This window comes from Janthinobacterium woesei, from assembly GCF_051380875.1.
GTDB lineage: Bacteria > Pseudomonadota > Gammaproteobacteria > Burkholderiales > Burkholderiaceae_D > Janthinobacterium.
The window spans coordinates 171,567-227,801 of record NZ_JBNYXW010000007.1; the positions used below are offsets into that span (position 1 = coordinate 171,567).

Annotated in this window: 54 protein-coding genes and 1 tRNA gene (1 of these 55 cut by a window edge); 34 read left to right on the top strand and 21 right to left on the bottom strand. The window is 61.2% G+C overall.

Annotated elements, in window-relative coordinates; translation table 11 throughout:
- Window positions 1-231 precede the first annotated feature (231 nt).
- The 4 genes from ACQ4W6_RS09745 to galE all read left to right on the top strand — a co-directional run bounded on the left by ACQ4W6_RS09745 (window position 232) and on the right by galE (window position 3,572).
- Window positions 232-305: transfer RNA gene (locus ACQ4W6_RS09745), tRNA-Gly, on the top strand.
- Between the two features lie 92 nt (window positions 306-397).
- Window positions 398-1,078 (top strand): tRNA (guanosine(46)-N7)-methyltransferase TrmB, encoded by a 681-nt coding sequence (gene trmB, locus ACQ4W6_RS09750; RefSeq protein WP_436566986.1) that lies wholly within the window; start codon window positions 398-400, stop codon window positions 1,076-1,078.
- 136 nt (window positions 1,079-1,214) lie between these two features.
- A protein-coding gene (locus ACQ4W6_RS09755; RefSeq protein ID WP_436566987.1) for an IS3 family transposase occupies window positions 1,215-2,440 on the top strand; the annotation gives its coding sequence in 2 pieces (ribosomal slippage) (window positions 1,215-1,578 and window positions 1,578-2,440; 1,227 coding nt in all).
- 112 nt (window positions 2,441-2,552) lie between these two features.
- Window positions 2,553-3,572, top strand: coding sequence for a UDP-glucose 4-epimerase GalE (gene galE, locus ACQ4W6_RS09760; protein ID WP_436566988.1), 1,020 nt, complete (start codon window positions 2,553-2,555; stop codon window positions 3,570-3,572).
- A 188-nt stretch (window positions 3,573-3,760) separates the two neighbouring features.
- Here the strand turns inward: galE and ACQ4W6_RS09765 are convergent, their stop codons facing one another.
- From ACQ4W6_RS09765 to ACQ4W6_RS09800, 8 genes are all read right to left on the bottom strand, one after another.
- On the bottom strand, window positions 3,761-5,047 hold the full coding sequence (locus ACQ4W6_RS09765) for a Glu/Leu/Phe/Val family dehydrogenase (RefSeq protein WP_436566989.1): 1,287 nt from the start codon (window positions 5,045-5,047) through the stop codon (window positions 3,761-3,763).
- Window positions 5,048-5,209: 162 nt separating this feature from the next.
- Window positions 5,210-6,187 (bottom strand): LysR family transcriptional regulator, encoded by a 978-nt coding sequence (locus ACQ4W6_RS09770; protein WP_436566990.1) that lies wholly within the window; start codon window positions 6,185-6,187, stop codon window positions 5,210-5,212.
- Between the two features lie 15 nt (window positions 6,188-6,202).
- Window positions 6,203-8,026, bottom strand: coding sequence for a DNA helicase RecQ (gene recQ / locus ACQ4W6_RS09775; protein WP_436566991.1), 1,824 nt, complete (start codon window positions 8,024-8,026; stop codon window positions 6,203-6,205).
- A gap of 6 nt (window positions 8,027-8,032) precedes the next feature.
- Window positions 8,033-8,878 (bottom strand): undecaprenyl-diphosphate phosphatase, encoded by an 846-nt coding sequence (locus tag ACQ4W6_RS09780; RefSeq protein WP_436566992.1) that lies wholly within the window; start codon window positions 8,876-8,878, stop codon window positions 8,033-8,035.
- 155 nt (window positions 8,879-9,033) lie between these two features.
- Window positions 9,034-10,182, bottom strand: coding sequence for an MFS transporter (locus ACQ4W6_RS09785; RefSeq protein ID WP_436566993.1), 1,149 nt, complete (start codon window positions 10,180-10,182; stop codon window positions 9,034-9,036).
- A gap of 34 nt (window positions 10,183-10,216) precedes the next feature.
- A complete protein-coding gene (locus tag ACQ4W6_RS09790; protein ID WP_436566994.1) occupies window positions 10,217-10,987 on the bottom strand; it encodes a DeoR/GlpR family DNA-binding transcription regulator in 771 nt (256 codons plus the stop codon).
- 90 nt (window positions 10,988-11,077) lie between these two features.
- A complete protein-coding gene (locus tag ACQ4W6_RS09795; RefSeq protein ID WP_436566995.1) occupies window positions 11,078-11,353 on the bottom strand; it encodes a YkgJ family cysteine cluster protein in 276 nt (91 codons plus the stop codon).
- A 72-nt stretch (window positions 11,354-11,425) separates the two neighbouring features.
- The gene (locus tag ACQ4W6_RS09800) at window positions 11,426-12,295 is read right to left on the bottom strand and encodes a head GIN domain-containing protein (protein WP_436566996.1); all 870 of its coding nucleotides are present in this window, start codon (window positions 12,293-12,295) and stop codon (window positions 11,426-11,428) included.
- Between the two features lie 346 nt (window positions 12,296-12,641).
- Between ACQ4W6_RS09800 and ACQ4W6_RS09805 the strand changes: the two genes are divergently transcribed.
- From ACQ4W6_RS09805 to ACQ4W6_RS09820, 4 genes are all read left to right on the top strand, one after another.
- On the top strand, window positions 12,642-13,292 hold the full coding sequence (locus tag ACQ4W6_RS09805) for a TetR/AcrR family transcriptional regulator (protein WP_436566997.1): 651 nt from the start codon (window positions 12,642-12,644) through the stop codon (window positions 13,290-13,292).
- 167 nt (window positions 13,293-13,459) lie between these two features.
- Window positions 13,460-14,110 (top strand): protein-L-isoaspartate O-methyltransferase family protein, encoded by a 651-nt coding sequence (locus tag ACQ4W6_RS09810; RefSeq protein WP_436566998.1) that lies wholly within the window; start codon window positions 13,460-13,462, stop codon window positions 14,108-14,110.
- 15 nt (window positions 14,111-14,125) lie between these two features.
- On the top strand, window positions 14,126-14,449 hold the full coding sequence (locus ACQ4W6_RS09815) for a rhodanese-like domain-containing protein (protein ID WP_436566999.1): 324 nt from the start codon (window positions 14,126-14,128) through the stop codon (window positions 14,447-14,449).
- Between the two features lie 145 nt (window positions 14,450-14,594).
- A complete protein-coding gene (locus ACQ4W6_RS09820; protein ID WP_436567000.1) occupies window positions 14,595-15,926 on the top strand; it encodes a TolC family outer membrane protein in 1,332 nt (443 codons plus the stop codon).
- Window positions 15,927-16,005: 79 nt separating this feature from the next.
- On the opposite strand, the gene gloA is transcribed toward ACQ4W6_RS09820, so the two are convergent.
- From gloA to ACQ4W6_RS09840, 4 genes are all read right to left on the bottom strand, one after another.
- Window positions 16,006-16,413, bottom strand: coding sequence for a lactoylglutathione lyase (gene gloA / locus ACQ4W6_RS09825; protein ID WP_436567001.1), 408 nt, complete (start codon window positions 16,411-16,413; stop codon window positions 16,006-16,008).
- A 125-nt stretch (window positions 16,414-16,538) separates the two neighbouring features.
- A complete protein-coding gene (locus ACQ4W6_RS09830; protein WP_436567002.1) occupies window positions 16,539-16,961 on the bottom strand; it encodes an OsmC family protein in 423 nt (140 codons plus the stop codon).
- 111 nt (window positions 16,962-17,072) lie between these two features.
- The gene (locus ACQ4W6_RS09835; protein WP_436567003.1) at window positions 17,073-18,383 is read right to left on the bottom strand and encodes a PQQ-dependent sugar dehydrogenase; all 1,311 of its coding nucleotides are present in this window, start codon (window positions 18,381-18,383) and stop codon (window positions 17,073-17,075) included.
- 39 nt (window positions 18,384-18,422) lie between these two features.
- Window positions 18,423-18,689, bottom strand: a complete 267-nt coding sequence (locus ACQ4W6_RS09840) for a hypothetical protein (RefSeq protein WP_436567004.1) — start codon at window positions 18,687-18,689, stop codon at window positions 18,423-18,425.
- A 263-nt stretch (window positions 18,690-18,952) separates the two neighbouring features.
- Here ACQ4W6_RS09840 and ACQ4W6_RS09845 point away from each other — a divergent pair, with 263 nt between their 5' ends.
- The 11 genes from ACQ4W6_RS09845 to ACQ4W6_RS09895 all read left to right on the top strand — a co-directional run bounded on the left by ACQ4W6_RS09845 (window position 18,953) and on the right by ACQ4W6_RS09895 (window position 31,781).
- Window positions 18,953-19,906, top strand: coding sequence for an NAD kinase (locus ACQ4W6_RS09845; protein ID WP_436567005.1), 954 nt, complete (start codon window positions 18,953-18,955; stop codon window positions 19,904-19,906).
- 47 nt (window positions 19,907-19,953) lie between these two features.
- Entirely contained in the window at window positions 19,954-21,621 is a 1,668-nt protein-coding gene (gene recN, locus ACQ4W6_RS09850) for a DNA repair protein RecN (RefSeq protein ID WP_436567006.1), read from the top strand.
- A 116-nt stretch (window positions 21,622-21,737) separates the two neighbouring features.
- Complete coding sequence (hemH, locus tag ACQ4W6_RS09855; RefSeq protein ID WP_436567007.1) at window positions 21,738-22,847, top strand: ferrochelatase; 1,110 nt, start codon at window positions 21,738-21,740, stop codon at window positions 22,845-22,847.
- A gap of 341 nt (window positions 22,848-23,188) precedes the next feature.
- Window positions 23,189-23,710: a nucleotide exchange factor GrpE gene (gene grpE / locus ACQ4W6_RS09860; RefSeq protein WP_436567008.1), complete on the top strand. Its 522-nt coding sequence runs from the start codon at window positions 23,189-23,191 to the stop codon at window positions 23,708-23,710.
- Between the two features lie 91 nt (window positions 23,711-23,801).
- Complete coding sequence (gene dnaK, locus ACQ4W6_RS09865) at window positions 23,802-25,745, top strand: molecular chaperone DnaK (RefSeq protein ID WP_436567009.1); 1,944 nt, start codon at window positions 23,802-23,804, stop codon at window positions 25,743-25,745.
- Window positions 25,746-25,905: 160 nt separating this feature from the next.
- Complete coding sequence (gene dnaJ, locus ACQ4W6_RS09870; protein WP_436567010.1) at window positions 25,906-27,039, top strand: molecular chaperone DnaJ; 1,134 nt, start codon at window positions 25,906-25,908, stop codon at window positions 27,037-27,039.
- Window positions 27,040-27,102: 63 nt separating this feature from the next.
- Window positions 27,103-27,771: a carbonate dehydratase gene (can, locus tag ACQ4W6_RS09875; protein ID WP_436567011.1), complete on the top strand. Its 669-nt coding sequence runs from the start codon at window positions 27,103-27,105 to the stop codon at window positions 27,769-27,771.
- 345 nt (window positions 27,772-28,116) lie between these two features.
- Window positions 28,117-29,001 (top strand): TauD/TfdA dioxygenase family protein, encoded by an 885-nt coding sequence (locus tag ACQ4W6_RS09880; RefSeq protein WP_436567096.1) that lies wholly within the window; start codon window positions 28,117-28,119, stop codon window positions 28,999-29,001.
- A 32-nt stretch (window positions 29,002-29,033) separates the two neighbouring features.
- Complete coding sequence (locus tag ACQ4W6_RS09885; RefSeq protein WP_436567012.1) at window positions 29,034-30,065, top strand: ABC transporter substrate-binding protein; 1,032 nt, start codon at window positions 29,034-29,036, stop codon at window positions 30,063-30,065.
- The gene (locus tag ACQ4W6_RS09890; protein WP_436567013.1) at window positions 29,992-30,912 is read left to right on the top strand and encodes an ABC transporter ATP-binding protein; all 921 of its coding nucleotides are present in this window, start codon (window positions 29,992-29,994) and stop codon (window positions 30,910-30,912) included. Before ACQ4W6_RS09885 ends, ACQ4W6_RS09890 begins: the two co-directional genes overlap by 74 nt.
- Entirely contained in the window at window positions 30,909-31,781 is an 873-nt protein-coding gene (locus tag ACQ4W6_RS09895) for an ABC transporter permease (RefSeq protein ID WP_436567014.1), read from the top strand. The genes ACQ4W6_RS09890 and ACQ4W6_RS09895 overlap by 4 nt, the downstream gene beginning before the upstream one ends.
- Here the strand turns inward: ACQ4W6_RS09895 and ACQ4W6_RS09900 are convergent, their stop codons facing one another.
- The gene (locus ACQ4W6_RS09900) at window positions 31,782-32,669 is read right to left on the bottom strand and encodes an HTH-type transcriptional regulator ArgP (protein ID WP_436567015.1); all 888 of its coding nucleotides are present in this window, start codon (window positions 32,667-32,669) and stop codon (window positions 31,782-31,784) included.
- Between the two features lie 144 nt (window positions 32,670-32,813).
- On the opposite strand from ACQ4W6_RS09900, the gene ACQ4W6_RS09905 reads away from it, so the two are divergent.
- The 5 genes from ACQ4W6_RS09905 (at window position 32,814) to ACQ4W6_RS09925 (ending at window position 39,238) form a co-directional block, all read left to right on the top strand.
- Window positions 32,814-35,237 (top strand): penicillin-binding protein 1A, encoded by a 2,424-nt coding sequence (locus ACQ4W6_RS09905; RefSeq protein WP_436567016.1) that lies wholly within the window; start codon window positions 32,814-32,816, stop codon window positions 35,235-35,237.
- Between the two features lie 4 nt (window positions 35,238-35,241).
- Complete coding sequence (locus ACQ4W6_RS09910) at window positions 35,242-35,865, top strand: trimeric intracellular cation channel family protein (RefSeq protein ID WP_436567017.1); 624 nt, start codon at window positions 35,242-35,244, stop codon at window positions 35,863-35,865.
- 100 nt (window positions 35,866-35,965) lie between these two features.
- Window positions 35,966-37,843: a beta-propeller domain-containing protein gene (locus ACQ4W6_RS09915; RefSeq protein WP_436567018.1), complete on the top strand. Its 1,878-nt coding sequence runs from the start codon at window positions 35,966-35,968 to the stop codon at window positions 37,841-37,843.
- Between the two features lie 49 nt (window positions 37,844-37,892).
- Window positions 37,893-38,474 (top strand): sigma-70 family RNA polymerase sigma factor, encoded by a 582-nt coding sequence (locus ACQ4W6_RS09920; protein WP_436567019.1) that lies wholly within the window; start codon window positions 37,893-37,895, stop codon window positions 38,472-38,474.
- Entirely contained in the window at window positions 38,471-39,238 is a 768-nt protein-coding gene (locus ACQ4W6_RS09925) for a hypothetical protein (RefSeq protein WP_436567020.1), read from the top strand. Before ACQ4W6_RS09920 ends, ACQ4W6_RS09925 begins: the two co-directional genes overlap by 4 nt.
- A 6-nt stretch (window positions 39,239-39,244) precedes the next feature.
- Here the strand turns inward: ACQ4W6_RS09925 and ACQ4W6_RS09930 are convergent, their stop codons facing one another.
- Window positions 39,245-39,370: a hypothetical protein gene (locus tag ACQ4W6_RS09930; RefSeq protein WP_436567021.1), complete on the bottom strand. Its 126-nt coding sequence runs from the start codon at window positions 39,368-39,370 to the stop codon at window positions 39,245-39,247.
- A gap of 294 nt (window positions 39,371-39,664) precedes the next feature.
- Here ACQ4W6_RS09930 and ACQ4W6_RS09935 point away from each other — a divergent pair, with 294 nt between their 5' ends.
- From ACQ4W6_RS09935 to ACQ4W6_RS09975, 9 genes are all read left to right on the top strand, one after another.
- Window positions 39,665-40,432, top strand: coding sequence for a gamma-glutamyl-gamma-aminobutyrate hydrolase family protein (locus tag ACQ4W6_RS09935; protein ID WP_436567022.1), 768 nt, complete (start codon window positions 39,665-39,667; stop codon window positions 40,430-40,432).
- 66 nt (window positions 40,433-40,498) lie between these two features.
- On the top strand, window positions 40,499-41,869 hold the full coding sequence (locus ACQ4W6_RS09940) for a glutamine synthetase family protein (protein WP_436567023.1): 1,371 nt from the start codon (window positions 40,499-40,501) through the stop codon (window positions 41,867-41,869).
- 21 nt (window positions 41,870-41,890) lie between these two features.
- Window positions 41,891-43,351 carry an aspartate aminotransferase family protein gene (locus tag ACQ4W6_RS09945; protein WP_436567024.1) on the top strand — a complete coding sequence of 487 codons (1,461 nt, stop codon included), beginning with the start codon at window positions 41,891-41,893 and terminating at the stop codon, window positions 43,349-43,351.
- A gap of 201 nt (window positions 43,352-43,552) precedes the next feature.
- Window positions 43,553-44,701 (top strand): ABC transporter ATP-binding protein, encoded by a 1,149-nt coding sequence (locus ACQ4W6_RS09950; protein WP_436567025.1) that lies wholly within the window; start codon window positions 43,553-43,555, stop codon window positions 44,699-44,701.
- 7 nt (window positions 44,702-44,708) lie between these two features.
- A complete protein-coding gene (locus tag ACQ4W6_RS09955; protein ID WP_436567026.1) occupies window positions 44,709-45,638 on the top strand; it encodes an ABC transporter permease subunit in 930 nt (309 codons plus the stop codon).
- Complete coding sequence (locus ACQ4W6_RS09960) at window positions 45,635-46,486, top strand: ABC transporter permease (RefSeq protein WP_436567027.1); 852 nt, start codon at window positions 45,635-45,637, stop codon at window positions 46,484-46,486. Before ACQ4W6_RS09955 ends, ACQ4W6_RS09960 begins: the two co-directional genes overlap by 4 nt.
- 30 nt (window positions 46,487-46,516) lie before the next feature.
- Entirely contained in the window at window positions 46,517-48,007 is a 1,491-nt protein-coding gene (locus ACQ4W6_RS09965) for an aldehyde dehydrogenase (protein WP_436567028.1), read from the top strand.
- Between the two features lie 294 nt (window positions 48,008-48,301).
- Complete coding sequence (locus ACQ4W6_RS09970; RefSeq protein ID WP_436567029.1) at window positions 48,302-48,619, top strand: hypothetical protein; 318 nt, start codon at window positions 48,302-48,304, stop codon at window positions 48,617-48,619.
- Window position 48,620: 1 nt separating this feature from the next.
- Entirely contained in the window at window positions 48,621-48,968 is a 348-nt protein-coding gene (locus tag ACQ4W6_RS09975; protein ID WP_436567030.1) for a helix-turn-helix transcriptional regulator, read from the top strand.
- Between the two features lie 120 nt (window positions 48,969-49,088).
- Here the strand turns inward: ACQ4W6_RS09975 and panB are convergent, their stop codons facing one another.
- The 6 genes from panB to ACQ4W6_RS10005 form a co-directional block, all read right to left on the bottom strand.
- Window positions 49,089-49,964, bottom strand: a complete 876-nt coding sequence (gene panB, locus ACQ4W6_RS09980) for a 3-methyl-2-oxobutanoate hydroxymethyltransferase (protein WP_436567031.1) — start codon at window positions 49,962-49,964, stop codon at window positions 49,089-49,091.
- 106 nt (window positions 49,965-50,070) lie between these two features.
- On the bottom strand, window positions 50,071-50,559 hold the full coding sequence (gene folK, locus ACQ4W6_RS09985) for a 2-amino-4-hydroxy-6-hydroxymethyldihydropteridine diphosphokinase (RefSeq protein ID WP_436567032.1): 489 nt from the start codon (window positions 50,557-50,559) through the stop codon (window positions 50,071-50,073).
- Window positions 50,559-51,935: a polynucleotide adenylyltransferase PcnB gene (gene pcnB / locus ACQ4W6_RS09990; protein WP_436567033.1), complete on the bottom strand. Its 1,377-nt coding sequence runs from the start codon at window positions 51,933-51,935 to the stop codon at window positions 50,559-50,561. Before pcnB ends, folK begins: the two co-directional genes overlap by 1 nt.
- Complete coding sequence (locus tag ACQ4W6_RS09995; RefSeq protein ID WP_436567097.1) at window positions 51,928-52,599, bottom strand: histidinol-phosphatase; 672 nt, start codon at window positions 52,597-52,599, stop codon at window positions 51,928-51,930. The genes pcnB and ACQ4W6_RS09995 overlap by 8 nt, the downstream gene beginning before the upstream one ends.
- Window positions 52,599-53,267 (bottom strand): DnaA regulatory inactivator Hda, encoded by a 669-nt coding sequence (gene hda, locus ACQ4W6_RS10000; protein ID WP_436567034.1) that lies wholly within the window; start codon window positions 53,265-53,267, stop codon window positions 52,599-52,601. Before hda ends, ACQ4W6_RS09995 begins: the two co-directional genes overlap by 1 nt.
- Window positions 53,268-53,343: 76 nt before the next feature.
- Window positions 53,344-54,426 (bottom strand): AI-2E family transporter, encoded by a 1,083-nt coding sequence (locus tag ACQ4W6_RS10005; protein WP_436567035.1) that lies wholly within the window; start codon window positions 54,424-54,426, stop codon window positions 53,344-53,346.
- Between the two features lie 187 nt (window positions 54,427-54,613).
- On the opposite strand from ACQ4W6_RS10005, the gene purM reads away from it, so the two are divergent.
- On the top strand, window positions 54,614-55,657 hold the full coding sequence (purM, locus tag ACQ4W6_RS10010; RefSeq protein ID WP_436567036.1) for a phosphoribosylformylglycinamidine cyclo-ligase: 1,044 nt from the start codon (window positions 54,614-54,616) through the stop codon (window positions 55,655-55,657).
- 70 nt (window positions 55,658-55,727) lie between these two features.
- On the opposite strand, the gene ACQ4W6_RS10015 is transcribed toward purM, so the two are convergent.
- Window positions 55,728-56,235: the 3' portion of a 6-phosphofructokinase gene (locus ACQ4W6_RS10015; protein ID WP_436567037.1), read on the bottom strand. Its footprint extends 719 nt past the window's final position; only the last 508 of its 1,227 coding nucleotides appear in the window; the start codon falls outside the window, past its right edge; its stop codon occupies window positions 55,728-55,730.

Here is a 56,235-nt window from a genome sequence, read left to right on the forward strand (position 1 = left end):
AGCAACTTTTTTTGTTTTAGTCTGTGCTTTGACGCAAGCGCGAACGCCAACGTACCTATTCACGAGGCATATTAAAGCATTTTTGTCATCTGTGCCCTCAATCTGGGTGCAAGTGAAATAAATTTATATATAAATGTCTGTTTTTAAATGCGATTTCGTAATTTGGTGACGGTGCGAGTGACTGGTACGGAGTTTGCCAGTCTACATTATCCCGCGTAAAATGCAGGCTTCGCGGGTGTAGCTCAATGGTAGAGCAGAAGCTTCCCAAGCTTACGACGAGGGTTCGATTCCCTTCACCCGCTCCATTTTTCGCTGGCGCCTGGTTTTGTGCGGCGCGGCTACTTTTTTCTTCACTCCAATGTCTTCAGATACCCCAGTAAACGGCCCGGCGCGGCCGATGATGTACGATCCGACCGAACACCGCATCCGCAGTTTCGTGACCCGCGCAGGACGGCTTTCTGTGGCGCAGGCGCGCGCGCTTGAGACGCTGGGGCCGCAGTTTCTGTTGCCTTTCACCAAGGAATCCCTGGATTTCGAGCAGGTGTTCGGCCGCAAGGCACCGGTCATCCTCGAAATCGGCTTTGGCATGGGCGCTACCACGGCGCATATCGCCAAGGCCATGCCGGAGAAAGATTTTATTGGCGTTGAGGTGCATACGCCCGGTGTCGGCAGCCTGTTGAAGCTGATCGGCGAAGAATCCCTGACGAATCTGCGCCTGCTGCAGCACGACGCGGTGGAAGTGCTGACGCACATGATTCCAGCCAATTCGCTGGCCGGCATCCACGTCTTTTTCCCCGATCCATGGCATAAGGCGCGCCACAACAAGCGCCGCTTGATCCAGTCGCCATTCGTCAAGCAACTGACCGATCGCCTAGCGCCCGGCGGCTATCTGCATTGCGCCACAGACTGGGAAGATTACGCGGTGCAAATGCTCGAAGTGCTGGGCGCCGAACCGCAATTGCAAAACAGCGCCGAAGCCTATGCGCCGCAACCGGCATATCGTCCGCTGACCAAGTTTGAAAACCGTGGCTTGAAGCTGGGCCATGGTGTATGGGATTTGCTGTTCATCAAGAAATAAACGCCAATGATGGCTTGCCCGCCTGTGCCGTTTGCACAAGAAAAAAGCCTGCTGCACGACGCTGCAGGCTTTTTTATTATTGCTGACCCGTCCTGAAATAAGTTGACACTTTTTCGATGAAGAGAAGGAGTGTCAAATGGGACAAGGGTTTAAACGTAGCCAGCGCGATTACAGCCTGGCTTTTAAATTGAGCGTTGTCGAGCAGGTGGAAAAAGGCGAGATGACGTACAAGCAGGCGCAAATGCGGTACGGAATACAGGGTCGGTCAACGGTTTTGGTATGGTGTCGCAAACACGGCCTGCAGGATTGGACGCATCCAAGGGGCCTAAGCCAACGGAGAGCGACGATGACAGACAAATCGACCAAGCCACTGACGCCAGAGCAACGTATCAAGGAGTTGGAGCGTCAGCTCAGGGAAGAACAACAGAAATCCGCGCTGTTTGAGACGGTCATCAACATCCTGCGTGACGAGTACGGGGTGACGATAAAAAAGCCTTTGGGCAGGCCATCTCGCGCAAGCAAGTCGAAGGACTGAGCGTCGAGAGGGCCTGCCGCTGCATCGGCATCAGCCGCCAAGCCTATTACCAGCGCCATCAGCGAGAGCGACAGTGCCAAGACAGAGCGCAAACAGTCGTCAAGCTGGTGCAACCGATACGCCTGCGCCAGCCTCGCATTGGCACACGCAAGCTGCACAGCATGCTGGGTGCGGCATTTGCCCAGGCAAATATCAAAGTGGGGCGCGACGGGCTATTTGATATCTTGCGGCAGCAGCGACTGCTGGTACAACCGCAACGGGCCTATCACAAGACCACGAATAGCCATCACCGTTTCCGGCGCCACCCCAATTTGCTCAAAGCAGGGCCGGAACAGGTGATTGCCACGCAGCCAGAGCAAGTGTGGGTGGCCGACATCACTTATTTGCCGACAGCGGGAAAATTCGTCTATGTCAGCTTGGTAACGGATGTTTATTCGCGCAAGATCGTGGGCTACCATGTGCATGGGAGCTTGCAGACCGAAGAAGTGAGCGAGGCGTTGAAAATGGCCTTGCGAGGGCGCCAAGGCAAGACGCCACTGATTCATCATTCAGACCGGGGCATCCAGTATTGCTCTACTTGTTACCAGGAAATTCATCGTCGTTACGGGCTCACTTGCTCCATGACAGATGGCTACGACTGCTATCAGAATGCGCTTGCGGAACGGATCAACGGCATTCTAAAGGGGGAATTCTTGCTGAACCGACCTGCAGACCTCAAACAGGCGAGCAAAATGGTGGCGCAATCGGTGCGGATCTATAACCAAGAACGGCCGCACACGGCCCTGAAATACAAAACGCCCGGTGCGGTGCATCGGGCGTTTATGTAGCAATAAATACTGTCAACCTATTTTAGGACTGGACATGCTCGCGCTGCTGTGTGCAGACTTCACAATACGGGAAAATTCCGTTAGTCTTATCTTTTTCGCATTGATTGATTTTATGGCCAAGAAAATACTCGTCACCGGCGCGTCCGGTTTCATCGGCTCACACACTTGCGTTGAATTGCTGGCGGCTGGCTTTGACGTGGTCGCAGTGGATAATCTGTGCAATAGCGCGCGTGAAGCGATGGCGCGCGTTGAGCGCATTTCCGGCAAGCATGTGCCTTTCTATGAGGCTGACGTGCGCGACCGCGCAGCCATGGCCGCCGTTCTGCGCGAGCATGCCATCGATGCCGTGATTCATTTCGCGGGCCTGAAGGCGGTGGGCGAGTCGGTGGCCCAGCCGTTGAGGTACATGGACAACAATGTGACTGGCACGGTGGCCCTGCTGGAAGTGCTGGCGGCGGCGAACGTGAAGCGCTTTGTGTTCAGCTCGTCGGCGACCGTGTATGGCGATCCGGAAGCCTTGCCGATCCTGGAAACGTCGCGCCTGTCCGTGACGAATCCGTATGGCCGCTCCAAGCTGATGGTCGAGCAGATCCTGGCCGATGTCGTGCATGCCGATGCCCAGTGGCAGGTCGGCGTGCTGCGCTACTTCAACCCCGTGGGCGCGCACGCCAGCGGCTTGATTGGCGAAGATCCGGCCGGCATCCCGAACAACCTGATGCCATTCATCGCCCAGGTCGCCGTGGGCCGCCGCGCACGCCTGGCCGTGTTTGGCAACGATTACGCGACACCGGACGGCACTGGCGTGCGTGACTATATTCACGTGGTCGACCTGGCGCTGGGTCATGTGGCCGCGTTGAACCGTCTGTTTTCCACCGAGGGTGGCTTTACCGTCAACCTGGGCACGGGCCACGGTTACAGCGTGCTCGACACAGTGCGCGCCTTCGAGGCCGCCAGCGGTCGCGCCGTGCCATACGACATTGTTCCGCGCCGCCCCGGCGACATCGCCAGTTGCTATGCCTCGGCCGACAAGGCGCGCGAGTTGCTGGGCTGGCAAGCACAGAAGAACATTGACGACATGTGTCGCGACCACTGGCGCTGGCAGCACCAGAACCCGCAAGGCTATGCGGCGTAATATCGAGTAAAAAAGTCCGCTATATACAAAAAATCCCGCTCACACGTCAGTGTGGCGGGATTTTTTTTAGAGCGCCAGCAAGCCAATGGCGCCTGAAAAATGCCCAGGGCTAGGCGTCGCCCAGAATACAGTACGCGAGTAGGGCGAGGGGCAGGCAACAACGCCCCGGGCTTTTTCTCAGGTGACCATTAAGGATACAGACCACGTACCTCGCGCGCCTGCAGCACGCGGGTGCATGCCAGGATGAAGGTGGCGGTACGCATCGACACTTTCTTCTCTTGCGACACTTGCCATACGGAATCGAAGGCTTCGCGCATGATGCGGGTCAGGCGGCTGTTGATTTCTTCTTCGGTCCAGAAGAAGCTCGAGAAGTTCTGCGCCCACTCGAAGTAGCTGACGGTCACGCCGCCGGCATTGGCCAGCACGTCCGGCACGATCAAGACGCCGCGGTCGGTCAGGATGTCGTCGGCGGCGGGCAGGGTCGGGCCGTTGGCGCCTTCCAGGATGATCTTGGCGCGGATCACTTGCGCGCGCTCGGCGGTGATCTGCTGTTCCAGTGCGGCCGGGATCAGGATGTCGCAATCGATGGCCCAGAAATCTTCGCGTGGCAAGAATGCCTCGGCGCCCGGGAAGCCTTCGACGCTGCCCACTTCGGCCACGTGCGCCAACAATTGCGGGATGTTCAGGCCGCCGGCGTGCACCACGGTGGTGTTGTGGTCCTGTACCGCGACCACTTTCGAGCCGGCTTCAGCAAACATGCGGGCAGCGACGCCGCCCACGTTACCGAAACCTTGCACGATGACTTTCGCGCCTTCGAGCGACATGCCAACCTTGGCAGCCGCATCGCAACCGACGACGAACACGCCGCGGCCCGTCGCATCGCGGCGACCCAGGCTGCCGCCCAGCGAGATCGGCTTGCCGGTCACCACGCCGGTCGACATATTGCCATTGAGCATGGAGTAGCTGTCCATCATCCAGGCCATCACCTGTTCATTGGTGTTGACGTCCGGTGCGGGAATATCCTTGTTCGGTCCGATGATCATACTGATTTCGCTGGTGTAGCGGCGCGTTAGGCGCTGCAGCTCGTTGCGCGAAAGGGTCTTTGGATCGACGCGGATGCCGCCCTTGGCACCGCCGTATGGCACGTTGACGGCCGCATTCTTGACCGTCATCCAGGCCGACAGCGCCATTACTTCCGATAACGTCACGTCCTGGTGGAAGCGCACGCCGCCCTTGCCGGGGCCGCGCGACATATTGTGCTGCACGCGGTAGCCTTCGTAGTGGGCGATGCTGCCGTCATCGCGCTCGATAGGCACGTCGACCGTCAGGATGCGCTTTGGACGCTTCAGCGTTTCCACCCAGCGCGACAGGTTGCCCAGGTACGGCGTAACGCGCTCGATCTGCTCGAGGTAGACGCCCCATGGGCCCAGGTCTTCAGGATTGAGGTAGGAAGGAAGTGCGTGCTTGCTGGTCATGCTTGATAAGCTCCTGGACAATACGAATACGTTAGAGGCGCAGCCGAGATGCAGTGGCGCGCAGCGGAACCGCATCGTAGGCGATAGCCTCATGCCCCGGCCAATGCTTTGTGCGCATCCGGTTATGCATTTATTGCATAGTTATATCGTCAGGATTGCCAATCAGGATAGACCGGCCTCGGCGGCGCGCTTGCGGCGCTTGCCCGTACGCGGCTTGCCGTCCTGCGCCTGCACCAGATATTGCCACAGGCTTTCGATGATCTGCTTGCCGGGGCGCAGGCTGGACGGGCGTTCGCGGTAGAGGCGGATTTCCAGCTCGATTTCCCAGCCCGGTGCACCGCCGTCGGCGCGCGCCAGGTGCTTGTATTTGACGTCGCGCATGACGGCCGATTCGGGCAAGAAGGCGATGCCGCGCCCTTCCAGCGCCATCATCTTGAGGCCTTCGGCCATGTCCGTTTCGTAGCAGGTTTCCAGGAACAGGGGCGTCTTGGCGTCGGCCACCAGCAGTTCCACCATGCGCCCGAGATAAGCGTTGCTGGTGTAGGAGAGAAAGGGCAGCGGCTCCTTGGCGCTGCCCGGCAGGACGAAGTCCGGCACCTTGTCCTGGCCGCAGCGCGCGTAGGCGCGCAGGGTTTCGCGGCCCATCACCAGCATGTCGTAGCGGCCCGGGTCCAGCTGCACCGGCTGGCGCGGATGGTGGTAGCACAGCAGCAGGTCGCAGCCGCCGTCGACCAGCTGCAGTACGGCGTCGTGCACATTCAGGGCCATCAGGCGGCTGTTGATTGGCGCAAAACCGTCTTCCAGCGCCGTCAGCCATTTCGGCATGAAGGTCAGCGACAAGGTGTGCGGTACGGCGAAATCGACACTCGTTTGCGTGGCCGCGCGCTTGCCGCGCAACAGGGCGCGCACGCCGTTGATTTGCCCCAGCATTTCCAGCGCCTGCTCATAAAACACGGCGCCGGCCGGCGTCAGCCGCGTGGGATACGAGGTGCGGTCGACCAGGTCGATGCCAAGCCAGTTTTCGAGCGACTGGATGCGCCGCGAAAAAGCGGGCTGGGTGACGTGGCGCAGGGCCGCGGAACGGCTGAAATTATGCGTTTCAGCGAGCGAGATGAAGTCTTCCAGCCATTTGGTTTCCATCGCAAAAGCGTTCCGTCAGGTCATCTCTAAAATCATGGCCACGATTTCGTCGCCGTACGAGGCCAGTTTTTTCTCGCCCACGCCGCTCACGCCGCGCATCTGTTCCAGCGAGGTGGGCTTGGCCTTGGCGATCTCGCGCAGGGTGGCGTCGACGAAGATCACGTAGGCGGGCACATTGTGCGTGCGCGCCGTCTCTACGCGCCACCAGCGCAGCTTGTCGAAGATGGCCTGTTCGCTGGAGGATAAATCCGTTTCGACATAGCCTTTCGCCACGCTGGTACCGCGCTTGCTGGTCTTGACGGGTTTCTGGTACTGGCGCAGCTGCACCTTCTGGCCGCCCTTCAGCACGGGGCGCGAGGCGTCCGTCAGTTTCAGCGAGCTGTATTGTTCATGGTCGACCGATACCAGGCCCAGTGCGATGGCCTGGCGCAAAATCGATTTCCATTCCGCTTCGCCCAGGTCCGAGCCGATACCGAAGACGGATAGCGAATCGTGGTGCCAGGTCTTGATGCGTTCTGACTCCATGCCGCGCAGCACGTCGATCACATGGCCGCCGGCGAAGCGCTGGTCGACACGGTAGATGGCCGACAGCAGTTTTTGCACGGGCACCGTGCCGTCAAACGACACGGGCGGCACCAGGCAGGTATCGCAATTGCCGCACGGCGAAGCCGGCTCGCCGAAGTATTCGAGCAAGCGCATGCGCCGGCAGCTGAGCGTTTCGCACAGGCCCAGCATGGCGTCGAGCTTGACCCCCAGCACGCGCTTGAAGGTGTCCTCGGCTTCCGATTCGTCGATCATGCGCCGCTGCAGCACCACGTCTTGCAAGCCATACGCCATCCAGGCGTTGGCGGCCATGCCGTCGCGGCCCGCGCGTCCCGTTTCCTGGTAATATCCCTCGATGCTTTTTGGCAGATCCAGATGCGCGACGAAGCGCACGTCGGGCTTGTCGATACCCATGCCGAAGGCGATGGTGGCAACCATGACGATGTTTTCTTCGCGCAGGAAGCGCGCCTGGTTGGCGCTGCGTTTGGCGTACTCCATGCCGGCGTGATACGCCAGGGCGCGGATGCCGCTCTGGTTCAGAAATTCCGCCGTCTCTTCGACTTTCTTGCGCGACAGGCAGTAGACGATGCCGCAGTCGCCAGTATGTTCGGTGTTGATGAAGTCAAGCAGCTGCTTGCGGCCGTTGGCCTTTTCCACGATCTGGTAGCGGATGTTCGGGCGGTCGAACGACGAGACAAACTGGCGCGCATCGTCCAACTGCAGGCGCATGGCGATTTCGGCGCGCGTCTGCGGGTCGGCAGTGGCCGTCAGTGCGATGCGCGGCACGTCCGGGAATTGCTCGTGCAGCACCGACAGCTTGATGTATTCGGGACGGAAATCGTGGCCCCACTGGGCCACGCAATGCGCTTCGTCGATGGCGAACAGGGAGATCTTCGAGGCCTGGAACAAGTCCAGGCAGCGCTGCGTCATCAGGCGCTCAGGCGCCACGTAGACGACGTCGATCTGGCCGGTGCGTACCAGGCGCTCGATGCGGTTCGCTTCTTCGTAGGTCTGCGTGGAGTTCAGGAAGGCGGCGCGTACGCCCACTTCGGCCAGTGCATCGACCTGGTCCTGCATCAAGGCGATCAGCGGCGAGATGACGACGCCGACGCCGTCGCGCAGCAGCGCGGGAATTTGATAGCACAGCGACTTGCCGCCGCCGGTGGGCATCAATACCAGCGCGTCGCCGCCATGGCTGACGTGGTCGACGATATCGGCTTGCTGGCCTCGGAAGGCCGGGTAGCCGAAAACGGTCTGCAGCAGGTGCAGCGCGCGCTGGTTAAGATCTTGATTCATAGTGCCTTATGCTGCCCAAACAACCCAGCCGAAATGGGCGCTGGCCAGCACCAGCAGGCCAAACACGATGCGGTACCAGGCAAAAAACGTGAAGTCGTGCGAGCTGATATAGCGCAGCAGCCAGCGCACGCACAGGAAGGCGGAGATGAAGGCGGCCACGGTGCCCAGGCCAAACAGGGGCGCGTCGGCGGCCGACAGGATGTCGCGCGCTTTATACAGCGAGTAGAAGGTCGCGGCCAGCAACGTAGGGATGGCCAGGAAGAACGAGAATTCGGTGGCTGTCTTGCGCGACAGGCCCAGCAGCATGCCGCCGATGATGGTCGAGCCGGAACGGCTGGTGCCGGGGATCAGCGCAAACGCTTGGGCGCAGCCCACTTTCAAGGCGTCGAACGGCGTCATTTCATCGACCGAATTGACGCGCACGGTGACCGGGTTGATGCGCGCGCGGCGTTCGACCAGCAGGATGATGATGCCGCCGATGATGAAGGCCATGGCCACGGGCACGGGCTTGAACAGCGCGTGCTTGATCATCTTGCCGATGGCCAGGCCAATGACGGCCAGCGGCAGGAAGGCGATGACCACATTGAGTACGAACTTGCGCGACTTGACTTCGCTGCTGAAGGTGGTCAGCACGCTGCCGATGCGCTGGCGGTATTCCCAGCAGACGGCCAGGATGGCGCCGGCCTGGATCGCAATCTCGAAGACGTCCATGACCTCTTTCGACACATCCTGGGTAAAGTCGAGCAGGCTGCCAGCGAGGATCAGGTGTCCGGTGGAAGAAATTGGCAAAAATTCGGTAAAACCTTCGACCAGCCCCATGATGATGGCTTTTAACGCAAGAATGAGATCCATAGGTATATAAACAGGTAAAAGTGACAGGATGGGGTGACCGCGTGGCGCCAGCAATGCGCGCGGGGTCGAAGCTTACCACGAGAGAGAGCCGCAGCTGGCATTTGGACGCTGGCGGGCGGCGCTTTTTTAGCGCCATCCGCCAGGCAAGGGAGGAATCAGGCAGCCTGTTTTTCCGGCGCGGCCAGGCGCGCGCTGGCCGCTACCAGCAGCAGGGCGCAGCCCAGCATGGCGAAGGCGATATTCAGGCTGGTGGCGTGCGCCACGAAGCCGATGACGGCTGGGCCGGCCAGGATGCCCGCGTAGCCGATGGTGGTGATGGCCGCCACGGCCAGGCTGGCCGGCATGGCGTTCTGGTTGCCCGCTGCCGTAAACAGGATGGGCACGATATTGGCTGCGCCCAGGCCGATCAGCACGAAACCGGCCATGGCCAGGCTTGCCTGTGGCGCCAGCACTGCCAAAAAGAAGCCGCCCGCTGCGCACAGTCCGCCGAAAGTGAGCACGCGCTTGCCGCCAAAGCGGCTGACCACCTTGTCGCCCGTGAAGCGGCCCACGGTCATGGCGATGGCGAAGGCGGCGTAGCCCAGCCCGCCCTTGGCTTCATCGAGGCCGCGCGTGGTAGTGAGGAACAGGGCGCTCCAGTCGAGGATGGCACCCTCGGCCAGGAAGACGATGAAGCACAACAGGCCGATCAGGATCACGGCGCCGTGCGGCATGACGAACAATGGCGTCTTTTCGCCGGAGTTTGATGCTGTTGCTAGCAGATGGCCTTGCGCCGCGCCCAACACGGCGCACAGCAGCAGCATCACCACCACGCAGGACCAGGCGGGAGACAGGCCTAGCCACAACAGCAGGGCCATGCAGGCCGCGCCGGCGAAGCCGCCCACGCTGAACAGCGCATGAAAGCCCGACATCATGGCGCCGCCATTGGCTTTTTCGATGACCACGGCCTGGATATTGATGGCCACGTCAAACGTGCCCATGGCCGCGCCGAAGACCAGCAGCACCAGCCCCAGTTGCAGCGGCGTGGCCGCCAGTGCCAGGCCGGGCAGGATGGCGATCAGCAGCAGGCCGGCGCTGATGATGACTTTGCGGCAGCCGAAGCGTGCCGAGAGCATGCCGGTAAATGGCATTGCGCACAGCGAACCGGCGCCCAGGCACAGCAGCAAGATGCCCAGGGTGGCTTCGTCGAGGCCCAGGCGCGACTTGGCGTACGGGACCAGCGGGGCCCAGGCGGCCATACCAAGGCCGGCGGCAAAGAAAACCAGGCGCGTGGCGCGTTGTTGCAGGGTACCGGTAAGGTGCATGGGGAATGTTTCCAGAGTCAGAGGTGAATAAACATCAGGTGCGCGCGCGCAAGACCTGTACGCCCAGCCGTTCAAAGGCGGCAGCGTGGGCCACATCGGCGTCCGCTTCCAGTACCAGGTGCTGCAGCAAGCCAGTGGCCAGCACGCCGAAGGGCGCGGCCGTGCCCAGTTTGTCGCTGGTAACGGCCACTACCACGGCCTTGCTGGCGCCGGCGATGCTGCGCTTGAATTCGGCCTCGTCGTAATTGAACGACGTCACGCCCGCGTCCGCATCGGCGCCGCAAGCGCCCAGGAAACACAGGTCGGGATGCATGCGCTCGACCGTGCGCAGCGCCTGCGGCCCCAGGCAGGCGCCGGCGCGCCGATCGACCCTGCCACCAGCCATGATCAGTTCGATTTCCGGGCGCTCCATCAGCAACATGGCGATGGACGGCGCATTGGTGACGACAGTGAGCGCCAACTCTGGCAAGGCGCTGGCGATGGCCAGGTTGGTCGACCCCGCGTCGAGAAACAGCACCTGGCCCGCGCGCACGAGGGAAATGGCGGCCTGCGCCAGGCGCCCCTTGCGCTCGGGCGCTTCCTGCTTGCGCTGCGTCAAGGTGCCGCCGTCGGGCGCCAGCGGCAGAGCGCCGCCATACACGCGCTGGCACAGGCCAGCCGCCGCCATCTCGCGCAGGTCACGGCGTATCGTATCTTCGGATACGTCGAGCTGGCGCGCCAGGTCCAGCGCCAGGACTCTGCCATCGGCTTGTAATTGGTGCTGGATCAGCGCGTGGCGTTGTTTGAGGAGCAGGGTAGTGGACATGGATTATCTTGAAACGTGCATGAATAGGCATAAATATACATAAACGTGCAATCGGAGTCAATGCTTCCCTGTGGCGGGCGACGTGTTTGCTCAGGGGGCCGTCAGCCGTTCCAGCTCGGCCAGCCAGCGCACCGCGTGTTCGCGGTTATCGCCGCACATGTCCTTTGACGGCTGCAAGCCGCCGCAAAAGGCGGGTCGTTGCGGCTGGCCGAAGATCAGGCAGCGGTTATCATCGGCCAGTTGCACGCAGCGCACGCCCGCAGGTTTTCCACCCGGCATGCCGGGAATCGGGCTGGTGATGGAAGGCGCGGTGCAGCAGGCGCCACAGGAGGGGCGGCATGCCAGGGAAACGGCGGGAAGCGGCATGGCGGTTGGCTGGGAAACGGATCAGGGGCCGACAGTATAGCAAGCCGGCCCCGGGGGGGCGTGCGAACCGGTTTAGCGCACCACGCTGACGCGCTTGCCCGACAGGGTGCGGCGCACTGGGTCGCCATGCACGGTGATGCGGCCCGAACCGCTGGAGCGGGCGTTGACTTCGTTCTGCACGCTGACATCGATGTCGCCGGAACCGTTGCTCGACAGATAGGCGACATCGCTGCTCAACGCGGCCAGGTTGATATCGCCCGAGCCATTCACGTTGGCATCGAGGCGCTGCACGGTGCCGCTGGCGCTGATGTTGCCGGAGCCGTTGACGGCCACGTTGATGCGTTCGCCGCGCACGCTGCCCAGCTGGATACGGCCCGAGCCGTTCTGCACCGTGTCCGTGTTGCCGCTGGCGAGGGCCGCCGCGTTGATGCTGCCCGAACCGTTGTTGGCCATGTCGAAGCGCGCCACCTTGCCCGACAGTTCGCTCTTCATCGAGCCGTGCTGCACCAGGCTGAAATCTTCGCCATTCAAACCACTGACCACCAGGCGGCCAGAGCCGGAGACATTGATCTTGTTCAAATGCGGCGTCGTATAGATGACGTGGATGCCATTGCCGCTGCGAATGTTGGCATCGCTCCAGATGCGCAGGGTATTGCCGCTGACTTCACTATGGATCAGGGGTTGCAGATTGTTGTCCGCTTCGATCACCAGCGACGGCGCCGGGCCGACGCGCACGTCGATCTTGATGTCGATGCGCTTCATGTTGTCGATGTCGAGCGCATTGAGGCTGCTAACCTGGCGCTCGTCGCGGTTCACTTGCCCGTTGCCCTGGATGGCATTGCCGCCCGAATCCGAATAGCGCACTTCGCCATCGTTGGGGTTGATGACGATGGCGCAGCCGCCAAGGGCAACGGCACAGCACAGGGCCAGCAAAGTACGCATGGTATTTCCTTTATATTTGTTTTAGCTCGGGGCAAGAAATAAGCCGGCTGCCGCGCCGCGGCGGCCGTGCTGTCGATAGCAAGATAGCAAAACGGATAAATTTGCTGAGAGGAAATGCGATGAACTGCGCAAAATGAGGGCTGAACTGCACGCAGGGCGGCATGCGGGCGGCGGCAGTGGCGTAAAGGGGGGGCGGCGGGGGCAGCTTGGCTGCCATTCCCGGCAGAAGCACTCTTTGCTGCAGCGGCGCGCTACAATGGCGCGCCGGGCCATGCGCCAGCGCTTGACCTGACCTGTAGAGAAGTCTAATATTAATGACTCAAAAGTAAGTTACCCGGAATGACACATGCAAGCCCCGATTGATACCAAGCCCCGCTGGGAGCGGCGCAAGGATGCCCGCCCACAGGAATTGCTCGCCGCCGCCCTCGACCTGTTCGTCGAACGTGGTTTCGCGTCGACGCGCCTGGAGGATGTGGCCAAGCGGGCTGGTGTGTCGAAGGGCACTTTGTACCTGTACTTTGAGAATAAACAGGAGCTGTTCAAGGCCGTGGTGCGCGACAATATCGTGCATTCGATCGGCGAGGCTGAAAACAGCATGGCTACCTCGGATGACAGCAGTGCCAAGCTGTTGCGCAGCGTGATGATGCAGTGGTGGGAAGAGTTTGGCGCCACCAAGTTGGCCGGCTTGACCAAGCTGATGCTGGCCGAAGCGAACAATTTCCCGGAATTGGCACAGTTTTACAACGAGGAGGTGGCGACGCGCGGCAATGCGCTGATCGTCAGCCTGATCGAACGGGGCATGCAGCGCGGCGAGTTTCGCCAGGTTGATCCCGTGCTGGTCAGCACCATCCTCAGTGCGCCGGTGACCATGCTGATGATGTGGACGCATTCCTTTCTGCCATGCGAGGTCAAGGATATCGACCCGGTGGCCTATATGGATGCCTTTATCGACATGAGCTTGCGCGCCTTGCAGGTGGAGGCGCCCGGCAAAAGCTGATGCGCTGTGTTTCTGCTACCGTTCAGTTGCCCCTATCCAAGGTTCACCCCCCCAAATCTGCAGATCGTCGCAAATTTCCTCCATTTCCCGTCTTTATGGTTAACATGTGCTTTCAGCCAGTTCAACGATAAAATGGCGGATTATTACTTCACTTACCGAGTCCAAAGATGAATATCGAACAAGCCCGCTTCAATATGATCGAACAGCAAATCCGTCCATGGGACGTACTGGATATCGACGTGCTGGAGCTGTTGAACGTGGTCAAGCGTGAAGATTTCGTGCCTGCCGCCTATAAAAACCTGGCTTTCGTCGATACTGAAATTCCACTGGGCGGTGGCGAACAGATGCTCACGCCGAAGCTGGAAGCGCGCATTTTGCAAGACGTTGCCGTCAAAAAGCATGAAAATGTGCTGGAAATCGGCACTGGCAGCGGCTACATGGCCGCCTTGCTGGCGCACAAGGCGCGTCATGTGACGAGCGTGGAAATCGTGCCCCAATTGAAAACCCTGGCCGAACAGAACCTGGCTGCCAATGGCGTCACGAACGTCACCGTGGAACTGGGCGATGGCGCCCAGGGCTGGAGCAAGGGCGCACCGTACGACGTGATCGTTGTTTCCGGTGCCCTGGCAGTGTTGCCGGAAGCACTGTTGCAGCAAATCAAAGTGGGCGGCCGCATCCTGGCCATCATCGGCGAAGCGCCGATCATGTCGGCGCATCTGATCACGCGCAGCTCGGACAAGGCCTACGACACGCGCAAGCTGTTTGAAACCAATGTCACGCCTTTGCAAGCCGTGGCGCCGTCGCACTTCCAGTTCTGAGGCGACGGAGATTCAATGGAGCATTTGAGCGCACCGCAGCTGGCCGCCTGGCTGGCTGACCCTTCCCGCCCACGGCCCCTGTTGCTGGACGTGCGCGAGCAGTGGGAGTTTGACCTGTGCCACCTCGACGGTGCCACCCTGATGCAGATGAATTCGATTCCGGCGCGCATCGACGACCTCGATGAAGATGCCGACATCGTCTGCATCTGCCATCACGGCGCGCGCAGCATGCAAGTGGCAGCCTTCCTGGAGCGCAATGGTTTTGGCAAGATCAGTAATTTGACGGGCGGCGTCCATGCCTGGGCGCTGCAAGTCGACAGCGCCATGCCTAAATACTAAGTTATTTTGCAGTAGATACACCCCCAGGCATGCTTTCCTGCATGCCTGCGGAGGCCTGTACCCCGTTCTTACCCGGACGGGGCAAGGCAAGCTGTAGCAGATTTTTGATTCCATCAACTTTTGACGACTCCAACGGAGAAATGCAATGCGGAAACCCCTTATCGCCGTACTGATAACCAGCGCCTTTGTCTCGATGACATGCTCGCTGCAAGCGCAGGCGGCCGATCTCATCCAGGTGTACCAGCAGGCGCTGGCCAATGACGCACAGTACGCCAGCGCGCGTGCGGCCTTGTCGGCCGGGATGGAGCGGGTTCCGCAGGGACTGTCAGGCTTGCTGCCGCAAGTGTCTGCCTCGGGCAGCAATACGCGTGGCAACCAGGAGCCGATTACCCTGATTGACGGCAACAAGATCACCATGCCCACCGTCAACGTGCACACGAATACCTATAACCTGACGCTGGCGCAGCCGCTGTTCCGCTGGGATCGCTGGGAAACTTATCAGCAAAGCAAGCTGGCGCAGGCGATTGCCGAAGCGCAATTTGCACAGGTACAGCAAGACTTGATCACGCGCGTGGCGCAGGCGTATTTCGACGTGCTGAGCGCGCAAGACAACCTGGGCGCGACGCAGGCGCAAAAAGTCGCCACCACCGAGCAGCTGGCATCGGCCAAACGCAACTTCGAAGTGGGCACGCAAACGATTACCGACACGCATGAAGCGCAAGCGGCCTACGACCTGGTGGTGGCGCAGGAATTTGCCGCCATCAATGACTTGGCCAACAAACGCAGCGCCCTGCAAACCATCATCGGCGAGGCGCCCACGTCGCTGGCGCCGATGCGCACCGGCGTTCTGCTGAGCGCACCGGAACCGGCCACCGTCGAGCCATGGGTGTCGTCCGCCGAAGAACAGAACTTTGGCGTCGTCACGGCCCAGTTCAACGTGGAATCGGCCAAGCGCGATATCGGCCGCAACCGTGCCGGCCACTATCCGACCCTGGACCTGATTGCCAACACGGGCCATAGCTACACCACGGGCGGCACGGGTGGCATTAACAATAACGCCATCGGCGTGCAGTGGAGCATTCCGATCTTCAGCGGCTTTGCCGTCACCAGCAAGGTGCGCGAATCGATCGCGCTGGAAAACAAGGCCCGCAACGACCTGGAAACGGCACGCCGCACGGCATCGCAAGGCGCGCGCCAGGCATTTCTCGGCGTCAATAGCGGCCTGGCCCAGGTGAAGGCGCTGGAAGCGGCAGAAGTGTCGAGCAAGTCGGCGCTGGAATCGAACCAGCTCGGCTATCAAGTGGGTGTGCGTATCAATATCGACGTCTTGAATGCGCAGAAACAATTGTTCTCCACGCAAAAAGACTTGTCGAAGGCCCGCTACGACACCATCATGAATGGCTTGCGCCTGAAGTCGGCGGCCGGTACCTTGAAGGAAACGGATCTGGTGCCAGTGAACGCGCTGCTGGATAAATAATCGAGCTTAATGTTGTTTTGCACGAAAAAAAACCAGCACCGGCGGCGCTGGTTTTTTTTCGTGCTCGATGGAGATAGCCTTACAGGCCGCCGCCCTGGCCGTCGAACTTGCGCTCGATCAATTCGATCTTGTAGCCATCCGGATCGGTGATGAAGGCAATGACCGTGTTGCCGCCTTTGACGGGGCCCGGTTCGCGCGTGACGTTGCCGCCATTCGCCCGTGCCGCATCGCAAGCGGCGACGATATTGTCGGCCGAGATGGCGATGTGGCCATAGGCCGTGCCCAGCTCGTAGCTGGTCGTGCCATAGTTATAGGTCAGTTCCAGTTCCGCGTGGTCGGGATTCGCACCGTAGCCGACGAAGGCCAGCGTGTACTGGTATTCCGGGTTGTCGCTGGTGCGCAGCAGCTTCATGCCCAGGACCTTGGTGTAAAAATCGATGGAGCGCTGCAGGTCGCCGACCCGTAACATGGTGTGCAAAATACGCATCGTGAAATCCTTGATGATGATAGGGGAATGGCAGGATTTTATGCGTTTTATGGCTTTTGTGCCGAGCCCACCCCTGCAGCCCTGTTGCAGGACAGCAGTGGACGGCGCAGTTGCTGGATCTTGAGTTACTCCAGATGGGCGTCCAGGGTGATTTCCGTGGCCAGCAATTTGGACACGGGACAACCGAGCTTGGCGCGTAGGGCCGCGTCCTGGAAGGCTTCGTTGGTGGCGCCAGGGATGGTCGCCACCAGGGTCAAGTGCACGGCCGTGATGGCATAGCTGCCATCGATTTTTTCCAGGCTGACCTCGGCCGTGGTTTTCAAGGCCGTGGCGCGCATACCCGCCTCGCCCAGCTGGCCGGACAGGGCCATGGTGAAGCAGGCCGCATGGGCGGCGCCGATCAGCTCTTCCGGATTGCTGCCGGGGCCGTCTTCGAAGCGTGTATTGAAGCCATACGCTACATTGTCGAGCGCGCCGCTTTGGGTCGAAATGAACCCTTTGCCATCTTTAAGGCCGCCACTCCAGACGGCTGATCCTGTTTTTTTCATGATGTCCTCCTTGCGTGGTTTGAGAGTCCATCATGCGCGCCCCACCTTGTTGCTTCCGTTCGTTGTGTCACACACTGGGGCATGTGTGCAGTCGCATGCTGCATATGGTGCTTAGCGTGCCGGCACCACGCGCCAGATGATATTGCCCACGTCGTCGGCCACCAGCAGCGCGCCCGCCTTGTCGACGGCGACGCCGACGGGACGCCCCTGCGCCTTGCCATTTTCGTCCAGGAAGCCGCTGAGGATGTCCTGTGGCGTACCATTTGGCATGCCATTGGCAAACGGCACGAAAATGACTTTGTAACCACTGAAGGGCTTGCGATTCCACGAGCCGTGCTGGCCGATGAAGGCGCCGCCCTGGTAGCGTTCGGGCAGCAAACTGCCAGCATAAAACGCCAGGCCCAGCGAGGCCGTGTGCGCGCCCAGCGCATAGTCGGGCGCGATGGCCGTGGCCACCAGTGCGGGGCGCGGCGGCTTGACGCGCGCATCGACGTGCTGGCCGAAATAGCTGTAAGGCCAGCCATAAAACGCGCCATCCTTGACCGAGGTCATGTAATCGGGAACCAGATCGTTGCCCAGTTCGTCGCGTTCATTGACGGCCGTCCAGAGTGCGCCTGTCTTTGGTTCCCAAGCCATGCCGTTCGGATTGCGCAAGCCTGTAGCGTAGACCCGCGCCTTGCCCGTCGCACGCTCGAAGCGCCAGATGGCGGCGCGGCCATCTTCGGCCGCCATGCCGTTCTCGCCCACATTGCTGTTCGAACCAACGGACACATACAAGAACTTGCCGTCGGGACTGGCGACGACGTTCTTGGTCCAGTGGTGGTTGATGGGGCCGCCCGGCAAATCCAACACCTTGGTGCCCTGGGCCGTGATGCTGGTTTGCCCTGGTTCGTAAGGAAAGCGCAGCAGGGCGTCCGAGCTGGCGATGTACAGCTCCTTGCCCACCAGGGCCATGCCGAACGGCGAATTCAAGCCTTGCAGGAATACGCTGCGCGTTTGCGCCACGCCGTTCGCGTCGAGGCCGCGCAGCAGGGTAATGCGGTTGGCGCTGGGTGTGACGGCGCCCGCTTTTTTCATCTGCGACTGCATGATGGCGCCCTTGATGCCCTTGCTGTCTTCCGGCTTGGGCGGCGCATTTGTTTCCGCCACCAGCACGTCGCCATTCGGCAAGACGTACAGCCAGCGTGGATGGTCGAGGTTGCGCGCATAAGCCTGGACGGCCAGGCCGGCCGCGACCACGGGGAGCTGCCCGGCCGTCCAGCGCTGTACGGGAGCAACATTCACGGTGGGAATCAATTGCTTGTTAGGCGAGGGCAGGACGGGCTGGGGCCCGAAACCGACGGGCATGGCGGGCGCCTGGGCCTGGGCGCCGCTGGCGCCGCAGCCAGCTGCCAGCAGGAAGGAATAAACGTAGCGGTGCATGGTGTACTCCGGAAACGTAACGATGCTTGATGGTTGGACTCAGCGCGCCTTCTTTGATTCCAGTTGCGCGTCGGGACGGGCTTGTTTCGGTGCGGCTGGCTTGACCTTTTCCACGCCGGGCTGGGCGTGCCGGTCGGTGTCGACCAGCCCTTGCTCCAAGTCGCTTGCCGCTTGCTGCATGATCTTGCGCGGACGCACGTTTTGCGCGTCGGGAGACTCGTCGCGTTCGTGCGGCAGGCGCTCGACGCCATCGTTTTTCACCTTGGCATCGGTATTGATCTTGCGCTCGCTATGCTGGGTAACCATATACGCTCCTGAAGGGAAACAATGACTGATGCCAGTGTCATGCTGCAACTGCCCGCTGGCAAGCAGATTTGCCTGCGCAGGGAGCGCTGGCGCACGCATGGGCGATTCTTTTTCTGCGCTACACTGCGGCAACACTTAAAAACGCCCCTTGCGGGCACACCGCCGCCGCACTATACTGTGCATACATACAGTATCATGCAATGCCGGCGTGCAGCGTGACAGCCAGGGGCGACTTGCCACCGAATTCATTTGCCGAGACTTTTATGCCCGTCGAAAAACACGCCGAACCGCCAGCAGCGACCTTGCCAGCCCCGGGGCATGCCTTTAACCTGGGCGCCAAGACCATCGCCCTGGTCGTGCGCCAGAATACGGATGGCATTGCCGAGCCCGTAAAAAGCATCGTCGATTTCTTGCAGATGCTGGGCCATACCATCGTGTTTGAAGCGGAAACGGCCGCGCATCTGGACTTTCCTGGCGTGCGCGCCATGTCGCCGGCCGAGATCGGCGCTGCCGCCGATTGCGCCATCGTCATGGGCGGCGATGGCACCATGCTGGGCATTGCGCGCCAGCTGGCGCCATTCGACGTACCTTTGATCGGTATCAATCAAGGGCGTCTGGGTTTCATGACGGACATTGCGCTCGAGCGCATGCTGCCCGTGCTGGCGCAAATTCTTGGCGGCCGTTTCAAGGCCGAGCGCCGCACCTTGCTTGAAGGTAGCGTGCTGCGCGACGGCGAGTCGATCCACGTGGGCATGGCCGTCAACGATGTGGTCGTCTCGCGCGGCGCCGGCGCCGGCATGGCCGAATTGCGCGTCGATGTGGATGGGCACTTCATGTACAACCAGCGTTCGGACGGGCTGATCATCGCCACGCCAACGGGCTCGACCGCGTACTCGCTGTCGGCCGGCGGCCCGCTGCTGCACCCGACTCTGGGCGGCATCGTGCTCGTGCCGATTGCCCCGCATGCGTTGTCGAACCGGCCTATCGTCTTGCCCGATTCCAGCCAGATCGTGGTGGAAATCGTGCGCGGACGCGATATCAGCGTCAATTTCGACATGCAGACGTTTGCCAGCCTGATCCAGCAAGACCGCATCATCATTCGCCGTTCGCCGCACACGATTACCTTCCTGCATCCGGAGGGGTGGAGCTACTACAACACCCTGCGTGAAAAACTGCACTGGAACGAGTACCCGTCGGGCGAGGGCAAGCTCAGCTAACGTTGTCTCCACCTCAACCCGCGGTGCGCCGCCTAACTACAGAAGCCATGCTCCATACACTGTCCATCCGCGATTTTGTCATTGTCGATACCATTGAACTGGAATTTTCCGCTGGCTTCAGCGTGCTGACGGGCGAGACGGGCGCCGGCAAGTCCATCCTCATCGATGCGCTGACCCTGGCGCTGGGTGGCCGCGGCGATGCCAGCGTGGTGCGCGAAGGCGCAGCCAAGGCTGACATCACGGCCGATTTCTCCGTCAGCGACGTGGCGCAGGCGTGGCTGGTGGCCCATGAATTTGCCAACGATGATGGCGGCGCCCTGCTGCGCCGCGTGATCGACAATGCGGGCCGCTCGAAGGCGTACATCAACGGCATCCCCGCCACGGCGGCGCAGCTGCGCGAGCTGGGCGACATGCTGGTCGACATCCATGGCCAGCATGCGCATCAGTCGCTGTTGAAAAGCGAGGCGCAGCGGGCCCTGCTCGACGGCCAAGCGACGGCGCGCGAGGCAGGCGCCGAGCAAGACGCGCGGCAAGTGGCGGCACTGCACAAGCGCTGGCGCGCGCTGGTGCGCCAGCGTGAAGAATTCGAAACCAACGCCGCCAACGTGCTGTACGAGCGCGAGCGCCTGGAATGGCAGGTGGGCGAATTGGAAAAGCTGGCCGCCAAGCCCGGCGAATGGACGGACATCACGAACGAGCACAGCCGCCTGTCGCACGCGGCCAGCCTGCTGGAAGGGGCGCAGGAAGCGCTGTCCACTATTTCCGAGTCGGAAGACCACCCGATCGTCTCGCAACTGTCGGCCCTGAACCAGAAGCTGGGCAAGCTGGTGTCCGTGGATGCGCAATTGCAGCCGATTGTCGACCTGATCGAATCGTCGCGCATCCAGCTGCAGGAATCCGTGTATGCGCTGAACAATTACCTGGACCGCGTGGAGCTGGACCCGGAGCGGCTGCACCAGCTCGATGCGCGCATGGAAGTGATGCACAGCACGGCGCGCAAATTTCGCGTCACGCCCGAAGAATTGCCTGAGGAACACGCCAAACTGTCGGAAAAGCTGCAACACCTGGCCGACGCTTCCGATATCGAAGGCTTGCTGCGCCAGGAAGCGAAGATCGAGGCCGAATACCGCAGCGTTGCCGAGCGCTTGTCCAACACGCGCCGCGCGGCCGCACTCGAACTGGGACAGGCCGTTACGCGCGCCATGCAGGAACTGAGTATGACGGGTGGCAGTTTCGAGATTGCATTGAACCCGTGCGAGCCGGCCACGCATGGCCTGGAGCAGGTGGAGTTTCTGGTTGCCGGCCATGCGGGCACGGCGCCCCGCTCACTGGCCAAGGTCGCCTCCGGCGGCGAACTGGCGCGCATCGCGCTGGCCATCTCCGTCATCACCTCGCACGCCACCACTACGCCCACCTTGATCTTCGACGAAGTCGACAGTGGTATCGGCGGTGCCGTGGCCGAAGTGGTGGGGCGTTTGCTCAAACGCCTGGGGCAAGGGCGGCAAGTGCTGTGCGTGACCCATTTGCCGCAAGTGGCCAGCCAGGCCAATCAACATTTCCAGGTGGCAAAAAGCACTTTGGACAATGGCAAGACGGCTTCGCGCATCGACATGCTCGACGCCAAGGCCAGGGTGGAAGAAGTGGCACGCATGCTGGGCGGCCTGGAAATCACGGCCACCACGCGCAAGCACGCGCGCGAATTGCTGGCGACTTGAGCGTCAGTCGGGGTCTGACCCTCCGGGTCATACCCCAGCCTTGCCTTTAGGGTTAGTTGTAGCAAGTACCACTTATAATGGTTGCCTATCCCGTCCAACGTCTTCGAAGAGCCTTCATGTCATTTCAAACAGAACCTCCGTACACGCATGGCAGTGTCGAGCGCAGCGCCGTGGTGCTGGTCAATCTGGGGACGCCCGATGCGCCGACCGCGTCGGCCGTGCGGCGCTACCTGAAACAATTTTTGTCCGATCCGCGCGTGGTCGAGATTCCCCGCATCGTCTGGTGGTTTATCTTGCACCTGATCATCCTGCCGTTCCGCTCCAGCCAGTCGGCGAAGAAATACGCGTCGATCTGGACGCGCGACGGTTCCCCCCTGAAAGTGCACACGCAACAGCAGGCCACATTGCTGGCCGGTGCGCTGGCCGAACGGGGCCATGATGGCGTGACGGTGGCCATGGCCATGCGCTACGGTTCGCCATCCTTGCCCGAGGTGCTGGCCAGGCTGAAAAGTGAAGGCTGCGAGCGCATCGCCATCTTGCCTGCCTATCCGCAATATTCGGGCACGACGACGGGTTCCATTTACGACGCCGTGTTTGCCCATTACGCCACGGTGCGCAATGTGCCGGAATTGCGCTTCATCAAACAGTATCACGCGCACGACAGATATATCGACGCCCTGCGCGACTCGGTGCTGAACCACTGGGAAGCGCATGGCCGGCCTGAAAAACTGGTGATGAGTTTTCATGGCGTGCCCAAGCGTACCTTGCTGCTGGGCGACCCGTATCACTGCCAATGCCTGAAAACGGCACGCTTGCTGGCGCAAAAATTAAAATTAACACAAGATCAATATGTGGTGACCTTCCAGTCGCGTTTCGGCAAGGCCGAATGGCTGCAGCCCTACACGGCGCCCACCCTGGTGGCGCTGGCGCAGCAGGGCGTCAAGCGCGTCGATTTGCTGTGCCCGGGCTTTACCAGCGATTGCCTGGAAACCCTGGAAGAGATTGCCATGGAAGCCAGGCATGATTTCGAAACGGCCGGTGGCCAGCATTTTCACTACATTGCTTGCCTGAATGAAACGCCGGCCTGGATCGCCGGCCTGGCGGAAATTGCCGAACAACACATGATCGGCTGGCCGACGATGAAGACGGCGGCGCAGTGCGCAGCGGACAAGAAGGCTGGCGGGCAGGCGCGCACGGCCGCACTGGCCTTGGGCGCGGCGAATTAGAAATAATTTCTCTTTTGCAATACAAAGCCGCGCTTGCGCGGCTTTGTCATTTCTGGCGCAGGCAGAGGTTTTCCGAATAGCAACATCGTCAGTGGCAATGGCCATGACGGGACTGGTAGAATGCCGGCTTCGCAGAGGAAGCAGGCTGATTCAGAGGGGATGCACGGTTCGCGGTCTGAAACGGGTAGTGATTTGTAATAAGCTGTAACATTGGCTGGCGTAAACCTTGGCGCTCACATCAATACCCCTTGAAACAGTAGGATATAGCCCCATCTGCTGGCTAGTGTTGTAAAGATGTATAGCCTAACCCATTTAAGTCATTGATTGTAGGAGCTTTCTAGATGCAAGATCAGGAAAATCAAGCTGTACCTAATCCGCAAGCGGACGCCGCGGCTCCCGCAGAGCCTACTTTGGAAGAGCAGCTGGCGAGTACCGAAGCGCGTCTTGCAGAGATGCACGATGCCTTCATGCGCGCCAAGGCCGATGGAGAAAATATCCGCCGCCGCGCGCAGGAAGATGTTGCTAAAGCGCATAAATTCGCAGTGGAAAGCTTTGCCGAAGCCATGGTGCCGGTGAAAGACAGCCTGGAAATGGCGCTGGCGGTGGAAGCACCGACCATCGAGTCGCTGAAAGAAGGCGTCGAGATGACCCTGAAGCAATTGAGCGCCGCGTTTGAGCGCAACCGTCTGGTGGAAGTGTTGCCAGTGCAGGGCGACAAGCTCGATCCGATGAAACACCAGGCAGTTGCCGTGGTACCAGCGGAGCAGGAAGCCAATACCATCGTGTCAGTCTTGCAAAAGGGCTATATGATTGCGGACCGCCTGCTGCGTCCGGCCATTGTGACTACCGCGCAAGCAAAATAATCAGAGTGCGGCATCAAGCAAGCCTTGAAACCATGCCGCTTTGCCACATATAAGAACCATCTGAAATCTAGCAAATAAAAGGAAAAAAATCATGGGTAGAATTATCGGTATCGATCTGGGAACCACGAATTCCTGCGTTTCCATCATGGAAAACGGTCAACCAAAGGTAATCGAAAACGCTGAAGGCGCACGCACGACGCCGTCGATTATTGCTTATCAAGAAGATGGCGAAATTCTCGTCGGTGCACCGGCGAAACGCCAGGCAGTGACCAATCCGAAAAACACGCTGTACGCAGTGAAGCGTTTGATCGGTCGCAAGTTCGACGAAAAAGAAGTACAAAAAGATATCGCGCTGATGCCTTACCAGATCACCAAAGCCGACAACGGCGATGCGTGGATCGGCGTACGCGACAAAAAACTGGCACCACAGCAAATTTCGGCTGAAGTACTGCGCAAGATGAAGAAAACGGCAGAAGACTACCTCGGCGAAGAAGTCACCGAAGCCGTCATCACGGTGCCTGCGTACTTCAACGACTCGCAGCGTCAAGCGACCAAGGATGCCGGCCGTATTGCTGGCCTGGACGTCAAGCGCATCATCAACGAGCCTACCGCGGCAGCGCTGGCATTCGGCCTGGACAAGAACGAAAAAGGCGACCGTAAAATCGCCGTGTACGACTTGGGCGGCGGTACGTTCGACGTATCGATCATTGAAATCGCGGACGTTGATGGTGAGAAACAATTTGAAGTGTTGGCCACCAACGGCGACACCTTCCTGGGCGGCGAAGACTTCGACCAGCGCATCATCGATTACATCATCGACGAGTTCAAGAAGATCAACGGCATCGATCTGAAAAAAGATCCGATCGCTCTGCAGCGCATCAAGGCTTCGGCCGAGCGCGCGAAGATCGAGTTGTCGTCGTCGCAACAAACCGAGATCAACGAGCCGTACATCGCCATGGCCAATGGCGCTCCAGTCCACTTGAACCTGAAGATGACCCGCGCCAAGCTCGAATCCCTGGTCGAAGAGCTGATCATTGCAACGATGGAGCCATGCCGCATCGCCATCAAAGATGCTGGCGTGAAAGTGTCGGACATCGATGACATCATCCTGGTCGGCGGCATGACCCGCATGCCGAAGGTGCAGGAAAAAGTGAAGGAATTCTTCGGTAAAGATCCACGCAAAGACGTGAATCCGGACGAAGCCGTGGCAGTGGGCGCAGCGATTCAAGGTTCGGTCCTGTCGGGCGAACGCAAGGACTTGCTGTTGCTGGACGTGACGCCATTGTCCCTGGGTATTGAAACCCTGGGCGGCGTGATGACCAAGATGATCCACAAAAACACGACGATTCCGACCAAGTTCAGCCAGGTATTCTCGACGGCCGACGACAATCAGCCTGCGGTGACCATCAAGGTCTTCCAGGGTGAGCGCGAAATCGCCGCCGGCAACAAGGGTCTGGGCGAATTCAATCTGGAAGGCATCCCGCCATCATCGCGTGGTACGCCACAGATCGAAGTGACCTTCGACATCGACGCCAACGGCATCTTGCATGTCGGCGCGAAAGACAAGGCCACCGGCAAGGAAAACAAGATCACGATCAAGGCCAATTCCGGCTTGACCGAGGCTGAAATCCAGAAGATGGTCAAAGACGCCGAGTTGAACGCGGAAGAAGACAAGAAGGTCAAAGAATTGGCCGAGTCGCGCAACCAGGCCGATGCTCTGGTACACTCGACCCGGAAATCCTTGACCGAATACGGCGACAAGCTCGATGCGGGCGAGAAAGAGAAGATCGAAGCGGCAATTACCGACCTGGAAGCAAGCATCAAGGCCGGCGACAAGGCTGAGATCGACGCCAAGGTGGAAGCACTGTCGAGCGCATCGCAGAAACTGGGCGAAAAAATGTATGCCGACATGCAAGCGCAGCAAGCTGCCGGCGGCGCAGAAGGTGCACAGCAAGCTGCTGGCGCATCCGATGCTGGCGCCAAGCAAGACGATGTCGTTGACGCTGACTTCAAAGAAGTCAAAGACAGCAAGTAATTGTCTTGCGCTCCCGTCAATGGGGGCAGCCGGGCTGAACGCTACATCGCGGGATTAGCCGCGAAGACCGGCCGAGCCGAGTCGTTGCCCAGTGCAGCACTCGACTCGGCTTTTTCGTGTAATTTTTACATCAGTAGATAGACTGCAAGGTGCCGACAACATGGCAAAGCGTGATTTTTACGAGACACTCGGTGTCGCAAAAAATGCTTCGGAAGAAGAGATCAAAAAGTCTTACCGTAAACTGGCGATGAAATACCATCCGGACCGCAATCCGGATAGCAAGGAATCGGAAGAAAAGTTTAAGGAAGTCAAAGAAGCCTACGAGATGCTGACCAATCCGGAAAAGCGCGAAGCGTATGACCGTTATGGTCACGCCGGCGTGGACCCGAACATGGGTGGCGGCGGCGGTTTCGGCGGCGGTGCTGGCGGCTTTGCCGACAGCTTCGGCGATATCTTCGGCGACATCTTTGGCGGTGGCGGTGGACGCAGCCGCAATGCAGGTCCACAAGTGTACCGTGGCGCCGATTTGCGCTACAACCTGGAAATTACACTGGAGCAAGCTGCTCACGGCTTCGACACGACGATACGCGTGCCGAGCTGGGACAAGTGCGACACTTGCCACGGCAGCGGCGCCAAGCCAGGCACATCGCCGACCACCTGCGGTACTTGCGGTGGCCACGGCCAGGTGCGCATGCAGCAAGGTTTCTTCAGCATCCAGCAAACCTGCCCAAAATGCCACGGCAGCGGCAAGGTCATCACTGACCCTTGCACGCCATGCGGCGGTGCGGGCCGCATCAAGCGCAACAAGACCCTGGAAGTAAAAATTCCAGTCGGTATCGACAACGGCATGCGTATCCGTTCGTCCGGCAACGGCGAACCGGGCACGAATGGCGGTCCGGCGGGCGACCTGTATGTGGAAATCCACATCAAGCCGCACGCCGTGTTCCAGCGCGAAGGCGACGACCTGCATTGCGAAATGCCGATTTCGTTCACCAAGGCAGCATTGGGCGGCGAAATCGAAGTACCTACCCTGAACGGCAAAGTGTCGTTCGCGATCCCGGAAGGCACCCAGTCGGGCAAGACCTTCCGCCTGAAAGGCAAGGGCATCAAGGGCGTGCGCTCCGGTTACGCGGGCGACCTGTTCTGCCACGTGGCAATCGAAACGCCGGTGAAACTGACGGAAAAACAGAAAGACCTGCTGCGCGACTTTGAAAAGTCAACCACCGAGGGCGGTGCCAAGCACAGCCCGCAAAGCAAGACCTGGAAAGACAAGGTCAAGGATTTTTTTGAGTAAGCACACGTAACACCACGCGCCGGGATGTTCACACATCTCGGCGTTTTTTTAAGGAAATAAATCATGAGCGAAGTGAAAAGCCAACCAGCCCTGTCGGAATTACTGCAACGCAACCAGCGCTGGGCCAGCTCGATGGTGGAAAAGAACCCGGATTACTTCAAGAACCTGGAAGCCCAGACCTCGCCGGAATATCTGTGGATCGGCTGTTCCGACAGCCGCGTCCCGGCCAACGAATTGCTGGGCATGCCGCCAGGCGATGTGTTTGTGCACCGCAATATTGCCAACGTGGTGGTCCATTCCGACCTCAATTGCCTGTCCGTGCTGCAATTTGCCGTCGACGTGCTGAAAGTGAAACATGTCATCATCGTTGGTCATTACGGCTGCAAGGGCGTGCATGCGGCCTTGACGGGCACGCGTATCGGCCTGGTCGACAACTGGCTGCGCCATGTGCAGGACGTGGGGCAGAAGCACGAGCGCTATCTGGGCGATGTGCTGAGCAGCCGTGAGCGCAGCGACCGCCTGTGCGAACTGAACGTTGCCGAGCAGGTCGTCAACGTCTGCCAGACCACCATCGTGCAGGATGCATGGGAACGTGGCCAGGAAGTCAGCGTGCACGGCTGGGTGTATGGCTTGAAAGACGGCGTGTTGAACGACCTGGAAGTGACCATCACGAAGCGCGAGGAACTGGCGCCGCGCATGGCGGCCCGCCTGGCTCGCTACGACGTAGCGTAAGCACGCCGGGCGCGGGTGCCTCATTCTCGGCACGCCCACGCCCGTTTCATATAGATGGGCCAGTCAAATCATCGAATACACATCGTTCCAGCGCCGGATGCAGTCTTCAAAGATGGCAACGGCCGAGGCATGGCGTTCCTGTGGTGGCATTTAGAATTGCCAAATAAGCAAATTTCGTACTCGCATTATTCAGGGGCCAGGCCACGCGCCGGGGTGCTGTAGTTGTGTTATTTCGTGACAACGCCTGATGCAACGCGCGCCGCATAAACATATAGTAAATGCTTCGTTTGCATGGCAGGCTAGCCGGCATACAGTGGACTTCCCTTGTTCACTGATGAAGCCATCATGTCGGCCGTCCTCAAATCTTCGCTTTCTACCAGCCAGTTCCGTATCGAGACCTTCGATGCGCCCCTCGGTGCGCAAGTGCTGGGGCTGGACCTGGCGCAGCCCTTGCCGCTCGGCGATTTCCAGCGCCTGCACCACGCCCACCTCGACCATCACGTGCTGGTGTTTCGCAATCAACACATCACGCCACAGCAGCAGGTCAATTTCAGCCGTCGTTTCGGCCCCCTTCAAATCCACGTGCTGCGCCAGTTCCAGTTGCCAGCGCAGCCGGAAGTATTGATCATCTCGAATATCGTCGAAGATGGCCAGCCCATCGGCCTGGGCGACGCGGGCCACTTCTGGCATTCCGACCTGTCGTACAAGGAAGTGCCCAGCCTGGGTTCCATGCTGCACGCGCAAGAGTTGCCGGACGAGGGCGGCGATACCGTATTTGCCAATATGCACCTGGCGTGGGAAAGCCTGCCTGCCGCGCTGCGCCATGCCGTGCGCGCTGCCCGTGCCGAGCACAGCTATCTGAGCCAGTATGAAGAGTTGCGCCGACGCAATCCCTGGCGCCCCGCGCTGACCCAGGCGCAGATCGATGAAGTCGCGCCCGTCACTCACCCCGTGGTGCGCGTGCATCCGGAAACGGGACGCCGCGCTCTGTTTGTCAGCGAGCATTTCACCACGCGCATCGTCGGCCTGCCTGACGATGAAAGCCGCGCCGTGCTCGACGAACTGTTTGCCCACAGCGTGCGCCCGGAACTCTTGTATGTGCACCGCTGGCAGCCGCATGACCTGGTGTTCTGGGACAACCGTTCGCTGATGCATCTGGCCACTGGTTGCCCGCCCGAGCAGCGCCGCAAGCTGTATCGCACTACCATCGAAGGCGATGCGCCGTATTGATTTTGACTGTTGATCTGACCCAAGGAGTGTCCATGTTGCCGATCTTTTCCCTCGCCCGCCAGCGCCGCCGCGTTTTTGCCACCATTGCCATGCTGTGCGCCGCAGGCATGGCAGCGCCCATGGCCCAGGCCGAAGGACAGATCCGCATCGCGGGCCAGCATGGCATCACTTTCTTGCTGCTCAACATTGCGCAAGAACAAAAGCTGATCGAAAAGCATGGCAGGCAGCAAGGTGTCGATATCAAAGTCGACTGGATTACCCTGTCTGGCGGCCCGGCCGTCAATGACGCCTTGTTGTCTGGCAATATTGACATCGCTGGTGCGGGGCTGGGGCCGCTGCTGACAATATGGGACCGCACCAAGGGCCGGCAAAACGTGCGCGGCGTCGCCTCGCTGGGTAATTTTCCCTATTATTTGATCAGCAACAATCCCAAGGTGAAAACCCTGGCGGACTTGACGGACAAGGACCGCATCGCCCTGCCAGCCGTCTCCGTGTCCGTGCAGGCGCGCATTTTGCAAATGGCGGTGGCAAAGCAGTGGGGCGACAAGCAATTCGCCCGCCTGGACAAAATTACGCAAACCTTGCCGCATCCGGATGCGGCCGCCGCCATCATCGCCGGTGGCACGGAATTGAGCGGCCACTTCGGCAACTCGCCCTTCCAGGAGCAGGAACTGGCGCAGAATCCGAATGCGCACATCGTGCTCGATTCGTATGCCGTGCAGGGTGGACCCAGTTCATCGACGTTGCTGTATGCAACGGAAAAATACCGCAAGGACAATCCGAAGACTTACCGCGCCTTCCTCGCCGCCCTGGCGGAAGCGGCGCAGTATGCGAGCAGCAATCCACAAGGCGCGGCAGATATTTATATCAAGGTCAACAAGAGCAAGGTGGAGCGTAATCTGTTGTTGAAAATCTTTGCCAATCCGCAAGTGCAATTCAAGATCGCACCGCAAAACACATACGGGCTGGCGCAATTCCTGCATCGCGTGAATGCCATCCGCAACCGGCCGGACAGCTGGCGCGACTACTTCTTTGACGATCCGGCCATCACACAGGGAGGCTGAAATGAACGCACCCGCTTTTCACCTGGTGCGCCCGCCCGCAACGGTGGCGCCTTTGCTCAGTGTGAGCAATGTCAGCCTGGAATACCGGACCGGGCAGCGCACCGTGCGCGCCACGCATGACGTCAGTTTCGACGTCTTCCGCGGTGACCGTTTCGTCTTGCTGGGGCCATCGGGCTGCGGCAAGTCGTCGCTATTGAAAGCCGTGGCCGGTTTCATTGCGCCGCGCGCGGGCAGCATCGCCATGCAGGGAAAACCCATCAGCAAGCCGGGGCCGGAGCGTGTCGTCGTGTTCCAGGAATTCGACCAGTTGCCGCCGTGGAAGACGGTGCTGGAAAACGTCATGTTCCCCTTGCTGGCCAGCAAGCGGCTCGACAAGGTGGCGGCCCGCGAACGTGCCCATCAGTGGATCGCCAAGGTGGGCCTGGCCGGCTTTGAGGATGCCCATCCGCACACCTTGTCGGGCGGCATGAAGCAGCGGGTGGCAATCGCACGCGCCCTGGCCATGCAGCCGGAAGTGCTGCTGATGGACGAGCCGTTCGCCGCCCTCGACGCCTTGACGCGGCGCAAGATGCAGGAAGAACTGGGCCGCCTGTGGGAAGAACTGCGCTTTACGCTCGTGTTCGTCACGCATTCGATCGAGGAAGCGCTGGTGGTGGGCAACCGCATCTTGCTGCTGTCGCCCCATCCGGGCCGCGTGCGCGCCGAGCTCAACAGCCATCAGTTCGGCTTGCACAGCGCCGGCAGCGCCGAATTCCAGGCCGCCAGCAGCCGGATCCACGCGCTGCTGTTCGATGAAGAAACAATCGCTGCCCCGGTGGCTGAAACCGTGCACAGGGAGGCCGTATGAGCGTATTGCTGGAGCCGCCGATCCGCCAGGAATTCGTCTACGCGGCGCCGCCGCCAGCCGGCGTGGTCGTCGAGCGGCCGCTATCGCGCTGGCAACGCTTGCGCCAGCACGCACTGTGGCGCAAGGTACTCATTTTGCTCAGCCTGGCCCTGCTGTGGGAAGGTGCGGCGCGCTGGACGCACAACGATTTATTGCTGCCCAGCTTTCTGCAAACGGCGCAGGCGTTTATCGGCGGCATCGCCAGCGGTGAATTGCTCACGCGCACTGCCGCCTCGCTGTATGTCTTGCTGCAGGGTTATCTGGCTGGCGTGCTGGCCGCCTTCGTGCTGACCTTGCTGGCCGTCTCCAGCCGCATCGGCCGCGACCTGCTGGAAACCCTGACAGCCATGTTGAACCCGCTGCCCGCCATCGCCTTGCTGCCGCTGGCCCTGCTGTGGTTCGGCCTGGGGCGCGCCAGTTTGATCTTTGTCATTGTCCATTCCGTCATGTGGCCGCTGGCGCTGAACACCTACGCGGGCTTCCAGAGTGTGCCCGAGACCCTGCGCATGGCGGGCCGCAACTACGGGCTGAGCGGTTTGCGCCTGGTGCTGCACATTCTGGTGCCGGGCGCCTTGCCGTCCATCGTTTCGGGCTTGAAGATAGGCTGGGCGTTTGCTTGGCGCACCCTGATCGCGGCCGAGCTGGTGTTTGGCACCACCTCGGGGCAGGGCGGACTGGGCTGGTACATCTTCCAGAACCGCAACGAGCTGTACACGGACAAGGTATTCGCCGGCCTGGCGGCCGTCATCGTCATCGGTTTGCTGGTGGAAAACCTCGGCTTTCGCACCTTGGAGCGGGTGACGCTGAAGCGCTGGGGCATGCAGCGATAACTATTTCAAAATCTTGCGCGCCGCGCCGATGATCTGCCGCGACAACTGTTCCAGGCGCGGCGACTGCACCTTCCACGTGTGCCAGTACAAGGCCACGTCGGCTGGTGTCTTGGGCGTGAGCATGTCGACCAGCTCGCCATCGGCATTCGCCTTCAGCAGCAGTTCGGGCACCATGCCGTAGCCCAGGCCGTAGCGGATGGCATTGAAATGCGAGGTGGCGCCCGGCACGTAATGGCAGGGGTAAGCGCCTTCGGGCAGCCCCAGCGCTTCTTGCAGGAACGACGACTGCAAGGTGTCCTTGCGCGTGTAGGCGACGACGGGCGCCATGCGCGCCGCCTCGCGCGTCAGGCCGTGCGCAAACCACTGCTGGCGAAACGCGGGCGTGGCCACCAGCCAGTAGCGCATCACGCCCAGCGGCTCGGCCGTGCAGCCGCGCATGGGCTTGGGCTCCGTGCTGATACAGCCGATCGCCATGCCCGTCTCCAGCAAGGTATAGGTGTGGTCCTGGTCTTCCACGGTCAGGTCCAGCAGCACGCGCTCGCGTATCAGCACTTCCGACAAGGCAGGGAAGAACCAGGTGCCCATCGAATCGGCGTTCAGCGCCAGCACCAGGGTCAGCGGCGCATCCTGCTGCACCGCCAGTTCCGCTTCCAGGTCCGCTTCCAGCAGCTTGGCGCGTTTCAGGTATTGCATCAGGCGCTGGCCCATGCGCGTGGCGCGCGCGGGACGGCTGCGCACGATCAGGGCATTGCCCAACTGGCTTTCCAGCGCCCGCACGCGCTGCGAGATGGCGGGCGAGGTCAGGTGCAACTGCAGCGCCGCCTGCTCGAAGCTGCCCGTCTCGACGACTGCGCGGAACGCTTCCGTGTGCTTCGGATTCAGGTTCATGGCGCACCCCTAACATAAGAAAAATTTATCAATACTAAATAATACTTACTTTTGATAAGGATATGTGTGTTGCAGTGCACAATGTCTCTTTGATGGAGTGTGTGCGCCAGCGCGCGGCCTCCTGGCAGCAGGAGAAACATCACGATGGAAGCACAAGCGAACGACACCTCTACCCGCAAGCCGCAGTCGAAGCTGGCGCGCAATCTGAAATTCGGCCTGGGATTGATCCTGGGCCTGGGCTTGGCCGGCGCCCTGGCAGGCGGCTACTGGCTGCGCCAGGCGTGGCAGGACTTGCCGGCCGTCGAACACCTGGCCGAATACAATCCCGCCCTGCCCTTGCGGATCTTTTCCAGCGAAGGCGAACTGCTGGCCGAATACGGCGAAGAGCGCCGCGAATTCCTGCCATTGAAAGACATCCCTGTGCGCATGCGCCAGGCGCTATTGGCCATCGAGGATGCGCGTTTTTACGAGCATGGCGCCGTCGATTTCTATGGCTTGACGCGCGCCACCCTGGCCAACGTGGTTACGGGTCACCACGCGCAGGGCGCCAGCACCATCACCATGCAGGTGGCGCGCGATTTTTTCCTGTCGCGCGAAAAGACCGTGCAGCGCAAGCTGACGGAAATGCTGCTTGCGTACAAGCTGGAACAGCATTACGGCAAGGACAAGCTGCTGGAACTATACATGAACCAGATTTACCTGGGCGAGCGTTCCTACGGCTTCTCGGCCGCCTCGAACATTTATTTTAACAAGCCGCTGGCCGATGTCAGCATCGCCGAGGCGGCCATGCTGGCCGGCTTGCCGAAGGCGCCGTCGGCCTACAACCCGGTCGCCAATCCGCAGCGTGCCACCGTGCGCCAACACTACATCCTGCAACGCATGCGCGAGCTGGGCTACATCACGCCGGCCGAACATGACGCCGCCGTGGCGGAAAAGCTGGCCCTCAACAAGGACCGCAACAGCTCCGTGCACGCTGCCGCGTATGCAGTCGAGGAAGCGCGCCAGCTGATTGTGCAAAGCTATCCTGAAGGCGCCTATAGCATGGGCCTGGACGTGACGACCACCATCCGCATGGCGCCGCAGCGGGCGGCAGACAAGTCGCTGCGCGATGGCTTGCTGAACGCCCAGGCGCGCCGCGGCTACCGTGGCCCGGAAGCGCGCCTGACGGCATCCGAAGACAGCGTGGCGCGCCAGCTGGCTGCTTATCCGGACAGCGGCGAACTGCGCGCCGCCCTCGTGCGCAAGGTGGACACTGCCGGCGCACGCCAGGTGAAGGCGCAGCTGCGCAATGGCGACGAGATCGTGCTGACCGCGTCGGATGCGCGCCTGGGCGGCAAGCTGCAACTCGATGGCAAGCGCGCGATCGTCGAGGGTAGCGTGATCCGCGTGGTACACGACACTGCAAAAAAACGTTGGCTGGTGAGCCAGTTGCCCGAGATGGAAGGCGCGCTCATTTCCGTTGATGCGCACAGTGGCGAAATCGTCGCCATGGCGGGCGGCTTCGATTTTTACCGTAATCACTACAACCACGCCACGCAGGCATACCGCCAACCCGGTTCCAGCTTCAAACCTTTCGTGTATTCGGCGGCGCTGGAAAAAGGCTATTTTCCTGGCACGGCCGTGGACGATACGCAGCGCTTGCTGCTGTCACAGGAAACGGAGGCGCAGCCATGGCGTCCGCGCAATTACGGCAACAACTATGAAGGTTTCATCAGCGTACGGCGTGGCCTGGTGCGCTCGAAAAACCTGGTGGCCGTCGGCCTGATGCAGGCGGCCGGCCCTGGCTATGTGCAGCACTTCGCCACGCGCTTCGGCTTTGAAGGCGCGCGCAATCCCGTCTCCCTGCCGCTGGCCTTGGGCGCGGGCGCCGTCACGCCGCTGCAGCTGGCGCAAGCGTATTCCGTGTTCGCCAACGGCGGCGTGCAGATGCCGCCAAAACTGATCAAGGAAGTACGCAGCCGCAGCGGCGCGGTGCTATTCAGCGACGCAGCGCCACGCGCGAAAGGCGAGCCGGTGTCGGGCACGCAAGTCATCTCCACGCGCAACGCCTACGTCATGGACAGCATGCTGCGCGACGTCGTCAAGAGCGGCACGGGACGCGGCGCGCTGGCGCTGGGACGCGGCGACGCGGCCGGCAAGACGGGCACCTCGAACAATGCGTATGACGCCTGGTTCGCTGGCTATTCCTCGGGCCTGGTCTCCATTGTCTGGCTAGGCTACGACCAGCCGAAAAGCCTGGGCAATGCCACGGGGGGGACTTTGGCGCTGCCTGTCTGGCGCGACTACATGCAGGTGGCCGTGCAGGGCCGCCGCGAGCGGGTGCAGAGCGAACCGCAAGGCCTGGCCCTGCTCGATGGCGACTATGTGTATGCCGAATACCTGGCCGGCGACTGCCTGCAGGACAAGCACGCGTTTATTCACAGCAGCGTCAGTTGCGGCAGTGGCTATGCAGGGGATACGCGCATGGCGCATGGCGATGGCGGTTCCAGTACCGGCACCAGCGAAGCGCGCACCCTGAGCGAAGCGCGCGAACGCGAACAAATTCTCAAATCATTTTCGGAAGAGTAAGAGCATGCTGTTATATACGATTTACCTGGTGGCGATTGTCGCCGAAGCGATGTCCGGCGCCATCATGGGCATGCGGCGCGGCATGGACTTATTCGGCATTTGCATGATCGGCACCGTCACGGCGCTCGGTGGCGGCACCATCCGCGACGTGCTGCTTGGGCACTACCCGCTGGGCTGGATCGCCCATCCAGAATACCTGCTGTTTACGGCAGGCGCGGCCGTCGTCACTGCTGTCGTGGCGCGCTACCTGCACCACCTGCGCACGGTGTTTTTGCTGGTCGATGGCCTGGGCCTGGTAGCGTTTAGCGTGATCGGCTGCGACATCGCCATGTCGTCCAATATGCACCCGGCCATCGTGGTGCTGGCGGGGATGATCACCGGCGTCTTCGGCGGCCTGCTGCGCGATATCCTGTGCAACCAGATTCCCCTGGTACTGCAGCGCGAAGTGTATGCCACCGTGGCGCTGTTTACGGGCAGCCTGTACGTGGGACTGCTGTACTTCAAGGTCGACAGTTCGGTAGCGCAGCTGTCGTCCCTCGGCGCCGGCTTTCTGTTCCGTTTTCTGGCCCTGCATTTCGAGTGGCGCCTGCCAAACTTCAATGGCGACCGTATACGCGGATTTGAATAGCGCGGCGAACGGCCCTTGCATTATTTTTACGCGCACTTAACCCCTTTTGCTGCGTCGCTGCGTTTCATGGTTGACACCCCAGCCAATCGGAGAAGAAGCGATGTCCAGCGCCCTCAAAATCACATTGATACTGTCCCTGCTGTTCTCGGCAGGCTGCCATGCTACCGATACGGCGCCGCGCAAGACCCTGATACCCTTCGCCAGCGAACAGGCGTTGAGTGCCTATCTGCAGCAGCTGCAAGCGCGCCAGGCGGCGCTGCAAAAGGAGCAGAAAGCGCAGCAGCAATCACTGCAGCGCGCCACGGCGCAATACATGGCGGCCCCCGCGCCAGCGCCGATGGCGGCGGAAGCGGCGAAATCGGCGGATGCGGCCGAATCGGTCACCAGTGTGCAGACGGCGGGTGTGGACGAAGGCGGCATCGTCAAGCTGCACGGCAAGTACCTGGTGATGCTCCGGCGCGGCAAGCTGTTCACGGTGGCGGTGGGGCAGAATGCCCTGCGGCCCGTGTCCTCGCTCGATGCATTCGCGCCGGGCGGCGATCCGTCGGGCAGCTGGTATGACGAGATGCTGATCGATGGCGACACGGTGGTGGTGATCGGCTACAGCTACAGCCGCGGTGGTACGGAGATCGGCCTGTTCGACATCGCTGCGGACGGCAAGCTGGCCTACCGTTCCACCTATCATTTGCGCTCCAACGATTATTATTCCTCGCGCAATTACGCCAGCCGCCTGATCGGCAGCAAGCTGGTGTTCTATTCGCCGCTGTCGCTCGATTTGCGCCGTGGCGATCCGTTCGGTGGCTTTCCCGCGCTGCGCCGCTGGCGTCCTGGCGCCGTACCGTCCGACTTCAAGCGCATCGCCCCGGCCACGCGCATTTACCGTACTGACGAGGAGTCCGAACCGGGCAATGGCCTGGCCCTGCACACGGTTACCGTGTGCGACCTGGCGCAGCGCGACATGCGTTGCGAGGCGACGGCCGTCATGGGGCCACTGGGCCGCGTGTTTTATGTCTCGGGCACATCCGTCTACGTGTGGACCACGCGCCGGGGTAGCGACTCGGGCGTGTTCCGCATTCCGCTCGATGGCACGGCGCCCAGCGCCTTGAAGGTGGCCGGCGCACCGGTCGACCAGTTCTCGTTCCTGGAAAGCTTTGACGGCCACCTGAACGTCTTGCTGCGCTCAGAGGGCCAGGGCGACGCCACGTGGGATGGCACGCGGGGGCGCGGCGACATGGCCTTGCTGCGTGTGCCATTGACATCGTTTTCCGATGGCCGTGACAGTGCGTCCGCTGGCAGCTACAAGGCCTTGCCCGGTGGTGGCGGCTACGGGCTGCAGAACCGCTATGTGGGGCAATATCTGTTATACGGCAACCCGGGCAAGGCGGGGCGCAGACAGGCGGATCACGCCTGGCCGCGCCAGCCCCTGTATGCGCTGCGCTGGGCCGATGCGAACAGCGTGCAGGCCTTGTCCCTGCCGCATGGCGTGGAGCGCATCGAGGCGCTGGGCAATGACGCCGTGGTGATAGGCGCGCAGGGCAAGGATCTGCATTTCAGTAGCATACGTTTGGGTGCACAGGCGGCGATTGCCGCGCGGTTCATCCGCGCTGATGCGGCGCAGGCCGAGTCGCGCAGCCACGGTTTTTTCTACCAACCGCAAGCAGCGGGCGAGGGCCTGATCGGCTTGCCCATCCTGGGCGCGGACGAGCGGCCTGGCCTGAACAAGTCAGCCGCTTTCGTGCTCTACCTGCGCAACAGCGGCTTGCAATTGACGCAACTGGGCGCGCTGGCGGCGCGGTCAGGCCCCGCGCTGGCTGACGGCTGCCGCGCTTCCTGCGTGGACTGGTACGGCAACGCACGCCCCTTGTTCCTGCAGGGCCGCGTCTTCGCCCTGCTTGGCTACGAATTGGTGGAGGGGGCGCTCAAGGATGGGCAGATCCGCGAAGTGCGCCGCATCAGCTATGCGCCCGCTGCACGCTGACGCTGTGCTGCATTTGTCGCTGCCGCGTAGTTCGGCTACACTGGTTCGCATGCCCGATACCTTGATCACTGCGACGGATGAAGACTTGATGCTGCGCTATAGCGCCGGCGACCTGCCGTCGTTTCGCGAATTGTACCGGCGCCACAGCCAGGGCCTGTACCGCTTCGTGGCCTGGCGTGCGCCACGCCGCGCCTGGGTAGACGAGATCGTGCAGGATGCCTGGGCCAGCCTGCATGCGGCGCGCGCCGGCTACCAGCCGCAGGCGGCGTTTCGTACCTATCTGTACCAGATCGCGCGTAACCGCCTGATCGATATCCTGCGCCAGCGGGAAGGGCAGGAGCAAGGGCAAGAGGGGGCCGGCGAGCTGGTATGCGAAGGCGCATCGCCGCAGCAGTCGCTGGAACAGAAACAGCAGCATGCACAGCTGTATGCGGCCATCGCCGCGCTGCCGGTGGAGCAAAAGGAGGCGCTGGTACTGCAGCAGTTCAGCGCTATGAGCATCCTTGAGATCGCCGTGGTGACGGGGGCGGAAGCGGAAACGGTCAAGAGCCGGTTGCGCTACGCCATGCAGAAATTGCGGGCACAGCTCGATAGCTGGGCCGGCGCGGCTGGCGCGGGAGGGCAGATATGAATACGCACGATAAAGAAGACCACGAAGCCAATGACGGGCAATTGAATGCGCTGCTGGCCAGCCTGCCGCAGCCCGCGCCTTCCAGCGCGCTCGATGCGGCCATCCTGGCGGACGCTGAAAAAGCGTTGCACAAACCGGTGGCCTCGAACGACAGTGCCGATGGCGTGCGGCGTACCCTGCCCGTCAAGAAAGCGCCCGATTATATGCAACGCTGGCGCATTCCGCTGGGACTGGCCGCAGCCGTGCTGCTGACGGTGAACATGATCGGCGTGGACTGGTTCGGCTCGAAGCCGGCGCAATTGCCCGTGATCGGCGAACCGGTCACACGGGACGTGATGCCTGCGCCTGCGGCAGCGCCGGTTGACGCCGAAGCATTGGCCCGCTCTTCTGCACCGGTGACGCAGCCACCGGCGATGAGCAAGGCGGCACCAAAGCCGCCGGCGCAGGCCGCGCCAGCACCCCTGCCCCCGCCGCCTGTCATGGAAATACGCCAGGCGATGGACCAGCAGGCCGAGTCGGCCCTGCAACGCCAGGCGCCGGTACAGCGCGCGCTGGCCATGCCTGTTCCTGTTGTATCACGGGCCGCACCGATGCCGCCGCCGGCAAAGCTCGACGCTTCCGTGTGGCTGGTGAAGATCGACGCACTGCTCAAGGCGGGCGAGGCGGCACTGGCGCAGGAAGAATGGGCCGCGTTCAGGCAGGCGTACCCCGATTATCCGGTAGCCGGGGAATTGCAGCGGCGCCTGGAAAAACCACGGCAATAGCCCGCGCTAGACGATTCCTTTCTTGCGCTCCCACACGGCGCTGCCCACGAAAATGGCGGCGCACAGGCCCAGGCCCACCACGCCGATGCTCACCACGAGGGCGCAGAAATCGCGCCATGGCATGTGCTTCATGGTTGCCCCCGTGTGGCAAGGAGAATGGGCGGAGAGGTGGAACACCAGACTGGATTCATGGGAAAGACGGAACTTTGCCTGCGGCGCTGGCATTTGGCGCCGGACGGGCATATGATGATTTTACTCAGGGTAATTCTGCAAGCCAGTGGCGAGCCAGTAGTGTCGCCGCTGAACGGCCCGCCTGGCCACTCTCATGTGTGTGGCCGCCAGCGCCGGCTCTGCTGTACAGTGAAGCGAGCGGCAGCGCTGACAAGGCGCTGCCATTGGATCGTCACGCTAGCGAGGTAGCTGCATATGCGCCGTCCCATTGTTCTCGTTCCCGCCTGCCAGCGCCAGTTTGGCAGCCACGCCTGGCACATGGCGCAGGACAAATACCTGCAAGCCGTGCTGCGCGGTGCCGGCTGCATGCCCTTGCTGCTGCCCGCCCTGGGCCTGGAGGCCGATCTGGAAGCGGCGCTGCAGATCGCCGATGGCGTCATGCTGACCGGTTCGGCCTCGAACGTCGATGCGCGCCTGTATGGCGAAGACATCCTGCATCCCGAATTGCCGCAAGACCCCGCGCGCGACGCCACCACCTTGCCCCTGATCCGTGCCGTGCTGGCGCGCCAGTTGCCCTTGCTGGCCATCTGCCGCGGCTTCCAGGAAGTCAATGTGGCCCTGGGCGGTACCCTGCACCAGGCCGTACACGCGGTACCGGGCATGCAGGACCACCGCGAAAACGTGCTCGATCCCCTGGAGCGTCAGTACGCGCCCGCGCATCGCATCAAATTGATGCCCGACGGCCTGCTGTCACGCCTGCTGGGCGGCGAGAGCGAGATGATGGTCAATTCCCTGCATGGCCAGGGCGTGGCCAGGCTGGCCCATGGCTTGCTGGTCGAGGCCCTGGCCGACGATGGCCTGGTGGAAGCCTATACGGTGGCCAGCGCCGCAGGATTTACCCTGGCGTTGCAATGGCACCCCGAATGGCAGGTCGAAGAAAATCCGCAATCCATGCGCCTGTTCGGTGCCTTTGGCCAGGCTTGCCGCGATTACCAGGAACAGCTGCACCGCAAAAAAGGATGACAGCAGAGTGCACGGGCGCGCCGCGAGTACCGAGCGGCGCTTGATCAAGACCAGCGAGAGGGAAACATGGCAATACGCGAAAATTTCACCTATACGGATATGGATTTGTGGCTCAATGAAAAGCGGGTCACGGAAATCGAATGCCTGGTACCTGACTTGACGGGCGTGGCGCGCGGGAAGATCCTGCCGCGCGGAAAATTCACCCAGGAACGCGGCATGCGCATCCCGGAAGCGGTGCTGGGCATGACGGTGACGGGCAATTATCCCGTTGACGACGGCGGTTATAACCGCGCCATTTCCAGTACCGACCGCGACATGATTTTAAAGGCCGACCCCACCACCATCACCATGGTGCCATGGGCCACCGACCCCACCGCGCAAGTCATCCACGACTGCTATTTCGCCGATGGCATGCTGGTCGATTTCGCCCCAAGATCTGTGCTGCGGCGGGTGCTGAAACTGTATGCGGACAAGGGCTGGAAGCCCGTGGTGGCGCCGGAGCTGGAGTTCTATCTGACAGCGAAAAACACGGATCCGGACCTGCCCTTGAAACCGCCTGTCGGGCGCAGCGGCCGTGCCGAGACCAGCCGCCAGGTGTACAGCATCGACGCCGTCAACGAATTCGATCCCCTGTTCGAGGATATCTACGATTACTGCGAATTGATGAACCTTGATGTCGATACCCTGATCCACGAGATCGGCGCGGGGCAGATGGAGATCAACTTCCTGCATGGCGATCCCCTGGGCCTGGCCGACAAGGTCTTTTTCTTCAAGCGTACCTTGCGTGAAGCGGCCCTGAAACACGATATGTACGCCACCTTCATGGCCAAGCCCATGGCCGGCGAGCCAGGGTCCGCCATGCATGTGCACCAGAGCGTGGTCGATGCGAAGACGGGGCTGAACATCTTCAGCAACGATGACGGTTCGGCCGCGCCCATCTTCAAGCATTACATCGCCGGCCTGCAGCGCTATATGCCGTCGGCCATGGCCATCGTCGCACCCTATGTAAATTCCTACCGGCGCATCGTGCGCCACACGGCCGCGCCGATCAACATCCAGTGGGGCCTGGACAACCGCACGGTGGGCTTTCGCGTGCCTGAATCGGGCGTGCAGGACCGGCGCGTGGAAAACCGCATCATCGGTGCAGATGCGAATCCCTACCTGGCGTTGGCCGTGACGCTGGCGTGCGGCTACCTGGGCATGACGGAACAGCTGGAAGCGACGCCGATGATGGTGGGCAGCGCCTACGACATGAAATTCGAGCTGCCGCAAGGCTTGCCTGAAGCCCTGCAGCTGCTGCGCGCGGAAGACAAGCTGCGCACGGTGCTCGGTGAGCGCTTCATCGATGTGTATGCGGCCATCAAGGACCTGGAGCACCAGGAGTTCATGACGGTGATCAGCCCATGGGAGCGCGAACATTTGCTGCTGCACGTATGAACACTCAGAGAAAGGAACGACATGAGCACAACAAACAATCCGCTGGCGCCCAGCGCTGCGCTGGTCGCTTCCGTGGCACAGAAAAACGCGGCGCCGCAGGTCTACGACACGGCCGCCATTCAGCAAATGGACGCGGCCCACTACCTGCATCCATTTACCGACTTCCAGGAGCTGGCCGCCAAGGGTGCGCGCGTGATGGTCCGTGGCGACGGCGTCTACCTGTGGGATAGCCAGGGCAAGAAGATCGTCGATGGCATGTCGGGCCTGTGGTGCGTCAACGTCGGGTATGGCCGCACGTCGATCTCGCAAGCCGTCTACCGGCAAATGGAAACGCTACCGTTCTATAACAGTTTCTTTGGCACGACGAATGTGCCGGCCGTGCAGCTGGCGGCCAAGCTGGCGCAAATCTCGCCGCCGCAGTTCCAGCATGTGTTCTTCACCAGTTCCGGCTCCGAGGGCAACGACACGAACTTGCGCATGGTGCGCCGCTACTGGGACATCCTCGGCTACAAGGAGCGCCACACCATCATCAGCCGCCACAACGCCTACCATGGCAGCACGGTGGCGGGGGCGTCGCTGGGCGGCATGGATGGCATGCATGCACAAGGTGGCTTGCCGATACCCGGCATCGCGCATATCGGCCAGCCCAACTACCTGGAAGCGGGCCATGGTATGACGCCCGAGGAATTTGGCCTGAAGGCGGCGGGCTGGCTGGAACAGAAAATCCTCGAAATTGGCGCCGACAAGGTGGCGGCCTTCATCGGCGAACCGGTGCAGGGCGCAGGTGGCGTCATCATCCCGCCAGCCACCTATTGGCCTGAAGTCCAGCGCATCTGCGACAAGTACGGCATCTTGTTGATCGCCGATGAAGTCATTTGCGGCTTCGGCCGCCTGGGCCGCTGGTTCGGCTCCGAACTGTTTGGCATCAGGCCCGACCTGATCACGTTCGCCAAGGGCGTCACTTCCGGCTACGTGCCACTCGGTGGCGTGCTGGTGGGTGACAGGGTGGCCAAGGTGTTGATCGAACAGGGCGGCGAATTCACGCACGGCTTCACGTATTCGGGTCATCCCGTGGCGTGCGCGGCGGCGCTGGAAAACATCCGCATCATCGAGGAAGAACAACTGGTGGTGAAGGTGGCCGAGGATACGGGGCCGTACCTGAAAGAGTGCTTCGCCAGCCTGGGCCAGCATCCGCTGGTGGGTTATGCGGACAGCTGCGGTTTTGTTGCGGGCCTGAACCTGGTGCGCAAGAAGGGCGCCAGCGTGCATGAAAACGAACTGTTCGACGCAAGCTTCGGCGTGGGCATGATCTGCCGCGGCCACATGTTTGACAACGGCGTCATCATGCGCGCCGTGGGCGAGCGCATGATCGTCGCGCCGCCGCTGGTCATGACGCGTGCGCAGATCGATGAAATGGTGGGCTTGATACGCCTGTGCCTGGACAAGACGCATGCGGAGGTGAAGGGCAGGGGCTGGGTGTAAGCGGAACCCCAAAGCAGATACCGGGGTCGTACCCTGCAGGGTACGACCCCAGCCTTTGCTGTTGGGTTTTTCACCCAAACAAGCATCATCTGTGCATTTTTTGGAGCGCAATCGCAGCAGTTCCGCTAAACTTCCATCTTGGCCGCTCCTGTAGCGGCCAGTTTTTCATTTTGACACCCTCTTACCAGAAACCACCCACACATGACGATAGCAACACCTGCCGCGTCGGCCAGCGACGCCCCAGCGCCTTTTTTGCTGATTGATCAACTGGTCAAGGAATTCGATGGCGTACGCGCCGTCGACGCGATTTCCTTGACGATCAACAAGGGCGAGATTTTCGCCTTGCTGGGCAGTTCAGGTTGCGGCAAGTCGACCCTGCTGCGCATGCTGGCTGGTTTCGAGATGCCGACTTCGGGCCGCATCGCCCTGGCGGGCAACAGCATCGTCGATGTGCCGCCGCACCAGCGCCCCATCAACATGATGTTCCAGTCGTACGCGCTATTCCCGCATCTGTCCGTGTGGGATAACATTGCCTTCGGCTTGCGCCGCGACGGCTTGCCGAAAGCGGAGGTGGCGGCGCGCGTCGAGCAGATGCTGGCGCTGGTGCAACTGAGCCAGTACGCCAGGCGCAAGCCGCATCAGCTGTCGGGCGGCCAGCAGCAGCGCGTGGCGCTGGCGCGCAGCCTGGCCAAGCGGCCGCAGTTGCTGTTGCTCGATGAGCCACTGGGCGCGCTGGATAAAAAACTGCGCGAGCGCACGCAGATGGAACTGGTGAACATCATCGAGCAGGTGGGCGTCACTTGCGTAATGGTCACGCATGACCAGGATGAAGCCATGAGCATGGCCACGCGCATCGCCGTCATGAGCGAAGGGCGCATCTTGCAGGTGGGCGCGCCCGGCGAAATCTATGAAACGCCGAATTGCCGTTTCGTCGCCGACTTCATCGGCAGCGTCAACCTGTTCGATGGGCGCATCACGCAAGATGAACCCGATCACGTGGTAATCGCTACACCCGATGGCGAGCACTATGTCTCCCACGGCATCACGGGCAACCTGGGCATGGATGTCTCGGTGGCCGTGCGCCCCGAAAAAATCGGCATCCAGATTGAGCCGCCCACCCTGGAAGAACGCGCGTCGCCGTTTGAGCATGGGTATAACTGCGCCCAGGGCGTGATCGTCGCCATGGCGTATTTTGGCAATGAAACCAGCTACCACGTACGCTTGGGCAGCGGCACGGTAGTGAAGGTGTCGCGCACCAATGCGGCCCGCCACGACGTCTCGCGCCTGGAGCGCGAGCAGAGCGTGTGGGTGTGGTGGGATGGCGCCGACATCGTCGTGCTGACCCGCTGAGGCCATCATGACGTCCATCCTGCAATCGCTGCGCAAGCTGGTGACCTTGAGCTGGGCCACTGGCCGCAACGCCGTCATTGCCGTGCCCTCGCTGTTCCTGGCGGCCGCCTTCCTGGTGCCCTTCCTGATCGTGCTGCGCATCAGCCTGTCCGACATGGACACGGCGGGTAGCCCGTTTGGCGGCTTGCTGTCGTATGTCGACGGCATCGTCGTGCTGAAGGTCAAGATCGCCAACTACCTGTTCATCGCCGCCGATGAACTATATCTGCTCACCTATCTCAGTTCCCTGAAATACGCGGCGATCACCACCGCCATCTGCCTCGTTCTAGGCTATCCGTTCGCCTACTTCATGGCGCGCGCCAGGCCGTCCATCCGCCCCATCCTGATGATGCTGGTGATGCTGCCGTTCTGGACCTCGTTTTTGCTGCGCGTGTATGCGTGGAAGGGCATCCTGGCCAACCATGGCTTGCTCAATGACCTCCTGATCGCGCTGGGCGTCGTTCAAGAACCGCTGCACATGATGAATACTTCGTTCTCGCTGGTGGTCGGCATGGTGTACGCCTATCTGCCGTTCATGATCCTGCCCCTGTATGCGAACCTGGTGAAGATGGACATGCGCTTCCTGGAAGCGGCGGCCGACCTCGGTGCCACGCCCTTGCAGGCCTTCTGGCGCATCACCGTGCCGCTGTCGAAGTCGGGCATCATCGCCGGCGCCATGCTGGTGTTCATTCCGTCCGTGGGCGAATACGTGATTCCCGAGCTGCTGGGCGGCCCGGAAACGCTGATGATCGGCCGCGTGCTGTGGGATGAGTATTTCACGAATAACGACTGGGCCATGGCCTCGTCGGTGACGGTGCTGGTGATCTTGCTGATCCTCGTGCCGATGGCGATTTTTAATAAATACAAGATCGGCCAGGATGCGGGGGATAGAACATGAACGGACGACATTTCCCGCAACGCTGGTTTAGCCGTGGCTGGCTTTCGCTCGGCTATCTGTTCCTCTACCTGCCCATCATCGTGCTGATCGTCTTCTCGTTCAACAGCTCGCGCCAGGACATGGTGTGGAGCGGCTTTTCGCTGCGCTGGTACAGTGAGTTGATGAGCGATACGGAGATCATTTCGGGCTTTGGCCTGTCCTTGAAAATCGCTTTCATGTCCGCCACCTCGTCCGTCATCCTGGGTACGTTTGCCGCCTTTGCACTCACCAGTTACCAGCGCTTTCGTGGCCGCACCCTGTTCTCGGCCATGGTCAGCGCGCCGCTGGTCATGCCGGAAGTGATCATCGGCCTGTCCTTGCTGCTGATGCTGGTGTCCATGCAAAAAGTCTTTGGTTTTCCCGAGCGGGGCGTGCTGACCATCTGGCTGGGCCACACCTTGCTGGGCATGGCGTATGCGGCCGTGGTGGTGCAGTCGCGCCTGCAGGAGATGAGCAAGTCGCTGGCAGAAGCAGCCATGGACCTGGGCTGCCGCGCGCACCAGGTGTTCTTCCTCGTGACCCTGCCAAACATCACGCAGGCACTGGCATCAAGCTGGCTGCTGACGTTTACCCTGTCGCTGGACGACGTGGTGCTGTCGGCCTTCTTGTCCGGCCCCGGCTCGACGACCATGCCGCTGGTGATCTTTTCGCGTGCACGCCTGGGCCTGGACCCACGGGTGAACGCAATCGCCGCGCTGACGATTCTGGTCGTGTCGATCGCCGTGATCGTGTATGCCGTCATGCTGGCGCGCGCTGACCGGCACCGCCGCAAACAGATGTCTGCGGCCTATACGCTGGAAAAGGAGTAGGCTGGCCCTTTTACTTGTCAGGAGACGACGATGACGGATGACACCAGCTGGCATGCACGGGCCGCAGAGCTCAAGATCGATGGACGCGCTGTCATCAATGGCGAACGCGTCTGGGCCATATCCGGCCGGCAGTTCGATAACTTCTCGCCCATCGACGGGCGTTTGCTGGGGCAGGTGGCCCGCTGCGACAGCGCAGATGCAGACCTTGCCGTGCAGGCCGCCCGCGCCGCCTTCGACGACCGCCGCTGGGCAGGAAAATCTCCCGCGCAGCGCAAGCGCGTGCTGATCAAGTTCGCCGACCTGGTGCAAAGGCACGGCCCCGAGCTGGCCCTGCTGGAGACGCTGGACATGGGTAAACCAATTAAATACAGCCAGAGCGTGGACGTGGGCGCCACGGCCAACTGCCTGCGCTGGTATGGCGAGGCGATCGATAAAATCTACGATGAAATCGCGCCCACGCCCTCCAACAGCCTGGCCCTGATCACGCGTGAACCGGTGGGCGTGGTCGCCGCCATCGTGCCGTGGAACTACCCGATGATCATGGCCGCCTGGAAAATTGCGCCTGCCCTCGCCGCCGGCAACAGCGTCATCTTGAAACCATCGGAAAAATCCCCGTTGACGGCTTTGCGCCTGGCCGATATCGCGCTGGAAGCGGGTTTGCCAGCTGGCGTGTTCAATGTGCTGCCAGGTTACGGTAACGAGGTGGGCGCTGCGCTGGCGCTGCACATGGATGTCGATTGCATCGGCTTTACGGGTTCCACGCGCACGGGGAAATTGATCGTGCAGATGGCGGGCCAGTCGAATTTGAAACGGGCCTGGACTGAGCTGGGCGGCAAGTCCGCCAACATCGTTTGCGCCGATTGCCCGGACCTGGACAAGGCCGTGGCGGCTGCCGTCGGTTCGATCTTTTTCAACCAGGGCGAAAGCTGCAACGCACCTTCGCGCCTGTTCGTCGAAGAATCGATCAAGGAAGAATTTCTGGCCAGGGCGCTGGCCATGCTGCCCCGCTTCCAGCCCGGCGACCCCCTGGACGAAGCCACGGTGATGGGCGCCATCGTCGACGCCACGCAGATGAAAACGGTGATGGGCTACATCGCGGCAGGCAAGAACGAAGGCGCGCAGCTGCTCGGTGGCGGCGAGGCGGTGCGCCTTGATACGGGTGGCTACTATGTGCAGCCCACCGTGTTCGGCGGGGTGGACGCCGGCATGACGATCGCGCGCGAAGAGATCTTCGGGCCGGTGCTGTCGGTGCTGGGCTTTACGGACATCAAGGAGGCCATCGCGCAGGCCAACGCCACGCCGTACGGCTTGCAGGCGGCCGTGTGGACCTCCGACATCAGCAAGGCGATCCAGACGGCGCGCGCCCTGCGTGCCGGCACCGTGCACGTCAACCAGTACGACGGCGACGACATCACCGTGCCGTTCGGCGGCTACAAGCAGTCAGGCAACGGGCGCGACAAGTCGCTGCACGCGCTGGATAAATACACGGAGCTGAAGACGACGTGGATACAGGTGGGGTAGTGTCCGGCAGCTAGTGTTATCGATTTGAAATTGCCGGAAGCGGACGAGGTGCGCGGTCATAACGCAGTTAGATATGCATCCTTATAAGATCTAATTTATGCCGCTTAAGATAAAATATGGTCCTTATAAGGCATACTGTTTTTCTCAAAACATCGTTGCGCTCAGTAAAGTTGGTTCTTATAAGAACTATTTTTTGAGTAAAATAAGGGAAATTAGGTGTTATAGGATCTAATTGGAGTTGCCATGGAGTGTCATTTTCAAATCTTTCATGATGAGGCATGGAAGGATTGCGCATTGCTCACTCTCCTCGAACCTGCAGGCGGCGATCCCCGGAAAAGCACCATTTTCGAATACGACCTGGATTATGCTTTCGAGCCTGACGACCCGCTCACAAGAAAAGAGCTGCATGAATGGCACACCATTCTGGCCGCCATTGAAATGTCCGACGCGGAGCGGAATCACATCAAGCTTGAACTTTACCGCTTCGGTCAAAGACTCATCGCGTTGGAGCAGCATATGCAACAGGCTGGCGTTGATGATGATATTGTTGCCTTCATCAGGCCCCACATCGCCATGCAGATCCAGCAGCTCAACGCCTTAGGCGAAAATTGACATGGCGCGCACAAAAAAGAATGTTGATAAGGAACAGCTCAGACAACGTCGAGCAGTACTCTACGATGCCATCGCACGCGGTGAGGTCACGCTGCAAAATGCAGTGAAGGAAATGCGGGCCATTTCACGCCTGACCCAGGCGGAATTTGCGGCACATCGTGGTATCAGCCTGAAAACCCTCAAGGAAATCGAGAGTGGCAAAGGAAATCCAACCATTCAGACACTCAACCGCATTGGACAGTTTTTCGGGCTGGAGGTCGCCTTCGTTCGTACAGAAACGTTGCGAGAGCAGACAACGCTCCTCGCCAACGCCGATGCAACATCTCCGGTATCGACTGCGCTATCGTAGGCGTCGATGGGATGGATATCGGCTGCGTGTTAAACCGACCTGCTGCGGACCATTAAATTGCAGGCTTGCGCAGGTCGGCGAAGCGCAGTGTCAAGGCGGCGTCACCAACGCCTCATCACATCAGAAGCAGTGTTCCTGCGCCGGGAAGCTGCCATCCTTGACCGCCTTCACATAGCCGGTGACGGCGTCGTCGATGCTGGCCGCGCCTTCCATGAAGTTGCGCACGAAGCGCGCCTTGCGGCCTGGGAAGACGCCCAGCATGTCGTGCATGACCAGTACCTGGCCCGAACAGTCGGGACCGGCGCCGATGCCGATGGTGGGAATCGTCAGCATGTCGGTGACTTCCTTGCCCAGCTGCGTCGGCATCGCTTCCATCAGCACGATGGCGGCGCCTGCGTTTTGCAGTGCCAGCGCGTCGTTTTTCAGCTGCGCGGCGCTTTCCGTGCTCTTGCCCTGCACCTTGTAGCCGCCCAGTTGATGCACCGATTGCGGCGTCAGGCCGATGTGGGCGCAAATGGGGATGCCGCGCTCGGTGAGGAATTTGACGGTATCGGCCAGCCAGGCGCCGCCTTCGATCTTGATCATGTGCGCGCCCGCCTGCATGAGGATGACGGCGTTGGCGTAGGCTGTATCAAGCGTGCCATACGCACCGAACGGCAGGTCGGACATGATCATGGCCGATTTGGCGCCACGCGCCACGGATGCCGTGTGGTAGGCCAGTTCGGCCACGGTGACGGGCAGGGTGGAGTTGTGGCCATTGCAAACCATGCCGAGCGAGTCGCCGATCAGCAGGATCTCCACGCCGCAGCGCTCCATCAGCGACGCGAAGCTGGCGTCATAGCAGGTCAGCATGGAGATCTTTTCACCGGCAGCGCGCAGCGTGGCCAGCGTGTGGATGGTCACGGCCTTGTTGGCGGCAGGCTTGGATGGCGCAGGCGCCGGTGTGGCGGCCTTGTCTTTTGCGGCCAGATCTGTTCCTTGCAAATAAGCGGACATAGGTATTCTCTAGAGTGAAAGGGGTACGACGCGGGTGCAACGCCGCTAGTGTAGTACTTTATGTGGCGGCGTGCAGGGGCGGCATTGTAGAGTCTGGCGCCGCGGCTCAGAGTTTGCTGATGGCCTGGTCGGCCACTGTCGCCAGATAGTCCTGCGCCGGCCCGCGTCCGGGCACGACGATGGCGGGCGCCAGGGCAAGCAGCGGCACCAGCACGAAGGCGCGTTCGGTCAGGCGCGGATGGGGCACGTTCAAGCTGGGGCTGGCAATTTGCGCGTCGCCATATAGCAGCAAGTCCAGGTCCAGCGTACGCGGGGCGTTGCGGTAAGGCCGCTCGCGCCCGTGCGCCGTTTCGATGGCGTGCAGCGCCAGCAAAAGGTCCTCAGCCGGCAGGGTGGTCGTGATGCGCGCCACGGCGTTGATGTAATCGTCGCCGCTGGAATCGATGGGCGCCGTGCGGTAGCTGGCCGAGGTGTCCACCAGTGACGCGCCGGGCAGGCGCGCCAGGCGCGCAATCGCATCTTGCACGTTGGCGCGTGCGTCGCCCAGGTTCGCCCCGATACCGATGTAAGCGGTAACTTGTGCAAGTGCGTCCATTATTCGTCGCTGCTGCTGCCAGTGGCCGAGCCGCCGCCCGTGCCGGTTTTGCTGCGCGTGCTGCGCCGTGGCGGACGTTTTTTCTTGACGGCGCCTGGCGCCGCATTGGCGCTGACCAGCAGCGCTTCGCGCGTTTCCTCGTCGCCTTCATAGAACGCGGTCCACCATTCGCCGATTTCCATGTCGATCTCGCCCGAGGCGCAGCGCAGCAGCAGGAAGTCGTAGCCGGCGCGGAAGCGCAAGTGTTCCAGCAATTTGTGCGGCGCCTTGCCGACACGGCGCTCAAAGCGCGGCTGCATCGACCAGATGTCACGCATGTCGGAGCCGATCTTGCGCTGCAATGCCAGTTTTTCCGTCTGCGAATCGAGCACGTCATCGGCCGCCAGGTGCAGCGCGGGGATCGTCGATTCGCCTGCGGCGCGGTAGGCCGTCCATTTTTCCAGCACCTGGTGCCACAGCAGCGAGGCAAACAGAAAGCCCGGCGAGACGGTCTTGCCGGCGGCAATGCGGGCGTCCGTGGCGTCCAGCGCCAGGGTGACGAATTTCGCGCCCAGCGGCTGCTCCAGTACCACGTCGAGCAGCGGCAGCAGGCCGTGATGCAAGCCTTCCTTGCGCAGCTGCTGCAGGCAGGCCAGCGCGTGGCCGCTCATCAGGAGTTTCAGCATTTCGTCGAACACGCGCGGCGCTGGCACATTGTTGATCAGCGGCGCCATGATGGGAATCGGTGCGGCGGTGGCCGGCTCGATGGTAAATTTCAGCTTGGCAGCGAAGCGCACCACGCGCAGCATGCGCACGGGGTCTTCGCGGTAGCGCTCTTCCGGTTTGCCAATCATGCGCAAGGTCTGGGCGCGGATGTCTTCCACGCCGCCATGGTAGTCCAGCAATTCCTGCGTGGCCGGGTTGTAGTACATGGCGTTGATGGTGAAGTCGCGGCGCAGCGCATCTTCGTGCTGCAAGCCAAACGTGTTGTCGCGCAGGACGCGGCCATGTTCATCCTTCGGCGCGGAATCGGCGCCGGCGCCGCGGAAGGTCGTCACTTCCAGCAGATCCTGGCCGAACATCACGTGCACGATCTGGAAGCGCTTGCCGATGATGAAGGCGCGGCGGAACAGCCGCTTGACCTGTTCCGGCGTGGCGTTGGTGGCGATGTCGAAGTCTTTCGGCTTCACGCCCAGCAGCAGGTCGCGCACGGCGCCGCCCACGACGAAGGCTTCGAAGCCCGCTTCCTGCAGGCTGCTGGTGACGCGGATGGCATTCGACGACACCAGTTTCGGGTCGATTCCGTGTTGCGCGGGACCCAGCACGACGGGTGCCGTGGTGTCGCGCGCTGCCTCTTTTTTAACGCCGAGGATCTTGCGGATGAGTTTTTTAATCATTGAATAAGTGGAGTGATGGCCAGCCGTGGAGGGATGCGTGTGCGCTCAAAGCGGCATTGGGATTGGTCGCGACAGGGTGGGTAACGACCGACAGCAAGGGAATGTCATTGTGTGAATCGCTGTAGAAATAGCTGCGCTCGAACTGCCCCAGTTCCTTGCCCATTTTTTCCAGCCAGGCATGGGTGTGGGTCAGCTTGCCGGCGCCCAAGGTGGGCGTACCGAGCAGCTTGCCGGTGACATTGCCCTCGTCGTCATATTCGGGCATGGCGGCCAGCAAATGCTCGACGCCCAGCGCATCGGCGATGGGTTTGGTGATGAAATGGTTGGTTGCCGTGACGATGGCCAGCAAATCGCCCGCGTCCTGGTGCTGTTTCAGCAAGGCCACGACTTCCGGGCGGATCGCCGGCAAGACCACTTCGGCCATGAATTGCTGGTGCAGCGCTGCGAGGCGCGCGCGCGGGAATTGCGCCAGGGTACCGAGCGAAAATTCCAGGTATTCCACCGGGTCGAGCGTGCCGGCCTGGTACTGCGCGAAAAATTCGTTGTTGCGGCGGGTGAATTGGGCGGCGTCCACGGCACCGATGCGTACCAGGAACTCGCCCCACTCGTGATCCGAGTCGATGGGCAGCAGGGTGTGGTCGAGGTCAAACAGGGCCAGATTCATCATTCTTTCGCTTCCGCCTGCAGCAGCTCGCGCAATAAAGGCAAGGTGATCGGGCGTTGGGTTTCAAGGGAGTAGAGGTCGAGAGAGTCCAGCATCGTCGACAGCGAACGCATGTCGCGCCGGAAATGGGACAGCAGATAGGGTAACACGCCCGGCGACAAGGTCAAGCCGCGGGTGGTGGCCGCCTGGGTCAGGGCGGCGATTTTTTCATCGTCGGTCAAGCCGTGAATCTGATAGATCAAGCCCCAGCCCATGCGCGTGCGCAAGTCTTCGCGCACGGGCAGCACGGCGGGCGGCACGGCGCCGCTGCACACCATGTAAGCCTGGTTGGCGCGAATTTCATTGAACAGGGCAAAGGCGTCGATCTGCGCCAGCGGCGAGAGTTTTTCGCAATCGTCGAGCAGGTACAGGTCGACCTCTGGCGAGTAGACGAATTCGGACTCGATCGAGAACGGCGAAATGTAGCGCGCGCGCTCGGTGCTGGCCAGGGCCTTGAGCAGATGGCTCTTGCCGGCGGCCAGTTCGCCCCACAGGTAGGCAAAATGTTCGCGCGACGTGCGCGCGGCGAACTGGCGCATCAGCTGCGCCACTTCGGCATTCTGTCCCACCTCGAAGGTATCGAGGCTGTGCGCCTGGTCTGTGCCTAAATCGAGCACCAGTTGTTTCATGGCGTACGCCCTGTCCTGTTTTTCATTACTGCGTGTGCATCGTGGTGTTGCTAGGTTGATATGATATCTGCTTTTATTATGTATTATAGAAGCTGCTGGACAGGTAGTGGCGTCTTAGATGCTTAAAAGCGACCATCAAGACGGCGGAAGCGGGTAAAGCGAGCAAAACGCCGACGAAACCAAACAATTGTCCAAAGGCCAATAAAGCGAAAATCACGGCCAGGGGATTCAAGCCGATGCGCTCGCCCACCAGGCGCGGGGTGAGGAAAAATCCTTCGATGACCTGGCCGCAGCCGTAGATGACGGCGACGGCGATCACGCCGCTCCAGTCGGCAAATTGCAGCAGGGCGGCGATCAGGGCCAGCATCAGGCCCAGGCCGAAGCCCAGATAGGGAATGAATACCAGCAAGCCGGTGATGATGCCCACCGGCAATGCGACTTCGAAGCCGGCGATGGCCAACGCGGCCGAGTAATAGGTGGCCAGCACCAGCATGACCAGCAATTGGCCGCGCAGGTATTGCGCCAGCAGGGTATCGACTTCCTGCGCCATGCCCACCGTGCGCCCGACCCAGCGGCGCGGCACGGCGCCGGCGATGCGCGCCAGCATCGGATGCCAGTCCAGCAACAAATAGAACAGCACCACGGGAATGAGCACCACGGTGGCCAGCCAGCCCAGCACCGCCGTGCCGCCGATGCGCGCCGACGCCAGCACCGTGCTCCAGATTTCATCGCCGCTGGTGGCCATCTGCTGGCTCAGCATGCGCTTGATGCCCGTACCGTCCAGGCGTACGCGGATGCCCAGGTCGCGCAGTTTTGGCGCCAGGAAGTCATTCGCCTTGTTCAGGAACTGCGGGATCTGCGCCTGCAGCAATGGGATTTCCTTTTGCAGCACGGGCACGACGATCAAGACCAGCGCCGTAATGGCGAGGAAAAACAACACTACGACCAGCAGCACGGCCAGCGGGCGCGGCAGGTAAAAGCGCCTGTAGTGCAGGCGCTGTAATCGGTCCACGCCGGGATTGAGCACGTAGGCGAGGATGGCGGCGGCCAGGAAGGGCGTCAGGATGGGCCCCAGGCTGGCCAGCAAGAGTAGAAATGCCAGCCAGACCGCGATCCAAAATGCTGTTTGCTTCTGTTCGGCAGTGATCGGGAATGGCATGTAGTTTGGCTTTTGCGTTAAAAAAAGGCAGTTAATTACGAAAGTGCGGGGGCAGTTTGATAAAATAGCGGCTTGATCGACCGAATTCACCAGTTGGCTACGCGCCGCGGGATGTCAAAAACATCCATGCGCGCGCGTGCCAGCGGGTATCCGCCTTCTATTTTACCGCCTCCGCTGCCACCACACCATGAACCAGACTCCTAATGTTTCCCTTTCCTACCGTGATGCTGGCGTCGATATCGACGCAGGCGACGCTTTAGTCGAAGCAATCAAGCCGTTTGCCAAGCGCACCCTGCGCGAAGGCGTGATGGGCGGCCTGGGCGGTTTTGGCGCCATGTTCGAAATCAGCAAGAAGTACAAGGAGCCTGTGCTGGTCTCCGGCACCGACGGCGTGGGCACCAAATTGCGCCTGGCGTTCGAACTGAACCGCCACGACACGGTCGGCATCGACCTGGTCGCCATGAGCGTTAACGACATCCTGGTGCAGGGTGCCGAGCCACTGTTCTTCCTCGACTACTTCGCTTGCGGCAAGCTCGACGTGGCCATCGCCACCGACGTCATCAAGGGCATCGCCCAGGGTTGCGAACAAGCCGGTTGCGCGCTGATCGGCGGCGAAACGGCGGAAATGCCGAGCATGTACCCGGCCGGCGAATACGACCTGGCAGGTTTTGCCGTCGGCGCCGTGGAAAAATCGAAAATCATCGACGGCACCAAGATCGCTCCGGGCGACGTGGTGCTGGGCCTGGCTTCGTCGGGCGTGCATTCGAACGGTTACTCGCTGGTACGCAAGATCATCGAAGTGGCCAAGCCGGACCTGGAAGGCGACTTCCACGGCCGCAAGCTGGCCGACGTGCTGATGCAGCCAACGCGCATCTACGTCAAACCGCTGCTGGCGCTGATGGATGCCATGGAAGTCAAAGGCATGGTGCACATCACCGGTGGCGGCCTGGTGGAAAACATCCCGCGCGTGCTGCAGCCAGGCCTGGTGGCCGAGCTGGACTCGAAGGCATGGACCATGCCACCGCTGTTTACGTGGCTGCAACAGCACGGCGGCGTGGCTGACGCCGAAATGCACCGTGTCTTCAACTGCGGCATCGGCATGACGGTCATCGTTTCGCAGGAAAACGCCGACGCCGCCATCGCGCAGCTTGCCGCGGCCGGCGAAAGCGTCTCGCGCATCGGCACCATCCGCGCCCGCGTGGGTGACGAGCACCAAACGATTGTGATCTAAGTTTTACTTCTTCACGAAAAAAGCAGGCCTCTTGCGAGCGCCTGCTTTTTTTACGTCCGCTGTCAGGCGATTATGGGTTGAGCACCTTGGCCACTTTCGCGGCACGAAGTCGGAATGCATCGGGCATTTTTGAGCCCAGCAGTGGGCGCAAATACATGCGAAAGGCGTCCGTGATGTCGGTGCCGCTCTCGCTGATGAACTCGTCATCCATGGTGCGCGTCTTGCCCGCCACTTCCGTCAGGGGCAGCAGCTCGTAGTCGACCGAATAAAAGCCGGTGCGCTTGATGGCGACGGAACCATCGCGGTCGCCCCACATGGCGAATTGCACGGCCTTTTCGCCCACCTCGCGCGCCTCGCGCTGGTCGACGTCGGAGACGCAGCCGATGAAGGAGCGCTGCAAGTAACCGAAGGTATCGCCGCGCACGCGCTTGATGCCCAGCCTGGCCTTGATCTCGTCGCACAAGAGGTCGGCCAGTGCGCCCGTGCCCGACAGTTGCACATTGCCGTGCGCATCGCGCTCGACCTCGTTGCCGACCTTTTTGGCCAGCAGGCTGGCGATGGCCTCGCCTGAAGCATCG

Coding starts and splice junctions, on each gene's coding strand:
- trmB (WP_436566986.1), top strand. CDS start 398: ATGATGTACGATCCGACCGAACACCGCATCCGCAGTTTCGTGACCCGC.
- galE (WP_436566988.1), top strand. CDS start 2,553: ATGGCCAAGAAAATACTCGTCACCGGCGCGTCCGGTTTCATCGGCTCA.
- ACQ4W6_RS09765 (WP_436566989.1), bottom strand. CDS start 5,047: ATGACCAGCAAGCACGCACTTCCTTCCTACCTCAATCCTGAAGACCTG.
- ACQ4W6_RS09770 (WP_436566990.1), bottom strand. CDS start 6,187: ATGGAAACCAAATGGCTGGAAGACTTCATCTCGCTCGCTGAAACGCAT.
- recQ (WP_436566991.1), bottom strand. CDS start 8,026: ATGAATCAAGATCTTAACCAGCGCGCGCTGCACCTGCTGCAGACCGTT.
- ACQ4W6_RS09780 (WP_436566992.1), bottom strand. CDS start 8,878: ATGGATCTCATTCTTGCGTTAAAAGCCATCATCATGGGGCTGGTCGAA.
- ACQ4W6_RS09785 (WP_436566993.1), bottom strand. CDS start 10,182: ATGCACCTTACCGGTACCCTGCAACAACGCGCCACGCGCCTGGTTTTC.
- ACQ4W6_RS09790 (WP_436566994.1), bottom strand. CDS start 10,987: ATGTCCACTACCCTGCTCCTCAAACAACGCCACGCGCTGATCCAGCAC.
- ACQ4W6_RS09795 (WP_436566995.1), bottom strand. CDS start 11,353: ATGCCGCTTCCCGCCGTTTCCCTGGCATGCCGCCCCTCCTGTGGCGCC.
- ACQ4W6_RS09800 (WP_436566996.1), bottom strand. CDS start 12,295: ATGCGTACTTTGCTGGCCCTGTGCTGTGCCGTTGCCCTTGGCGGCTGC.
- ACQ4W6_RS09805 (WP_436566997.1), top strand. CDS start 12,642: ATGCAAGCCCCGATTGATACCAAGCCCCGCTGGGAGCGGCGCAAGGAT.
- ACQ4W6_RS09810 (WP_436566998.1), top strand. CDS start 13,460: ATGAATATCGAACAAGCCCGCTTCAATATGATCGAACAGCAAATCCGT.
- ACQ4W6_RS09815 (WP_436566999.1), top strand. CDS start 14,126: ATGGAGCATTTGAGCGCACCGCAGCTGGCCGCCTGGCTGGCTGACCCT.
- ACQ4W6_RS09820 (WP_436567000.1), top strand. CDS start 14,595: ATGCGGAAACCCCTTATCGCCGTACTGATAACCAGCGCCTTTGTCTCG.
- gloA (WP_436567001.1), bottom strand. CDS start 16,413: ATGCGTATTTTGCACACCATGTTACGGGTCGGCGACCTGCAGCGCTCC.
- ACQ4W6_RS09830 (WP_436567002.1), bottom strand. CDS start 16,961: ATGAAAAAAACAGGATCAGCCGTCTGGAGTGGCGGCCTTAAAGATGGC.
- ACQ4W6_RS09835 (WP_436567003.1), bottom strand. CDS start 18,383: ATGCACCGCTACGTTTATTCCTTCCTGCTGGCAGCTGGCTGCGGCGCC.
- ACQ4W6_RS09840 (WP_436567004.1), bottom strand. CDS start 18,689: ATGGTTACCCAGCATAGCGAGCGCAAGATCAATACCGATGCCAAGGTG.
- ACQ4W6_RS09845 (WP_436567005.1), top strand. CDS start 18,953: ATGCCCGTCGAAAAACACGCCGAACCGCCAGCAGCGACCTTGCCAGCC.
- recN (WP_436567006.1), top strand. CDS start 19,954: ATGCTCCATACACTGTCCATCCGCGATTTTGTCATTGTCGATACCATT.
- hemH (WP_436567007.1), top strand. CDS start 21,738: ATGTCATTTCAAACAGAACCTCCGTACACGCATGGCAGTGTCGAGCGC.
- grpE (WP_436567008.1), top strand. CDS start 23,189: ATGCAAGATCAGGAAAATCAAGCTGTACCTAATCCGCAAGCGGACGCC.
- dnaK (WP_436567009.1), top strand. CDS start 23,802: ATGGGTAGAATTATCGGTATCGATCTGGGAACCACGAATTCCTGCGTT.
- dnaJ (WP_436567010.1), top strand. CDS start 25,906: ATGGCAAAGCGTGATTTTTACGAGACACTCGGTGTCGCAAAAAATGCT.
- can (WP_436567011.1), top strand. CDS start 27,103: ATGAGCGAAGTGAAAAGCCAACCAGCCCTGTCGGAATTACTGCAACGC.
- ACQ4W6_RS09880 (WP_436567096.1), top strand. CDS start 28,117: ATGTCGGCCGTCCTCAAATCTTCGCTTTCTACCAGCCAGTTCCGTATC.
- ACQ4W6_RS09885 (WP_436567012.1), top strand. CDS start 29,034: ATGTTGCCGATCTTTTCCCTCGCCCGCCAGCGCCGCCGCGTTTTTGCC.
- ACQ4W6_RS09890 (WP_436567013.1), top strand. CDS start 29,992: ATGCCATCCGCAACCGGCCGGACAGCTGGCGCGACTACTTCTTTGACG.
- ACQ4W6_RS09895 (WP_436567014.1), top strand. CDS start 30,909: ATGAGCGTATTGCTGGAGCCGCCGATCCGCCAGGAATTCGTCTACGCG.
- ACQ4W6_RS09900 (WP_436567015.1), bottom strand. CDS start 32,669: ATGAACCTGAATCCGAAGCACACGGAAGCGTTCCGCGCAGTCGTCGAG.
- ACQ4W6_RS09905 (WP_436567016.1), top strand. CDS start 32,814: ATGGAAGCACAAGCGAACGACACCTCTACCCGCAAGCCGCAGTCGAAG.
- ACQ4W6_RS09910 (WP_436567017.1), top strand. CDS start 35,242: ATGCTGTTATATACGATTTACCTGGTGGCGATTGTCGCCGAAGCGATG.
- ACQ4W6_RS09915 (WP_436567018.1), top strand. CDS start 35,966: ATGTCCAGCGCCCTCAAAATCACATTGATACTGTCCCTGCTGTTCTCG.
- ACQ4W6_RS09920 (WP_436567019.1), top strand. CDS start 37,893: ATGCCCGATACCTTGATCACTGCGACGGATGAAGACTTGATGCTGCGC.
- ACQ4W6_RS09925 (WP_436567020.1), top strand. CDS start 38,471: ATGAATACGCACGATAAAGAAGACCACGAAGCCAATGACGGGCAATTG.
- ACQ4W6_RS09930 (WP_436567021.1), bottom strand. CDS start 39,370: ATGAAGCACATGCCATGGCGCGATTTCTGCGCCCTCGTGGTGAGCATC.
- ACQ4W6_RS09935 (WP_436567022.1), top strand. CDS start 39,665: ATGCGCCGTCCCATTGTTCTCGTTCCCGCCTGCCAGCGCCAGTTTGGC.
- ACQ4W6_RS09940 (WP_436567023.1), top strand. CDS start 40,499: ATGGCAATACGCGAAAATTTCACCTATACGGATATGGATTTGTGGCTC.
- ACQ4W6_RS09945 (WP_436567024.1), top strand. CDS start 41,891: ATGAGCACAACAAACAATCCGCTGGCGCCCAGCGCTGCGCTGGTCGCT.
- ACQ4W6_RS09950 (WP_436567025.1), top strand. CDS start 43,553: ATGACGATAGCAACACCTGCCGCGTCGGCCAGCGACGCCCCAGCGCCT.
- ACQ4W6_RS09955 (WP_436567026.1), top strand. CDS start 44,709: ATGACGTCCATCCTGCAATCGCTGCGCAAGCTGGTGACCTTGAGCTGG.
- ACQ4W6_RS09960 (WP_436567027.1), top strand. CDS start 45,635: ATGAACGGACGACATTTCCCGCAACGCTGGTTTAGCCGTGGCTGGCTT.
- ACQ4W6_RS09965 (WP_436567028.1), top strand. CDS start 46,517: ATGACGGATGACACCAGCTGGCATGCACGGGCCGCAGAGCTCAAGATC.
- ACQ4W6_RS09975 (WP_436567030.1), top strand. CDS start 48,621: ATGGCGCGCACAAAAAAGAATGTTGATAAGGAACAGCTCAGACAACGT.
- panB (WP_436567031.1), bottom strand. CDS start 49,964: ATGTCCGCTTATTTGCAAGGAACAGATCTGGCCGCAAAAGACAAGGCC.
- folK (WP_436567032.1), bottom strand. CDS start 50,559: ATGGACGCACTTGCACAAGTTACCGCTTACATCGGTATCGGGGCGAAC.
- pcnB (WP_436567033.1), bottom strand. CDS start 51,935: ATGATTAAAAAACTCATCCGCAAGATCCTCGGCGTTAAAAAAGAGGCA.
- ACQ4W6_RS09995 (WP_436567097.1), bottom strand. CDS start 52,599: ATGAATCTGGCCCTGTTTGACCTCGACCACACCCTGCTGCCCATCGAC.
- hda (WP_436567034.1), bottom strand. CDS start 53,267: ATGAAACAACTGGTGCTCGATTTAGGCACAGACCAGGCGCACAGCCTC.
- ACQ4W6_RS10005 (WP_436567035.1), bottom strand. CDS start 54,426: ATGCCATTCCCGATCACTGCCGAACAGAAGCAAACAGCATTTTGGATC.
- purM (WP_436567036.1), top strand. CDS start 54,614: ATGAACCAGACTCCTAATGTTTCCCTTTCCTACCGTGATGCTGGCGTC.